Raw genomic sequence first — 57,074 nt, 5'->3', positions numbered from 1 at the left:
ATCTCGTCGACGGGATAGCCGGCGATGGCTTGCTCGCCGATGTCGGGGAGCTCGCTCTCGACGCGGAAGAAGTCGCCCAGGAGCTCACATTCCGCGTGCCAGCCGGTCTCCTCTCGCCGCGCGGCGCCTGCCGCGCCCTCCTCCGGCATCTTGCCCTTCCAAATCAAGCACATCGCGCCGAAGCCGTCGGGGTCCAGCAGCCATGCGTCTCCGGACTCGGAGGAGAAGAGGACATAAGGTCCGACCCCATGCTCGCCGCTGGTGGAGGCGACAGTGGCCTCGCCGCGCTTGGCCGCCTCGATCGCGCTGTCGAAGATCTTGTCGAGCTCGGGATACGCCTTCGCCCGCTCGGACTCGCCCGCGCAGAGCGTGACGTGGTGCCAGTGGTCGTAGTTGGCCTTCTTTGCGACCTTGTCGAGCGCCTCGGTGTATTTGCCACCGTGCTTGCGCTGGTGGCGCTTGGCTTCTTTTCTGAGCTGTTCGACGCGCGCGTCGGACGTGAGGATGTGTCGCATGGCAGATTCCTTCCGCATGCGAATCAAGGTGCGCGCTGCCAGGATTCGCCTGCAAAGGGAATCAGGGGTGGAGGTTGGATGGACGCCGTCCCGTGAGAGTTTGCTGAAAGCGCGCAGCAGGCGCCGGCGAGCGCCTTTTGCAAATGTAAGCCGGGCGGGGCGAGCTCGTCAATCGAGCGCGGGAGTTCGGCATGGGTGGGCAGCGTTTTGCCGCAGCGAACGCAGCGCTTTCAGAGCACCTAATCCCAAGCACGAGCGCCGCTTTACCGGCTTCGACGACAAGATCGTGGCCATGTACGGGGTAGTCGTCCTTTTGACGAAATTTGATACGGTCAGGTCAAGAAAACCCACGCGGGACAACGACTTGTCGGCCCGCGCCTCTGCGCAAAGACGCGCCTGCCACGCGGCCAAAGACTGCAAAGAGCTTACGGTTCGGCAAACGCTATTCCGAGCCTATCGCCGCCTAGAGGTCGGTTGGGGATCACGCTAGCGCAGCAATGCTGCCGCAATCTCGCCGGGTAAGTCTCGCAGTTTCGGCACGACGCGTGTGCCGTACTGTTTGACGTGCTTAGCGACATGTGGGGCCATATAGTTGTCAGCGCGAAAAATTGATACGTATGGGGCGTAGAAGGCGTGGAGCGCATCTGCAAAGTCGCTGGGCTTGGGGGTTCGCGGCTGACCCCTGAGGGAGTCCCATGCTGCCGCGTAGGTAGTGTTCACTACCGTGCAAAGGCCTGGACAATGAGCATAGACAGCGTCGACGTCCGTGAGCGCCGGCAGAGTCGGATACGAACTAGCAAGAACGCCATTCGCGAGTTTGAGAAGAAGCTTGTGCTGCGCAGCTTTCCACCCAGCCGCTGTAAGCAAGTCGATTGGAATTTTTCTTCCCGTCGCCTTTTCAGTGCGCCGGATTTCTTGGAGTCCTGTAATCGCCTTCTGCAATCCAGCAATGTACTTTTCCGAGGGATCGCGAATCCATCGACTGACCGGACTTAGTAAGTCGTGGTGCTCCGAAAACCAACGCATCATCCACCTCGGATCGCGTAGTGCACTCAAGAACGCAGCCTCGGCTTCTTCGCGGGATGCCTTTCCAAATACGTAGCGCGCAAGAATCACGGCATCTTCCGGCCGCATCGGATAGTCGCGCAGTGTTTCCGAGACGTCGAAGTTGGCTGCACGGTTGGCGTGGAACTGTTTGAACAGAGCGTTGGGCTGGCCGTTCCTCAACACCTTCCGCTCCATTTTTCGCCGCTCCTTCCTCGTGCGACCCTGCGCTCGGATTGCCTCTTTCAAAGCGTCCGTGTGATAAGGGTCGGGGATAGCTGGCAACAGCGATCCGTCAAACTTCGGGAACCATGAAGCATCGGTGCTCAGGACAGTCGTGATGGGAGCATCAAATCCTGCCGCACGAGCGACCTCGAGTTGCAACATCTGATCGAAAGAGACTAGCGCATTCGTCCCGCAAAGCTGCACCAATACGTCGGCGCGTGCGGCGGCAGCATCGGCGTAAGTTGGCTGCAACGGGGCCATTTCCATCAAATGGGTGCCAGCGAACGCATAGACAACTGAGCCGGACTCCGCGAGCTTGAGCAACTGATACCGGATGGCCTCAAGCTCAGGAGATGCTCTGCTTGAATCCGACAGCACCGAATAGTCATTGTTGTCGAGGCAGACGACAAGGGGAGAGTCTTGCATAGGCGCTCAGTCTGGAGGCGGTTGCCACTTGCCTCCAGGTGCGAGCGATCAAATCGCTGAGGATTCGTGAAGTTGTACCGCTTGAAGCAACGTGTCGCCGCCATCCGTGGGGCGGCCGTGGAGGTTTGCCTAGAAGCACAATGCCTTCAGCAGCGCGGTTTGGACTGGCCATGGAACTTGATCGCGCGGGAAAATCCTAGGCGCCGATGCTCCACGAGCAGTTCTTGGACATCGGCGGCTCCCCATCGAGACGCCTGCAGGAACAAAGCTGACTCGCAAGCCTGCCCAGCGCGACACGAAAATGCACCTATCGATTTACCAAGTTCCCTATCGTGCCCAAGAAAGTCCGCGCCCAGTCGCCTGCGGAGGCCAAGTCAGCCTCGATGTTCCTCAACGATGCGTTTGGCGATTACCTCGCCGCGCGCATCCTCTTGAACGCGCGCATGCCGCACCAGGGCGCCATGATGGCCAGTACGGCACTCGAGAAATACTTCAAGACCATCCTTGTCACAAGAGGCCAGCGCATCCATGGTCACCTGCAGACCGCGCATTGGAATTCCGTGGGGCATCTGTATCCAGAACTCGTGGCCCAACTCGACCGGGATTTCGTAAAGCTGTGCCAGAAGAGCTACGCGCTGCGCTACACGGATGATCTGCCGAAGGGCTACAACATCGTCATCGCATCCCGGGAGTTCCTCGCGGAGCTTGATGCCAGCGTGGCCACCATCCAGAGGGGTATCCGCTATCGGCTGAGCGAAAGGGACACACAGACAGACTTCGAACGCCATCGCGCGAGCAACGACGAACGCCTTCTGACTAACAACCATGTGCTGCTGGGGATCGAGAAGTACGACTTCATCTACAGCGAATCGCAGTTTGTCTTCGAGGTGCGCAACCACGAACGCCTGGACGTCTTGGAAATTACCTACGAGGCCTTCGGGTTGCCCAAGAGGCCAGGATTCCTCAGGCCCGCCTGCGTCCCCTTGCCGAATGGAAACGGGTACGGCCTCGATTTAGCTTTTGGCAACCGCAGCGAATCGCCCCTCACGCAAGCCACAGCTTCATAGGTCAGCGGTTTCGGCCGGCTTCTCGCGGCCGTCGTTCGCCTGCAGCCTACATTGCGCTGCGTCGAGCAATGCGCGCCACAGAGGGCATCAACCTGCCGCGTCCGCTTCCTCAACCTGCGGGCTGCGCACCAGATGGATGGTCTTGAACGACTCTCCCAGGAAGCTAAACTTCTTCGAGAACAGAGATGCCACTCGCGTGTCTGCGGTGGCAAAGAAGATTTGCCGACCTGAGTTCACTGCCAGGTCGCGCAAATAGTCCAGGAACGACAAAGCGTTGAGGTCGTCGATGTGCGCGATTGGGTCGTCGATGAGCAACATGGGGGGCGCTGCCCCGGCCGTGCGATTTCTGGCAAGGAAGATTGACAAAGCAAACGCGGCTCGCTGCCCGGTGCTGACCTCGTCGAGCGTGCGGGGGTCATGACCATCCGCGGTCCGTAGAAGAACATTCGGGCTGCCGACGTACTCGTACTCTCTCGGCGAATGGATGCGCGAGAACACCTCGTTGATTTGGCCGCCGATGGCATCAAGCGCCTCCCGCGTGGCATTCTCCAGGGAAGCGTTCTCAATGAGGTCGTCCAAGACTTTGCCCGCTTCTAGGAGCGCCTTCTCCTCGCCGCGCTGCTTCCCGAGGCTGAGATTCCAGTCCTGAATCTTCTTCGGCAGGTCCCGCTGCTCGTCCGAGCTCTCCGAGTCGCTGCGCGACGCTTCGTCAGCTTGCTTGAACGCGGAGGCCACGGCTGCGATACGTGCCTGAATCTCGACGAGCGGAACATCGTCCTCGACAGCAAGGTAGGAATGAAGCCCGGCAGCGTTGCTTGTAGCGGCAAGGAACTCGTCTTGCAGCGCAACAAGCGATGCGAAGGTGCCGATTGGCTCGACGCGCGTGACCCAGCCGTCAACGGCGACAGACCGAGCGAAGCCCCGGATGGTCTCAACATAACTTCCCATGTTGCTGCGGCATTCACCCAAAACTTTTCGCGTCTCTTCCACAACGTCCGACTGACGCCGCCGTTCGCCCGACGCAATGTCGGCGGTGAGATTTCTGGACTCGGGCTCGAATAGCCCAGCGATTCGGCCCCATACCAAATCCGCCTCGTTGCTCGAGAATCCCGCGCTGCCCAGGTCCTGCCCCTCCTTAACGACGCGCTGCAGCTCCAACTGCGCTTGATTGGCCCGCTCACGTAGTCCGACTAGTTCTTCCAGAACCTCCTTGGGTGTGGTCGGCTTTAACTGCAATTGCGTCGCAAACTTCTGGCAGAGCTCAACGGCGCTGGCCCAACGCCGCGCTTCATTCGCCTCGTCCCCCGCCAGGCGCAGCGACTCCGCAAGAGCCTTGACCTCCCGCGTGGTCTCCGGTCCTGAGGTGAGTTCCTCGATGAGGTGCATCAATGCGCCGCTTGCATGCACCGTGCGGCAGACCGGGCACATGTCCGGGTTCCCCGACGACTTGAGCGCTTCCTTCGCCGCCTCCTTCAGCTTCGCAGCCGCAGTAGCGCGAGCCGACGCGGCCCGGCCGTGAAGGTCCAGGGCTTGCTGAGCGCGGGTGAACCTCGCGTGGGCGGCAGTGGCCGCTTCGCCCGCAGCCTGCACGGCATCTTGCAATTGGAGGGAGGCGTACTGCGTCGGCACCTCGGGCAGGTCGCCGGCGACCAGGCCTCCAAGGCGTGTGGCCAGCTGTTCCGAGACCTCGCGAGCCGACTTGTATCGACGGCGCACGTCATGAAACCCCGCAGACTCATACGCAATCCACCGGTCGAGGTTTTTGACGTTGGCCTCAAGCTCCTCCATTTTCGAGACGAGTCGCTTCTCATGCTCGAGGGTCCCAACAAGCTGCGTGTCGACGGGCCTTGCGTTGCCAACCGCGGCCTCCAGATGCTCCCAGCGATGCTCGACATCCTTGATGGTTCGAGCTGCGCCTCCGAGGGAGACCAGCGCTTGCACGTGCGCCAGCGCGGCCAGAAGTTCCTGTCCTTCCTTTGGCGTGGGAACGCCGGGTTCAGTTGGCCTCTTCCAACCGAGGCCTGCAAGCGCGGTGCGATATGCGTCCGTCAGCGTTTTCGCCGTGGACGGCTTGCCTTGAAGCTCCTTCAGCCGCCGCTCGAAAACAGTCAACTCCGCCTGCAGCCCTTCGGCGCGGCGCTGTGCCTTGTCCCAAGCCTTATCCATATCGGCTCGAATCTTCTGCAGGTAGTCAAACGTCGTAGCGGCTGACGAGCCCACCAACAACCGGCTCAACTCGGTCGTGATGTCATCTGGCTTCAGATTGCCGGACAAGCGATACGCGGCATCGGTGTCGAGAAAGTTGTAGAGCGAGAAGCTGTCAACGATGTCGGCAACGCTTTGCTCCTTGCGGTTGTACCAAGCAAGATTTCGGGCCTTGATGCGAGGGCCTTCTTCAGTGGATGAAAGCTCGAGCGTGCTGCCACCTGCGCTCGGCCGCAGCTTCCCTTTGAGACGCACCGGCCCCACGGCTGTGCTTCTGCGGTTGTTTCCGCAGTAGAAGTACTCGACAGCCTCGAGCAGAGATGTTTTCCCGCTTCCGTTCGCGCCCACGAGCAGCGTGACGTCGCCGAAGTCATAAGTCTTGCCGTTGTGTATCGGCCGGAACGAAGCGATGTTCAGGCTGAGTAGCTTCGCAGTCGCCAACGGCGTGTCGGCGGCGTTCAGCTCTTTCACCTGCTGCTTACCGTTCGCAACCGCACCTGCTGCGCGCTGGGCAATCTTCTCCACCACTGTGGTGCGAGGGGTAGGAGCGTCGAGCAACAGCGCAAGCCCAGCAGCTGACAGGCGTTGCCGCCAGTCCGTCAGCACGTCGTACGTGCTTCCGTGCTCCGCTGCTTCGAACAGCTTCGGCCCTGCCAGCAGGGATTCGAGGTCGTCCTGCGAGATGACGCGCTTGCGCGCGTAGTCCTTGTCAGCCTCGATTGCGGCTTTCGCCTCAGCAAATTGAGGACTTGCCTTCGAGTTCGGGCCGGCGACGATGTAGAGGTACTTGTTCCATCGCAGGTCGCCTGGCGCATCGAAGAAGTCGTCAGCAAGGATGCGCTCTTGGAAGTCGCGCAGGTGAAGCGATCGCTCCACCACGTCATCAGCGAAGTCGACGTACGCAACCGCGTAGGTCTGGTCACCGAGCTTCTTCTCGCCGCGCACAACGGAATCGTCGACGTCGTGGAGCCCGACGAGTAGATGAGACAGCGCTTCACGCGCAGCTTGCATCTCAGGCATGTCACTGTCCCCCTGTGATGGACGCCATGCTGCTTCCATCGTATGTAATGTCAGTCTGCTGCTTGATGTCGGCGAACTTCGTGACGCCAGCGACCGTGCGATAGCAGATGGCCACGCGCTCCTTGTGGCCCTTGTTTTCTTTTCTCAGGAGCTCGAACGCGTTCTCGCCAATCCTCTTGACCATATCCATCGGCGGGTTGTCACCGAGGTACGCCACCAGGGCCGGACGCGCGCCGGCCTTGATGACATTGGTGTTTGGAGAGTCGGGAGACCACGCTATCGAGGCACCGCCACCGGCAAGGTCCTTGATTTGCGCGGGCAACGTCGCCGTCTGAAGGATGTGCCCCAAGGTCGCAACGCGGGTGATACGTCTATTACGTTCCTCGGAGGCTGCGATGTCGCGGTCGAGCTGAAGGGTGGCGCGGGCTACGACTTCAGACTCAGGGATGCGGCACACGTCCAGGTTGTTCACGCGATGCCACTGGTCCTTCATGCTGTGAGGACCGCATGAAAGCGAGATGGCCCGCTCGATGTGCAGTCGGTTCGCGATGTCCTGCAGGCTTTGGAACGCTGCGGTGACTTCCGGGTTGGCGTTGATGACGTCGCTCCACCCGGTCTCCGGACAGCTCGTGCTTGCCAGCCATGCGCCAGCGTCGGCGTCCCAGACGAAGCGCGTATCTAGCTGCGGTCCGATGAGCACGTCGTGGACCGCCGGGCCATCCTGCATGACTTTGGGAACCGTCAGCGCAAAGACGGCCTCGTCGTAGTGGAAGTGCAGGACGTGGCGCCGCTTCTCATGCCAAGTGTAGTACAGGCCCTTGGCCTCATTGTTGGAAACCTCGTCATCCTTCACCGAGCAGCGACGCTCGGGTACATACCAAGCTGATCCGCTCTCGTTCTTCCAGGCGTTTGCCTGGGCGGGTGAGTCGTGTTGGACGACGTTGTGAGCCCAGTTCAAGCAGACGATGTCGCAATCGGTTGCGACCGGACTGCGCCGGAAGACCTCATTGCGGTACCGGCGGTAGTCGGTGTGCTTGGGCTTCGGGTTCAGCTGGATGTGGATGAGGATGGCTCTGTCCGACAGCATCTTATTGGCGTCAAGGTCCTCGCCCAGGTCGAGCGCGTCTGAGCAGATGATGGTCGAAAGCTTGATGTACCCGTCTTTGCCCTGGAACCGGTAGATGGCGCGGCCACAGCGCAGTTGCTTGTTCTCAAAGCCGTGGTCATCCCTAGATGGCGCGGTCTTGAACTGGAACAAGACGACCCGCTTGAGCGTCTTTTCCGCGTCACGTGTGACGAAGCAGTAGGCGACGGGGTCGAAGTAGTTGCCCTGCACCGCTGGCGCCGGATCCTCCTCGTAGATGACGTCGCAATGGCCAGCGCAGTCCGCCTTGAAGGTCGCGAGCCTTTCGGTGGTCATGCTTTCGCATCCCAGCACCCAAAGTGCGCCGTCCGCGGGGAAAGGCCCGCCCTGCGCCGCCTTCGCCAGCGAGCTTACCGGGAGAAAGTATTCCGGCGTGATCACGAGCTGGTCACCGCGCTCTGCAGCCATCGCGAGAAAGGCGTCGGCCCTGGCGGCTGCGACGGCCAGGTCTAGGTGGCCAATTCGGTGGGTGTCTGCGTAGATGGGCCCTGCCGGCTGGAGTAGCAGCGCGCGGTAACTCTGATGCGTGGCTTGGAGTGCAGCCAGGTCGGGCGTCTCCAGACCCCGCAAGGCAAGTACATCTTCGACGTCACTGATGAATACAGGCAAAGCCTTTTTCCTTCCTCTGGCGGTGTCAGCCCTCTTTGGCCGATGGTAGCAATTTGTTGCCTACTGGTTGATGGTGCCATGAGCGTTTCGAAGCCGCTTCCCGCAAGAAGCCTTTGGACAACTGCTGAAGGACCACCGAGTCCTACACGTGATGCCGCCGCTCGCGTTACAGCTTCAACGTTGAACGAAAGCTTCAGGTCGCCGAGTTGGGCGAGTCGATGGGCTGCAACCGCTGTATACCGGCTGTACGAGGTGCGCTGGCAAAAGGCGACGAAGCGCCCTCAGCGACATCAGCCGCTCCCAAGTCGGGGAGATGCTAAAATGCGCCCAAAATCCCTTAGTGGTGTCATTCGGTTGACTCTCGCCTAGGGTGAAAAGACCACCCTCGGGTGGTCTTTTCACATGCGCCGATCCAGCGTCAAACAACGCGGTTTGCCACCTGTCTCACCCTCGCCCGCGCGGTTCGCCCGAGGGCGGCTTGATGGACCGAGAGTGATAGCGCGCATAGCAACACGTTGATTTCATTCGGATTTTTCCGATTTTCCGGATTTGGATGTGATAAGGCGCGCGCGTCCAATCGTCAGTTCGCACCCGGCCTCGACAAATCAGGATCTCACCCCAGACGGCATTCGGGTGCCCAGCGGCCGCACCGGGAGCGAGGCACCCAGGGCGCCGAGTGCCTGCGCCACTTCAGACCGTTTGATAGGCCGGCGCGTTGGCCGCAGGGTGCGCCTGCGCGTTCTCGTACACACGGATGACGCCGCGCAACCGCTCGCATTCACGCTCCAGGGAGGCGACCCAGGCGCGGGCGTGTTGGGCCTCGTTGTAGGCCTGCGTGTGGAGGGCGGCCATGCCCCAGCGGCTCTCGAACCAGAGAGTCAAGTACACCGCGCGGGGCGCGTTGCCGCTGGCCTGGTAGCGCTGCAACGTGCGAAAGCTCACCCCCAGATGCCGAGCAATTTTCCCTTCGTGATTCAACCTGGTCGTCCAGCAGGTAAGCCAGGGGCGGCAGGCGGGCGAACGGAGGGTGCAAGGAAGGGCATGACAAGGCTCCTGCGAAGGTGCCAAAGGGCGAAAGCCGGCGATGCCGACTCCGGCGAGGCCATGACAGTTTGTCGCAAGCCGGCGTGAGACCGCGGTGCCCTCTTCTTCCCCTGCCACGCGGGCTTTTTTTCGGGCAGGGAGAGTGCGTAAGAACTTCAAATCTCCCCGGCTGGATCAAAACCCCCATTGCCCTCTCCCCGCTCTTCTGCGGCCATTGGACAGGCGCCGCGAATGAATGAACATAATTGTGCTTGGGCAAAAATCTCCAGAGAAGACGTCGACGGGGGGGCGGTAGGCCATTCCGATCAGCACAGAGCCCTGTTCGTGTTGACGTCACGCTGTCGCTTGGGCAATGGGTGCTCGTACCAGTGGGGTGCGGGAGCATGCGCGGTCGAAGTCGGCCAGCATGCCCTTGACGTCGGCCCACGATGGATTCGCTTTCTTCTTTGCCACGTGAGCTTGTCTTCATGCGACGACGAGGAGCACGGTGCAGCGTATTGTGGCTTCTCTGGATTGGGCGGTTCACGTGGACCCGAGTTTCTGGAACTCGCTGCGCAACAGCGCGATGACCTCGGGCAGGTCCATGACATCCAGTCGGTTCTTCTTCAGGAACGCGGCCCACTGGGTTTGCTTCGTCGCATCCCGTGCGAATGCACCGCTCAGGCCAGACGGTAAAGTGGCCGGCATTGCGAGTTTGCGCCGCGCGAACGTGGCCTCGACCGCGCGGCGCAGTTCGTCGGGATCCAAAGCGCCTTCGGTCAGCAGAACCCAGAGATCAAAATAGTCCTTCATTCGGGTGTTGGCCATGCCCAGCAAGCAAATCGCGTGGAACTTCTCCGCCACCACGGTGTACTTCGGATAGGCGCGCAGTCGGGGGGCGGGCAGGTCCTCGAGCAGGACCGGGTAGTTCACCGATTCCGGCGCTGGGGTAACTGCATCGCCGAAACCGATGTCTACCTGCAATGCGATGCGCGCACCATCCAGCTTCGCCAGTAGGTCGATCCGCACGCCGCCGTAGCCCGCGTCCTTGCGGATGGCGGAAGCCTTGACGGAGGCTGGGTCGAACGCAACGCCATCCTCCGCCGCGATCTGGCAGATCGCGCGAAAAGCCGAAACTGCGGTGTCGACGTCGTCCGGTCCGAATCCGAGCAGGTCGACATCACGCGTCGGCCGATGCGGCTGGTCGTACCAAAGAGAAAACAGCAGGGCGCCCTTAAGCAGGTAGTTCGCGGCATGCGGCGAGATTGACAGTCGGTACAGTAGCCTTTCAAGCCCGTAGTGGGTGAGGATCAGATTGAAATCCTGTTTCGTTGCATCGGCGCGCTGCTTCAAGCGTGCTCGGATGGATGCAGCCAGGTTGCGGCTCATGCCGTGACGCTTTCAAGATAGGGGCGCATCACATTGGCTACGCGATCCACTGTGGCGTAGTGCCATACCGCATCCATCGACAGCTTGCGTTTCGACCATCCATCGCGCAGCGCTTCCAGAGCCACATCGAGGCCGATCTTGTTGCGATACTTGAAACAGTCGGCCACCGTCTTGGCTGCATTGAACACGGGTACCTTCACGCCATCGATCACGACCGGCTCGATTCCTTCGGTCAACGCGGGCCCTGACATGCGCACTACGTGCAGCGATGGTTGGTCCAGGCGGGGAGTGGGGGAGTGGCGAGGAATTGCCACCCAGACTTCGAACGGCGCCTGTGTACCGATTCCGTGGACGCGCAGCGCAGATAGCAGGCACACGACACCGCGCGGCACGCGTAGCGCCACTTCAGCCAGTGATCGGTGCTCGCTGAGTGCCCGCCCTGGCAGGCTGTAGACGCCGCGGGCGACGCGCTCGAGCTTGCCTGCCGCGACCAGTCTGGTAAGCGCCACCGTAGGCAGACTCTGCCCGACCAGATCCCGCGCGCGAAGCAGCGGCTGTCTTTCTGCGAGGACGAGGACGGCTTGTTCGACCGTGAGGTTGGAGCCAGATGTCATGCTGGGAGTATGTTGCAATAGTTAGTCATTTGTCAATAAACGACTAGATAACCCAACAAACGCCCGCGCTCGGAATGCCGGGCTGGAGTTCGACGGCGCCGTTCCCCGCCCTGCCCCGCGCCATAGATCTGGGCGGAGGACGAACCGTCCTGCCGCGGCGGCGGCGAGGCAACGGTAGATCCTGCGCAGCCGTCAACCGAAACTCCTTTGGTAGACGCGCGGCGTGCCTGTGGCCAGACTGGGTCCAATGCAAGGGCGCAGGCATTGGTCTGCTGAATCCGGTCTCCTCCCGATGCCGAGCGTCAGGCGCTGTGAGATGCACTCTTTGCCAGCGTTGCAACCATCGCCAAACAGACAAAGCCCTCGGCTGGCATCAAGTTTGCTTGCTAGTCGTTTAATTAATTGGCGGACTCCGTAGTAACCCTGAAATGGTGCATCCCAACCGATGCTACTCTCCGCCCACAAATTAATTGATCGTTTAATTACGTCTTCGCCGACGGCACGGCCGGCGGCGCCATCACTTCATTTCTTCGAAGGAGATCGTCGATGTTCAAGTTCTTCAAGTCAGCCTGCGTAGCCAGCCTGGCACTCGGCCTGGGGTCCGCCGCAACGGCCCAGGAAACCATCAAGGTCGGGGTCATCGAGCCATTGACCGGCTCGGTGGCCTACAACGGCCAGGCCTTCGTGAGCGGCGCCAAGCTGGCGGTCGAGCGCCGCAACGCGGCCGGCGGCGTGCTCGGCCGCAAGATCGAATTGGTGATCGAAGACGGCCAGTGCCGTCCGGCGAACTCGGTCAACGCCGCCGAGAAGCTGATCCAGCGCGACAAGGTGGTGGCGCTGGCCGGCGCCTTCTGTAGCTCGGCGACCGCCGCCGTGATGCCGGTGGCCGAGAAGTACAAGGTGCCGCTGTTGACCGGCGTGTCTTCCAAGGCCGACCTGACCGAGAAGGGCATGCAGTACTTCTTCCGCTCGGCCGAGACCGACCGCCTGATGTCGAGGACTTTCAGCAAGATCCTGGCCGAGAAGCTGCAACTCAAGACCGTCGCCTACATCGGCGTCAACGACGACTGGGGTCGCGGCGGCGTCGAAGATTTCTCGAAGGACCTGAGCGCGCTTGGCGTCAAGACCGTGATGAAGGAGTACTTCGACCATGGCGCGACCGATTTCTACACGCTCCTGACCAAGCTGCGCGCGAGCAATGCCGACGGCGTCTTCGTTGCCGCTGAGACGCAGGACGGCGCCATCCTCGTCAAGCAGTTCAAGGAGTTCGGCCTCAAGACCAAGATCTTCGGCGTTGGCTCCTGGGCCACGGCCGACTTCGTCGGGCTGACCGGCGACGCGTCCGAAGGCATCTACGCCGCAGTGCCCTACGCGTCGAGCCTGCCGGGCGAAGCCAACAAGGCCTTCGTCGAGCGCTACGCCGCCAGCTACAAGGAGAAGCCCGGCAAGTACGGCGCCGCCGGCTACAACGCGATGAACATCATGATGGAAGCCATCGCGCGCGCGGGCAAGGCAGAGCCCGAAGCGGTGCGCGATGCACTGCGCAAGACCGACTACACGGCACCCAACGGCCGCTTCCGCTTCACCGAGAAGGGCGAGGGCTACGGCTTCGACGTCGTGTTGGTGCAGATCGCCAACAAGGAACCGCGCGTGGTCGCCGAAGCCGCGACCGAGAAGCCATGAGCGGCAGACGCTCGCGCAACGCATAGCGGCACAAGGAAACCCAACATGGAACTGTTGCCACAGTACCTCGTCAACGGCTTGGTCACGGGTTCGTTCTACGCCCTGTCGGCGCTTGGACTGACCCTGATCCTTGGCCTGATGCGGGTCGTCAATTTCGCCCATGGCGAGCTCTACATGCTCGGCGGCATCATGGGCTGGTGGGCCACGACGCGGCTCGGGCTCGACTTCTTCACGGGCCTGCTGCTGGTTGCCGTCGTGATGGGCGCCTTCGGCTGGTTGATTGACCGCTTCCTGATCGAGCGCATCCGCGACCAGGGCGAGGAGCCCGGCATCCTTCTGACCATCGGGCTGTCGATCTTCCTCGCCAACACGGCGCTGCTGATGGTCGGCACGGCGCCGCTCAAGGTCGAGGCACCGATCTCCGCGGGCCCGGTGTTTCTCGGTCCGATCGTGCTGACCAAGCTGCGGTTGTTCGCGGTCGCGGTCTGCGCGCTGCTGATCCTGGCCGCCTACCTGACGATCCAGAAGACCCGGCTCGGCCGCTCGATGCGCGCCACCTTCCAGGACCCGATGGCGGCCCGGCTGGTCGGCATCCGCACCGCCAACGTCTACGCCAGCACCTTCGCAATGGGCACCGTGATCGCCTCGCTGGCCGGCATGCTGCTCGGCTCGATCTATTCGGCGCAAGTGTCGGTGGGCGGGCTGGTGAGCATGAAGGCCTTCGTGGTCGTGATCCTCGGCGGCATGGGGAGCTTCCCCGGCGCCATCGCGGGGGGCCTGCTGCTCGGCGTCTCGGAGGCATTGTGGGGCGGCTACGTCGCGACCGGCTGGGTCGACATCATCGGCTTCGTGCTGGTGATCCTGACGCTGGTCTTTCGGCCTTACGGCCTGTTTGCCAAACGTGCGGAGCGCGCATGAGATTCGAAAAACGTTGCCTCCTGGCATTGATGGCGCTGGCCGCGCTGGTGCCGCTGCTGGTGCGCGACCAGTACGTGCTGCACATCGCGATCATGGTGCTGTTCTATGCGGTGCTGGCCACCAGCCTCAACCTGGTGGTCGGCTACGTCGGCGAGTTCTCGCTCGGCCATACCGCCTTTCTGGGCACGGGCGCCTATGCCGCCGCCATCCTGTCGACCACCTACGGCTGGCCGATCTGGGCCACCATCCCCGTGGCCGGGCTGCTCGCCGCGGTCATGGGCGTCATCATCGGCGGCATCACGCTGCGGCTGCAGGGGCCGTTCTTCGTGATCGTGACTCTGTCGTTCTCCGAGGTGCTTCGCCTGGTGGCCGACAACTGGATCGCGCTGACCAACGGACCGATGGGCATTGCCGGCGTGCCGCAGCCCGCGCTGCTGGCCGACGCCGGCAACCTCGGCGCGAAGCAGTTCTACTACATGGTGGCGTGGCTGCTGCTGGCACTGGCGCTGTACCTGTCGTTCCGCTTCGTGAACTCGAACGCCGGCCGGGCTGCGGTCGCCGTGCGCGAGAACCGCTACGTCGCGCAGTCGATCGGCATCCGCCCGCTGACCTACTCGATGCTGGCGCTGGTGCTCGGCGCCTTCCTTTCGGGCATGGCGGGCGGCTTCTACGCGCACTACATCTCCTTCGTCGGACCCGAGGTGTTCCGCTTCGCCTTCATGGTGAGCATGATCATCATGGTGCTGATCGGCGGCAAGGGCACTCTGGTGGGGCCCCTGATCGGGGCGCTGCTGGTGACCTTTCTCGAGGAGTACCTGCGCGAGGCGAAGGAACTGCGGCTGTCGCTGTTCGGCTTGGCCGTGATCGCGATCGTGCTGTTCCTGCCGCGCGGACTCATGGGCTTCATCACGCAGCGCCGTGAGACCCGCACGAAGGAGGCCGCAGCGCACGCCGCGCCGGCGCAACGCACGGCAGGGAGGCCCGCATGAGCGCCGCAACACTGGCCGCCAACGGAGGCTCGCTCGAAGTGCGCGCACTCAGCAAGTCCTTCGGCGGCATCAAGGCCGTCAAGGACATCAGCTTCGACGTTCATGCCGGCGAGATCGTGGGGCTGATCGGGCCCAACGGCGCGGGCAAGACCACCTGCTTCAACCTCATCACGGGCTTCTACACGCCGACCGGCGGCAGCGTGCGCTACAGCGGCCAGGAGGTGACCGGTGAGAAGCCCTTCCGCATGGCGCGGCGCGGCATCGTGCGCAGTTTCCAGAAGACCAACATCCTCAAGTCGCTGACCGTGTTCGAGAACGTGCTGACCGGGCACTACCTGGAAGCGAAGCAGTCGCTTTGGAGCACCTTCTTCCCGACATCGAAGGTGCGCGCGACCGAACGCGCGGTGCGCGAGAGTGCCGAGCAGATCGTGCACACGATGGGCCTTGCAGAGCGCATGGACGTGCCGGCCTACATGCTCTCGTGCGGTGAACTGCGCTTGCTCGAGGTGGCGCTGGCGTTGTCGGCCAAGCCCGAGATCCTGATGCTCGACGAGCCCGCCGCCGGTCTCAACAGCCAGGAGGCGAAGAAGTTCGGTGAGATCCTGAAGCAACTGCGCGGTCGCTTCGTGAAGTCGATATTGATCGTCGAGCACAACATGGGCTTGGTCATGAGCGTCTCGGACCGCGTGGTCGTGATGCACTTCGGCGAGAAGCTCGCCGAGGGCACGCCGGCGCAGGTGCAGGGCGATCTGCGCGTCATCGAGGCCTATCTGGGCGGGGGGAAGAAATCATGAGCAAACTGCTCGAACTCAACGACCTGCACGTGAGCTACGGCAAGACCGCCGCGCTGCACGGCGTCAACATGACGGTGCGTGCCGGCGAGGTGGTCGCGCTGATCGGCGCCAACGGCGCGGGCAAGAGCACCACGCTGCGCGCGATCTCCGGCCTGCTGCGGCCGACGCGGGGCGCCATCCTGTTCGACGGCCGGGCCATCGGCGGCATGGCGGCCGACCGCATCGTCGGACTGGGCATCGCGCAGTCGCCAGAAGAGCGGCACGTGTGGCCGGCGATGAGCGTGTACGAGAACCTCACGCTTGGCGCCTACCTGTGCAAGGAGAAGGCCGAGGTCGAAAAGCGCGTCGGCGTGGTCTACCACCGATTTCCGCGGCTCAAAGAGCGGCATCGCCAGTTGGCCGGCACCCTGAGCGGCGGCGAGCAGCAGATGCTGGCGATCGGCCGGGCGTTGATGTCCGAGCCGCGGCTGCTGCTGCTCGACGAGCCCAGCCTGGGCCTGAGCCCGCGCATGGCCGAAGAGGTGTTCGAGTTCGTGCGGGAGATCAACCAGCACGGCGTGACGGTACTTCTGGTCGAGCAGAACGTGCACAACGCGCTGTCGGTGGCTTCGCGCGCCTATGTGTTCGAGACCGGCCGCGTGGTCGCCGAGCGCGATGCCGCGGGGCTGCTCGAGGACCCGGGGCTTCTGAGCGCCTACCTGGGCGGCTGAGGCGGGCGGGCGGCGTACTGCGCCGTGCCAAGGGCTCGTTGCCAATTCATTAATTAATTGAGCGTTTATTTATCATGCCGCGGCCTGCGCTGCGGCATCGTCAACCAGGAGATTCGAGTATGAGTAGAGCAATTCGCGTCGGCATCGTCGGTGCCGGCATCGGTGGCGTGGCACTGGCGCGCGCGCTGCGCCTGCGCGGCATCGATGCCCATCTGTTCGAGCGCGCAGCGGCCTTCGGCGAAATCGGCGCCGGCGTGCAGATGACGCCCAACGCGGCCAAGGTTCTGCGGGCGCTGGGCGTCGGCGAAGGGCTGGAGCGCATCGGCTTCCTGCCCGAGGCGATGGTGGGCCGTAACTGGGAGGACGCGCGCGAACTCTTCCGCACGCCGCTGAAGGAGGCCTGCCCGCGGCTCTTCGGCGCCGGTTTCCATCACGTGCACCGCGCCGACCTGCACGCGATCCTGTGCGAGGGCATCCCGGCCGATCGTGTGCGTTTCAACGTGCAGTGCACCGGCGTCACGCAGGACGAAGATGGGGCGGTCGCCCACTTCGCCGATGGGTCGAGCTTCGAGGCCGACCTGATCGTCGGTGCCGACGGCATCCACTCGCCCGTGCGCGATGCGCTGTGGGGCAAGACCGATGCGCGCTTCACCGGCCACATGTGCTGGCGCGCGCTGGTACCGGTAGAGCAGCATCCGCTGCCCTTCGTGAGCCCGGATGCTTCCTTCTGGATGGGCCCGAAGGCGCACATCGTGACCTACTACGTCAAGGGCGGCGCGGCCGTCAACATCGTGGCGGTCAACGAGAGCGCCGACTGGGTGGCCGAGTCCTGGACCGAGCCCAGCACGCGCGAGGAACTGCTGACCGCTTACGCGGGCTGGCATCCGAATATCATCCGGCTCTTCGAGCGCACCGACACCTCGCAGATCTTCAAGTGGGGCCTGTTCGACCGCGACCCTATGGCGCAGTGGTCGCAAGGCCGGGTGACGCTGCTGGGCGATGCGGCACACCCGATGCTGCCCTTCCTGTCGCAGGGCGCGGCGATGGCGATCGAGGATGCCTACGTGTTGGCCGCCGCGCTGGCGCACTTCGGCACCGACCAGGACACCGCGCTGCGCGCCTACGAGGCCGAACGCCTGCCGCGCACAGCGCGCGTGCAACTCGAGGCCCGCGAGCGCGGCCGTACCTACCACCTGTCGACACCCGAGGAACAGCGCGAGCGCGACCTGGCCTTCCAGAAGCAGCAGGCCAGCAATCCTAACGCGGTAGGCATCAAGGCCGAGTGGGTCTACGAATACGACGCGACGCGCTGCATCGAGCGCTTCGACACCGAGGCCTCGCTGGCTTGAACCGGAGCAAGTGCACATGAGCAACAGGAACTTCCGCATCGGCCAGATCGTGCCGAGCTCGAACACCACCATGGAGACCGAGATTCCGGCGATGCTGCGGCTGCGCGAGCAGATCCGGCCTGAGCGCTTCACCTTCCACTCGGCGCGCATGCGCATGAAGCACGTCAACAAGGACGAACTCGCAGCGATGGACGCGCAGTCCGACCGCTGCGCGCTCGAACTCAGCGATGCCCGCGTCGACGTGCTCGGCTATGCCTGCCTGGTGGCGATCATGGCAATGGGGCGCGGCTACCACCGCGAATCCGAAACCCGCCTTCAGGCCGCCACCGAAGGCAACGAGGGCAGTGCGCCGGTGGTCACCAGCGCGGGCGCGCTGGTCGATGCGCTGCGCGTGATCGGTGCCAGGCGAATCGCGCTGGTGGCGCCCTACATGGTGCCGCTCACGAAGATGGTGATCGACTACATCGAGCACGAAGGCTTCGAGGTGGTCGACTGGCGCGCGCTCGAGATTCCCGACAACCTGGAGGTGGGCCGGCACGATCCGCGCAAGCTTCCGGCCATCGTCGCCGGCATGAAGACCGACGACGTGGATGCGATCGTGTTGTCGGCCTGCGTGCAGATGCCATCGCTCGCGGCCATCGCGGAAGTCGAGGCTGCGACTGGCAAGCCTGTGGTCACGGCCGCGGTGGCCACCACCTACGCCATGCTCGGCGCGCTCGGCCTGGAGCAGGTGGTGCCGGGCGCGGGGGCGCTTCTTTCGGGCGCCTATTCGACATCGCAAAAGGCAATCACGGCATGAGCGATTCCACATTCCTCTACGGCGCGCAGGTGCATGCCAACGGCATCCGCCAGCACTACCTGCGCCATGGCGGCGCGCAGGGCGAGCGCGCGACGCGCGACGCGGTGATTCTCTTGCCCGGTATCACCAGCCCGGCCGTGACCTGGGGCTTCGTCGCCGAGCGCTTCGGTCGCCACTTCGACACCTACGTGCTCGACATTCGAGGCCGCGGCCTGAGCGAGTCATCGGACGCGCTTGATTACGGGCTCGACGCCCAGGCCTCCGACGTGATCGCGTTCGCGCAGGCGCTCGGACTGCAGCGCTACGCGCTGGTCGGCCATTCGATGGGTGGGCGCATCGGCATCCGCGCCGCGGGACGCCGCCCGGCCGGGCTCACGCGGCTGGTGGCGGTCGACCCGCCGGTGTCCGGCCCGGGCCGCCGCGCCTATCCCGCAAAGTTGCCTTGGTACGTGGATTCGATGCAGCTCGCGCGCCAGGGCATGACGCTCGAGCAGATGCGCGACTTCTGCCCGACCTGGAGTGACGAGCAGCTGCGCCTGCGCGCGCAATGGCTCCACACCTGCGACGAGCGCGCGATCGTGCAGAGCTTCGAGGACTTCCAGCGCGACGACATCCATGCGGACCTTCCGCGCATCGACGTGCCACTGCTGCTCATGACCGCCGAGCGCGGCGACGTGGTCCGCGAGGCGGACGTGGACGAGATGCGCTCGCTCGTGCCCTCGCTGCGCGAGGCCCGCGTGGCCGGCGCCGGCCACATGATCCCCTGGGACAACGAGCAGGGCTTTCACCGCGCCTTCGGCGATTTCCTCGGTCATCCGCTGGATTGATGCCACCTTCCCCCCATCACCGATCGCATTCCAAGGAGAACCCATGGCTGTCAGCGACACCGACCTGATCCGCGCCTGGACCCAGGTCCTGACCCTTTCGAAGCTGGGCGCCGGCGACGCCGTCACCGTGCTCACCAGCGACCACACTCATCCGCAGACCCTGCGCTGCGCGATCACCGCCGCCACCATGCTGGGTGCCTGCGTGAGCCGTCTCGACCTGCCGCCGGTCAACGCGGAGAAATCGTTGAGCCGCGACACGCTGGCCTACCTCGGCACCACGCCGCTCACGGGCAACCGTGCCGCCATCGCGGCGCTTAAGGCCAGCGACCTGGTGCTCGACCTGATGACGCTGCTGTTCTCACCCGAGCAGCACGAGATCCTCGCCAGCGGCACCAAGATCCTGCTAGCGGTCGAGCCGCCCGAGGTGCTGCTGCGCATGGTGCCGACCATGGCCGACTACCACCGCGTCCAGGCCGGCGTGGCGCTGCTCAAGGGCCGCAAGTCGATGCGCGTGAGGTCGCCCGGCGGCACCGACCTGCATTGCCCGCTGGGCGAATACCCGGTGACCGCCGAATACGGTTTCGTCGACCAGCCGGGGCGCTGGGACCACTGGCCCAGCGGCTTCGCCTTCACCTGGCCCAACGAAGGCGGCGCGCACGGGCGAATCGTGCTTGCCAAGGGCGACGTGCTGTTGCCGATGAAGTCCTACGTGGGCGAGCCGATCGAACTCACGGTGCAGGGAGGCTTCGTGATCCGGATCGAGGGCGGCACCGAGGCCGAGCTGCTGCGCGAGTACATCGAGTCCTTCGCGGATCCGGAGGCCTACGCGATCTCGCACATCGGCTGGGGCCTTCAGAAGCGCGCCTACTGGTCGACGCTCGGCCTCTACGACCGCGAGGCCACGCTGGGCATGGACGCGCGCGCGGTCAGCGGAAACTTCCTGTTCTCGCTCGGCCCCAACAACGAGGCCGGCGGCAGTCGCACCACCGCCTGCCACATCGACATTCCGATGCGCCGCTGCGACGTCTTCGTCGACGATCTGCAGGTGGTGCACGACGGCAAGGTGGTCGAAGAACTCATGAACGAGACCGCAGGAGCCGCGCATGCATGAGGAGGCCCAGGTCTACGAGCGCCAGGGTTTCGGTGCCGGCCTGGGCGTGCGGCCGCCGCTGGGGCTCCTGATCGTCGACTTCGTCAACGGCTTCGCTGACCCGGCCGTGTTCGGCGGTGGCAACATCGGGCCCGCGATCGCGCGCACGGTGCCGCTGCTGGCGCTGGCGCGCGAGCGCGGCTGGCCGGTGGCGCACAGCCGCATCGTCTATGCCGACGACAATGGCGACGCCAACATCTTCAGCGCGAAGGTGCCCGGCATGCTGACGCTGAAGGAAGCATCGCCGGCCAGCGCCATCGTCGCCGAGCTCGCGCCTCGGGAAGGCGAATTGGTGGTGCGAAAGAACGTGCCTTCGGCCTTCTTCGGCACCTCGCTCGCACCCTGGCTCACGCAGCGCAGCGTGCGCACCCTGCTGGTGGCGGGCTGCGTCACCAGCGGCTGCGTGCGCGCGAGCGTGGTCGATGCCATGTGCTGGGGCTTCGCACCGATCGTGCTGTCGGACTGCGTGGGGGACCGCGCCATCGCGCCGCACGATGCGAGCCTGTTCGACATCCAGCAGAAGTATGGCGACGTGATGAGCTCGGATGCGCTGCGCGAACGCCTGGCGGCCGCCGCCTAGCCTGCCGTCACTTTGCCTCGAATCCACCGACCACGAACCGCGTCACCTGCTCGATCAGCCCCTCGGTGTCCTCAGGGTCGTAGAGGCCCTTGGGCGTCATCTCCTCCATCCTGTGGGTGTCGGAGAAGGCGTAGAGGTAGGTGCCGATCATCAGCGTCACTCGCCAGTAGGCATCGAGCTCGCCCAGCTTCGGAAGCGCCTCGCGCAACACCTCCACATAGCGCCTGGTCGAGCCGCCATAGGCATCGGTGCGCAGCTTGTACGAGATCTCGGGCGGCTCGGTGTGCAGCCGGGCCTGCAGCCGCAGGAAGGCCCGGCCCTGCGGCGTGTTGCGCAGCGTCAGGGTCGGCAGCAGGAAGGCGCGCACGATGCCGCGCACGTTGGGCTTGCCCGAGGCGCACATCGCCTCGAGGTTCTCGAGGCGCTGCTGCGAGATCATCTGGCCGCGCCGCAGGAACACTTCCTCGAAGAGCCCGAACTTCGAGCCGAAGTAGTAGCTGATCAGCGCCTGCGTCACATTGGCGTGCGTTGCGACCTCGCGCAGCGTGGTGCCGGCATAGCCGAGGTTCGCGAACACCTGTTCAGCGGCGTCGAGGATCTCCTCCCGGACGACGCTCGCGCCCTCCGGGCGCCCCGGTCCCTTGTGCTTGGTCGCCGTCTTGTCCCCCTCGGGCTGCCTCTTCCTGCTGTTCATGATTGGCTGATTAATTAATTGTCAGGCCGATGATACCGACGGCAATCCGCACTGTCTCACTTTCCCTGTCGAGCGCCATGCGGCGCAGCTCCTGCCGTCACAAACTGCAGGCAAGACAAGGGCCAGCGGCTGAAGTCGACTTAGCATTGACGCGCCTCACGGGGTTGTCGCGCTTCTCGTTCAAATCGGTGCGCTTGGCGTTGTCACGTTGGCGGAGGCAAAGCGCAAAGTCGGTTTGGGGGATCGTTGTTCAATATGCGACGGACGGATTTTGGGCGCTGCCGGTGAAAAGCACGCCACGATTCGAAGCGCGCGGCAAGCTGCTTGCGATAGAGCGAGGCGCGCAGCAGGTGGCGTTTGAGTGCGAAGTGCTGGCGGATGGGACCGAAGCTTGCGCGACATCGAGGAACTGCTGTTCGAGTGCGGGGTGGTCGTCAGTTGCGAGTTGATCTGACGATGGTGCGACAAGTTCGGCGCGAGCCTTGCGCATCGCGTCCGCTTCGGGCCCGATGCTCCCCAGCCGCGACCGCTTGACAAACAAGTCCTCATAGAAGCGGCTGTTCGGCAATGTCCGCTTCCGGGAAGTTCACCCCATGGTGGCGCCCGGCGACACGGCATCGGCCAGGAATCCGCGCGTCCGTTGCGGCGATGACGCGCGACGTCCCTCACTTCTTCTCGTATTTCCAGAATCGGCCCTTGCCCTGGGCGATCCATTCCAGGGACTCGTCGATCCGCTTCTGGCGCGTCTGGTCCGTCTTCGCGTCGGCAATCCAGACCACGTACTCCTTCCGGAACGACGGTGACTTGCTCTGGAAGACTTCGTTCGCCGGCTCATGGCGTGACAGCTGTTCCGCGAAGGCGTCGGGGATGGCGATCTCGGCCGCCGCCGCAGGCTTCGCATCTTGACGCGGTGCGAGTTTCACCCCCTTGTCGTTCAGCGCCATCGCTTCCTGGATAAAAGCGACCAATTCGCTATCCGACGGTAAGTCGGACAGCGAGGTGAGTTTGCCCATGAAGCGCTTGGCGGCCTTCAAGTGGGGGTTCGCCTCAAGCCGCGCATCGCTCATCAACGACTCCTTCCTGAAACTGAAGGAGCAGTGATTCTTGTAGGCCGCGAAGATGCACAATATCTCGCTCTTGTAGTCGAAATGGGGGATCCCCCATTTGATCTCCTCGATCACCGCCGGGCACTGCTTGTGCACCAGTTTGCGTAGGTGCGCCATGATCGGTTTCGCGAAATCCGACGCCGCTTCCTGGTACTCGTCGAACTGGGGATTGAATCGTCCCTGTTGCTTCATTCGGAAAGGCTTTCTGTCATGAGGGGATGGCGCGCCCGCGCGTGAGGGAACGCCGCTCAGGCCTGGAGAGTCAGCAGCAGTTCGTCGAGTCGTTCGAGGGTGGAGCTGAGGCCCGCCTGGAGGCCCATGTCGATGACCTTCTGAACGTCCTGCGCCGAGTCGTACTGGATGACCGTCGTCGCCGTCGTTCGATCCTGCGCGCCGGCGAAGGCCACGTCCCAGCGGGCCCGGGGCAACTCCGGATTCATCGCGCCAGTTTCGTCGGAGAAACCATCGAGCGCCACATAGCCGTCGATCGGTGCGATCGACTGGTAATCGAGGCGACTCCAGAACGACTGCCCGTCGGGCATGACCATGGCGTAGTGCCAGTAGCCTCCCACCTTGAACTCCATGTGCTTCGTGCGGGTCGTGAGCGGCTTGGGCGCGAACCATTGGTCGAGGTATTCGGGTTGGGTATGGCAGTCCCACACCAGTTGCTGCTTCGCCGCGAACTCCCGTTCCACGGTGATGCGGTTGCGGGCCTTGTCCACAACAAACTCGAAACGTGGATCAATTTTCATCGTCTTCTCCATTGAGTTTTGCCAAGAGCTCGTCCAGGTTCCCGTAGCGGGCCCGCCAGACGGCTCGCTGTTCTCCAAGCCAAAGTTCCACCGCGGCCAATTTCTTGCGCTCCAGCACGCAGGTCCGCACGCGGCCGGTCTTCTTCGATCGGATTAGCCCCGTCTCTTCCAGCACGCCGACATGCTTCATTAGCGACGGCAACGCCATCGCAAACGGTTGCGCCAGTTCGGTCACCGTCGCCGGACCCCTGCCCAGCCGTTGAACGATGGCTCGGCGCGTAGGGTCGGCGAGCGCATGGAAGATCGAATCCAGCGAAGCGCCATAGTTATCCATTCAGCTAACTTTAGCAGCGCCTGCGTTCTACCGCAAGGGGAAGCAGTCGATTAAACGAGTGCACGCCAGGACTGGCTCGCAACGGAGATTGCCGCGCATCCGAAACTGCTGCTGTCGGGCGACTTCAACCGCGTCGTCGTATCGCGATGTCCACGACCCGGTGCTCTTGTGCGGCCAGACTGCACGCCCGACGAGCGCGCGCACTTCCGGGGTTTTGTTGGCCTGGGCTGCGCGATGCGTTCCGGCTGCTCAAGCAGCCGCCCAAACAGTGGAGCTGTTGGGAGTACCGCAACCTGGCGTTCCGCAAGAACCAGGGTCTGCGCATCGACCACATTCGTCACGGAGCTTGCGGATTGGATTGGGGTTCGCAACTCGACGGTGCGAGTGGCAGGTTTCCGGCGACTCATCCGACGAACCGGAGGGCGGCTATGGGGCGTCGAATCTTGCGATCTTGATTTCTGCTTGCGGCCCATCTGAGACATTCGCGATTCCCCAGAGGCGACCTTCAGCGCGGCTTGTCACTTTCCTGCTTGGCCCCTGTTTGTCGGCAGGCTGTAGTCGGTCGGAGATCCGCTCGCAAGCGGCGCCAGCGCCCGGGTTGCGCCGCTCCTGGATGGAGGAGATTTGCGGGACGGCAAGGGGCGCGGCCAACAGTGGCAGGATGTGGCCCATGAAAGCCATTGCCCTGCTGGTGCTGATCAACCTGCTCGTCGCCTGCGCGACGCCCCTGGCCCCAGAAGCTACACAGGTTCGTCAGATACAACCAGAGGCGAACAGCCCATGCAAGTTCTTGGGCGCAATGGAAGTCTCGGGTAGCTTCGTCTATTCCAGTCTTCCCGAGGCCAAACGCGACATGCTCGCCAAGATTCGCAATGAGACTGCGCGACTGGGGGGCAATGCATACGTCCTTACGCTCCTGGCTGTCGAACGAGGCTTCAGTCTGCCCCTTGCTCAAGGGGATGCCTACAAGTGTCCATAAAAGGAGGACCGGCGGTGAACTTCTCCGAGCTTCCCCTGGGCGCCGAGTTCCGATTCTTCCGGCGCGGCACGCTGCTGACGAAGACGTCCAAGAGCGGATACACCACACCCGGAGCCCAGGAGCAGAAGGCAGCGCCTGACGTTGAGGTGCTGCCCGAGGAAGATGACGCCCTCGCTCCAGCGCCGCACGCCGCACCGAAGCCTGACGACGTCGCCCTGATCTCGAAAGCCCTGGATGATCTCGAAGCGAAGAACGGCAAGACGCCCGAACTGGCGGCCGCGCGCCAGGCGCTACGCAGGCTGGCGGCGCTGGCCCGGCTCAAGGTCGAGAGCAACTGAGGCATGAGGAGACCGAGCCGGCAGCGCGGTAGGACTGCTGGCCTGCTACGCGGCCCTACTCGCCCACGGGACGGAGATCGACGCCAAGGGCATTGCCGCCATGAACCCGAGCCTGAAGGTCAGCCAGGCCTCGGCAGCGATGCGATCTCTGGAGGCGCCGGGGCGACTTCGCTGGGCCAACGAACGCGTGACCGATTTCCAGCGCTCCTTCCCGTTGGCGGCGCTGTGGGGGCTGGGTGACAAGGCCGACATGGTGTCGCTGGACACGTCCGAGCACCTGTGGAACGCCCGCGTGGATCCGCGCCGGCGCACCTACGCAGGCGACTTGTACACGCACGTGCTGGACCGCTACGGCATCGTGTACGACCTGCCGATCTTCCTGAACGAACGGCGGGCCGGCGCAGCCATCGCGGGGGTCGAGCACTACAACCGCGAGCAGCACCACCGGCTGTCGATGCTCACTGTGGATACCCACGGCTACGCATGCCGGGATGGCCGGAGCAAAGCTGTTGGGGTTCGACCTGTTCCCTCGCCTGCGCGCGCTGGTCGAGCGCAAGCTGTATGTTCCTTCGGGCTGGCACAGAGGCGGCGTCTTCGCGAAGGCCATCGAGGCGGTGGTCGGTGCGAGCGTGGCGTCAGGCTGGTGCCGTCATCAATCCGATGAGTTCGCGCACGTCAGGCAGATCTTCGAGCCGGCGCAGCGCCGCTCCCAGTGCTTCGGCCTGCGACTGCGACATGGGCGGCTCGGCCGAGGCGCAGCAGGCCATGAATTTGGCATGCTGATCCGGCTCGGGCAGCGGTCGGCCGGGGCTGCCGAGAAAGTGCGGCACTTCCAGCCGCAGCGATTCGCCCCGCTTGAGCACCACCTCGACCGTCTGAGGGCCCAGTGCGTTCGGGTTCGGGTTGCCGTCGTCCAGCACCACAACCCGGCGTGCCATTTCGAAGACGCGTGCGTCAATCAACGCACCCGGGTCGAAGTCGTCGATGCCCACTCGACCTTTGCGCAGTGCCGTCGCCACCACGTAGCCCATGCTGAGCTTGGCGCTGGCCGAGTCCATGCCCGGCTGCGCCGGCCGCCCCACGAGCCGCGCGATCAGTGACGAGGCATGTATGCGCACTGTCTCCACGTCGTCCGGGCCAAAGCCGTGCGCGGCCATGAGATCGACGATCGCATCGATGCCCGCGTGGGTCGCACGGCCGGTTGGGTATGGCTTGTGGCTCATGAGTGTGATCTGGAAGACCTGGCCGACGCCCTTAGCAACGTCGGCCCAGCGCGCCTGGCCGAAGTCATAGAGCGCAAAGTAGCCGAACGGTCCTTCTAGGATGTCGCGTGGTCCCGGGAAGCCCGCGCGCGCCAGTTCGAAAGCGGTGACGGCCGCGCGTGCGTTCAGGCCCACTTGCAGGCCGACTGCGGGCGAGCCCTCGGTATGGGCCTGCATGGTGCCGGAAAGGTGGCTGTACATGAGGCCGAGCGCGTTGTGCATCGTGTCGGCGTCCGTGCCAGCCAGCTTGCACAGCGCGGCCGTGGCGCCGAGGCCGCCGCACATGGCGGGCCGGAAGAACCGCATTGGCGCGCGCTGCGCCAGCGCGACGTAGATGGCCACGTCGAGCCCCAGGGTCACCGCCGTGATCAACGCCTTGCCGGAGATGCGACCTTCGCGTTCCGCATAGCCGAGCGCAGCCGGTACGATGCAGGCGAATGCATGGACCACAGCGATGTCATGTACCGCATCGAACTCCTGGTTGAAAACCTGGTAGGCGTTGAGCATCACAGCCGACGGGAAAGGCAGCTTCTCGCCGCTGCCCCAGACAGTGACTGCGTCGCCGTCGCCCAGAGACTGCGCGGCCTGTTTCAGCGCCGGCATGCGCGGATGTCGCGAGCCGGAAATGCCGACGCCTACCGTGTCGAAGATGAAGGCCCGTGCCGCAGTCACCGCCTCGGATGGCAGAGATTCGAAATCGCGTGAGCGGACGTGTGCGATGAGGGTGTCGATGGCGTTCATTGGGTCGTCGGGAAGAAGGGGGCGTCGTCGGGCCGGGCAATGAGCGGCGCTGGCGCCGGAACCTGTGCGGCGTACCAGTCATGGATGGATGAACCCGTCACCACGCGCACCATCGGGTGCGCGAGCAGCAGGTCGAGCATGGCTTCGAAATCGCCGAAGCGGTGTGGAACGCCCATCAGGTGCGGATGCAGCCCTATTGCCAGCACCCGGGGCAGGCCAAGGCGGGCGGATTCGCGCGCAAAGACGTCTAGGGTTCTCTCGAGTCGGAGCTTCATCTCGGGCGACGAGTGCTTCTCCACCGCATAGATCACTGAATCGTTGAGTTCCAGCATGTAGGGCTGAGCCAAAAGCGGATAGTGCGCAGTAAGCATCCAGCACGGCAAGTCGTCCAGGCACCAATCGAGCACGTAGTCGATGCCGGCGGCTGCGAGAATGTCGGGCGTGTCCGCCGCCTCGCGCAGGCCGGGCGAGAGCCAGCCGCGCGGGCGAACGCCAGCGAAGGCGGTGATGCGGTCAAGCGACTTCACGATCGCCTCGGCCTGAGCGTGTCCGTCGAGCTGCGCCAGCGACTGCTGCTGTACCCCGTGTCCGATGAATTCCCAGCCGGCCTCCAGAATGGCCTGCGCGGCACTCGGGTGAGAGTCGATCACCGATGCGTTGAGGCTGGCGGAGGCGCGCAATTCGCGGCTGCGCAGCGCCTCGATCATGCGTGGCAGCCCGCAGCGCAGGCCGTATTCCGCCCAGCTGAAGTTCGGCACGTCGGGCACCGTCTCCTTGCCGTGCGGCGGCGTCAGGAGCGTGCGCGGCATCGGGCGGTCGAAAGGCCAGTGTTCCACATTCACGACGATATGCGCGAGGATGTGGCCACCGTCCAGCGGCATCAATGGCGGGCGCTCGGACGAGATTTGAAAGGGGACGCGTGGATTGCTCATGACAGGTTCTCTCCCATGGGGGCGATCATCGGTTCAATTCCCTTCGAAATGCGGCGCGCGCCGTTCGGCAAACGCGGCCTGCCCCTCGGCATAGTCCCGGCTGGCGAAACACTGGCGCACCATCGCATCGACCACCTCTCGGGCCTGGGCCGTCGGAGGCTCCAGCGTAGCGAGAATCGCGGCCTTTGCGGCCCGCAAGGCCAGCGGTGCATTCTGGGAGATCAGCGCCACGCGTGATGCCACTTCGGCGTCGAAGGCCTCGGCATTGATGCTGTCGTTGACCAGGCCAAGGCGCATCGCCTCAGGCGCCTCGAAGCTGCGTGCCGTGTAGAACAGATCGAAGGTGGCCGGTGCGCCCAGCAGCCTCACCAGCCGCAGCATGCCCTCGAACGCGTAGCCCAGACCGATGCGTGCGGCCGGCATGCGAAACCGAGCATTCGACGAGGCGAAGCGAAGGTCGCATGCGAGGGCGATGCCTATCCCGCCACCCATGCAGATGCCCTGAATGCGTGCTACGGTCGGCTTGGCGCACTCGGCCAGCACGCGCTGGGCGGTCGCCACCGCATGGTCGTAGGTCGCCACGGCGTCGGCGCCGCTGCGCTGCTGCGCGAACTCGCTGATATCGGCGCCCGAGACGAAGGAGGCATTGCCTTCTCCGGTGAGCACGAGCACGCGCACGGCGCGGTCACTAGCCAGCGTCTGCACCGCTGTGGCGAGCTGCTTCCACATAGCCAGGGTCATCGCATTTTGTTTGTGCGCATGGCTGATCACGAGGGTTCCCACCCCCGCCGCGGTCTCGATTCGGATGTGTCCCTCGCTCATATCGCGGCCTTCGCTTGAAGCCGTTCAATGGCCGATGGCGTGTAGCCGATCTCGGTCAGCATCTCGGTCGTGTGCTCGCCCCAGGCAGGGGCCGCGTGTGCGATGCGCGCCGGCGTGCGCGCAAGGGTGATCGGCTGCGACACCAGCCGGTAGCGCCGGCCGTTGCCCGCCTGCACATCCTGCGCGATGCCGAGGTGGGTCACCTGGGCATCCTCAAAGACCTGCGGGATCGAATAGACCGGACCGGCGGGCACGCCGGCCCGGTTCAGCAGTTCCACCCAGTGCTCGACCGTCCGGGTCTTGAAGACCTCGGCCAGGGCGTCGTTGAGTGCAAGCCGATGCTCGACGCGCAGCTTCTCGGTGGCAAACTCGGGTACGTCCCTCAGGTGCGGCAGCTGCAAGCATTCGCACAGCCGCACCCAGTTGCCTTCGCCCGACGCGCCCAGATTGAACACGGCGTCGCGCGCCTGGAAGAGGCCCATCGGGCTGCTTGTTGGATGGTCATTGCCCGCCTGGGCGGGCACATCGCCGTCGTTGAGGTAGCGCGCGGCCTGGAAGTCCATGAGCGCGACCTGCGTGTGCAGCAGGGAGCCGTGCACCCATTGCCCCTGGCCGGAACGCTCACGCTCTAGGAGGGCGATCAGGATGCCGGCCGCCGCATAGACGCCGGTGCCCGAATCGGCCACAGCGAGGCCGGCGCGCACAGGGCCCTGTGCCGGGAAACCTGTAACCGACATCAGCCCGCCCATGCCTTGGATGATCTGGTCGAAGCCCGGGCGCCAAGCATAGGGGCCGTCTTGGCCAAAACCCGAGATGCTCGCGAGAATGATCCGCGGGTTGACTGCACGTAGCGCCTCGTAGTCGATGCCGAGCCGCGCCTTGACGTCGGGGCGCCAGTTTTCCACCACCACGTCGGCCGTTTCCACCAGCCGCATGAAGGCCTCGAGCCCTTCGGGCTTCTTGAGGTTCAGTGTCATCGATCGCTTGTTGCGGTTGAGGTTCTGGAAGTCGCCGCCCCAGCGGTCGGCCGCGAACATCGCTTCGTTCGGGTCGACACCCGCTGGGGGCTCGATGCGGATCACGTCGGCACCGAAATCTGCAAGGATGCGTACGCATGTGGGGCCTGCGCGAACGCGGGACAGGTCGAGCACTCGGAAGCGATCGAGGGCAGGAGAGGCGTTGATCTTGGGCATGGTTATCTCCGTGGGAAGTCAATGAGGAAGGGCTCTGGCGCGATGGACGGTGTGCGCCGCGGGAACAGGGAGGGCGCGGCCGACTTGGCGAACTGGTGCCCGAAGGCCAGAAGCTCGGCCTCGGCGCCCGGCGCACCGATGGCCTGGATACAGACCGGCCGACCGCGCGCGTCCGTTCCGATCGGGAACGACAGCGAGGGGAGCCCCAGGTAGTTCACGAAGGCGTGGTAACGGTGCAGCGCCACCAGTTCGCGCGGGTCGAAGCCGTCGGAGGTGGTGGTCACCGCTCGCGCATCGGGCACGCCTCGCGACAGCGAAGGCAACAGCAGCACGTCGGCCTGCGCAAAGTGTCCGGCGACGAAGGCATCGCGCAAGCCCGCGCGTGCTTCGCAGGCGTGCCGGTACCACGCGGCCGGGATGGCCCAGCCCGGCAGAAGGATTGCCTGTGTAATCGGAGCCAGGAAGCCGAGTGCGTGACGCACGCTGTGCGCATGCACGGCCGCGGCCTCGACGTGCAGGACGATTTGGGCGAGGCATGACAGCTCTTCGAGCCCGCGCAAGGAAGCGCGGTGCCACGCCACGGCGTGCGAGGTGGCGCGCGATTCGAACGACCCGAGCCGGCTCGCAACGTCGTCGCGCAGATCGGGTTGGTTCAGTGCCGACGCAACGCGCCAGCGGCGGTGGCGCGACAAATCTTCTTCGATGCCTTCCAGGCTGGTGAGACGCCGCGCCATCGGCGCCTCGTCGGGCAGTAGCGCTGCGAACACGTGGGCTGCATCCGTCACCGAACGCGCCACCACGCCGACAGTGTCCAACGACGGTGCCAGCTGCGACACGCCACTGGCGTCGATCACGCCACTACCGGGCTTGAATCCGACCACGCCGCAGGTGGAGGCGGGAATACGCACTGACCCCGCGGTGTCCGTCCCCAGCGAGGCCCGGCATAAACCGGCTGCCACCGCCACCGCCGAACCGCTCGACGAACCGCCGACGGCCGCGGCCGGGTCCAGGGGATTCAACAGTGCGGGAAAGTGCGGGTTCTCCGCAGTGGCGCCGCAAGCGAACTCAGCCATCGTAAGGGCACCGAGGTAGGTTGCGCCTCGTTCGGCAAGACGTACGAGCGGGGCGGAAGGAGGCCCGGTTCCCGTACCAGTCCTGCCGCTTTCGGGCCGCCCCTGTCCCGCGGTGCGCAGCCCTGTGTCGAATACATCCTTGTGCGCCATCGCGATGCCGGAGAGCGGCGCATGCGCAATCGGCTCGCTGGGTGCCGCGTGCTTGGCCACACAGTGGTGGATGGCTGCGCCGCGCTCGAAGGCCTCGCGCTGCAGATCCAGCGCTTCGTCGACCGAGCGATGGCCGGCGGCGATCGACCCGCGCAGCGCAGCGATGGAGAGGGTACCCGCATCACTCATGTGCTTGCTCCACGGCGTGGATGTCGAATTGCGGCGTGGTGGCGACGGCAAGACTGCTCGCCATGGGCGCCAGTCGCGCCAGCGTGCGCGCAGCACGGACTTGGAGTTCGGGCTCGGCATCGATGCCGTGCAGTCGCAGGCTCAGCGCGACCCATGTCTTCCATAGCTCGAGGGTGGGATCTGTCAAAGCGGTCTCCTGGCACCGTACGCTCTCTCTGGAGCGGGTAAAATCAAAAGATGGATGAGGGCTATAAATATATTTATAACTCACAAAAATGTTTTGTTCAATTGTTGTTTCACAGGAGTTCGCCCCATGAAATCCGCCGAACGCATACGACTTGCGGTCGAGGAGTCCATCCGTGACGGCAGCCTCTTGCCGGGAGATGCGGTGGATGAACAGGAGCTGATGACTGCCTACGAGGTCTCGCGCACGCCTGTGCGCGAGGCGCTTCTGCAGTTGCAGGCCCAAGGTCTGGTGGAAAGCCTGCCTCGCGGCGGCATGGTCGTCGCGAAGATGGACATGACTCAGCTGCTGGCGATGTGGGAACTGCTGGCCGAACTCGAGGGCCTGTGTGTACGGCTGGCCTGCGAGCGCATGACGCCGGAAGAGCGACTCGACCTCGCCAAGTCGCACGAACGCGCCGCCGCCGCGGTCAAGAAAGAGGACGTCAAGGCCTGGCAGGAGCACAACCGGCGCTTCCATGAGGCGCTCTACCAAGGGGCCCGAAACCCCTACCTGCGTCAGGAAATCCTGCGGATGCGTTCACAGACAGGCGCCTACAGGCGCCACGCCTTCGCTGCGTTCGGTCGCCTCAAGTCGTCATGGGAGCAGCACGCCAAGCTCCTCGACGCGATTCAGCAGCGCAATGCCAGGGCGGCGGCCGAACTGATGGTAGAGCACATGAGCCCCGGCCAGGGCTCGACCAACTTCGCTTCATTCATGGCGGCACTACCGAAGGAACTGCTGGGATGAGCGGCGGCAACCGCTGCTTTAGGAAGGCGACAAGCGCGTGCACCTTCAGCATCAGGTGGTCGCGCGTCGGATAGACCGCAAACAGGCGCCGCGGCGGCGCGACGTAGGCGTCGAGTTCGCTCTGAAGCGAACCGTCGGAGAGCGCGTCCTCCACCATCACCGATGGCATCAGGCCCAGCCCAGTGCCCCGGCGCATCGCGTCGATCAGCAGCAGGCTGTTGTCGGCGCGAAACGTGCCCCTCACGCGCACGCGTTCTCGCCCGCTCGGTCCGTCGAACACCCATTCATCGCGATCGTCTCCAAGCAGGTACTGAAGGCAGTTGTGGCTCGACAGGTCGACGGGTGTCGCGGGTCGGCCATGACGCTCCCAATAGGCGGGTGCGGCACACACCACTCGTGCCAGGTCCATCAGCGGCATCGCGACCAGGCTCGAGTCCTCCAGGCGCGCCTGGCCGCGCAGCGCGACGTCGATGCCTTCGCGCACCAGGTCGACCGGCCGGTCGTTCAGCCGCATCTCGAGTTCGATCCCCGGGTATTGCGCCTGGAACGCATGGAGATGCACGTGGAGATACGACAGCGTGAGCGACACCGGCGCCGCCACGACCAACCGCCCAGTCAACCCGCGGCTCACCGAGCGAACATCGGTCAGCGTGCGATCGGTGTCTGCCAGTGTTCGCTGGCAGAAACTGTAGAAGCGCTCGCCGGCTTCGGTCAGTTGCATGCTGCGCGTCGTTCGTGCTAGGAGGCGGCAATCGGTCCAGGCTTCCAGTGACTGGATAGCCTTCGTAACGACCGAGTTCGAGAGATTCAGAGCACGGGCGCCCGCGGCCAGACTGCCCTGCTCGACGACTCGGCAAAAGTATTGCATGGCAGCATAGCGATCCATGGCGCCGAGCGTATCAGTCGTCGGGGGGAGCGCAATACGCGCGAGCGGCTCAGCGCCGCAGTGGCATGGCGATGGGGCGCATAGGCGCGGCGTCGCCGCCGCGCAGCTTGAGCGATGCACCGATGAACGCGAACTCGTAGACGCGGTCCTTGGCGAGCGCCTCCAGGTTAACCAGTTCGATGATCGGCGTGCCCTGTTGCGCGAGCAAATAGGTGTGCACCGGCACATAGTTGTCGTCGGCGTCGGGCGGGAAGGTTTCAAAGCTCAGGTTGTCGGCACCCACGACCATGGCACCACCCGACTCCACGAGGAAGCGCGCGGCATCCACGCTCATGCCCGGCGGCGAATCCATGTAGGCGTCAGCTTTGTCATAGAGCTTCATGCGCCCGGTGCGGATCAGGACCACATCGCCTGCTTCCAGCTTCACGCGCTGCCTGTCGAGTGCCTCCTGCAGATCTGCCCGGGTGACGCGGTAACCGGCAGCGAGCATCTCGACGTCTTTGGCGGCGGCGACGTCGATCAGAACCCCGCGGGCCACGATCGGCGGGATCGTCTCGGCGCCGGTCTTTTTCCAGCCGCGGTCACCAAGGTGCTCGCGGGCCTCGAAGCCGTTCCAGATCTTGCCGTTGAGGCCGAAATGGTTGAGCGCATCAATGTGCGTGCCCATGTGGGTGTACATCGAGATTGCCGCACCGGTGTAGCTCACTTGCTTGTTCTGCGTGTGGCCGACACCCATCGGATCGTCGACAACGGTGCCGTGCGGCGTGTGAGTCATCCAGATTTGGTAGCGCGGGTCGCCAAGACCGTGCCAACTCGGCATGCCGACGAAATACTCGACCGACAGGTCATATACGCGCGCGCCGTCCGCGCGGGAAAGCACCTTGGCCTTGGTGCTCGCGGTCATGAGGTTCAGTCGGCCGAGTTCGTCGTTCGGGCCCCACGGGCTCTTGCCCACGACGGATTCCGCGAAGGCGAGGGTCCCGCTCATCGCGCCCCAGACAGACGCCGCGGCACCGATTTTGCGTATCCATTGCGACATTGAAAGATGCTCCTTGTTCGATTGGTTGGATTGGCGCGCATTCCGCACTGCTAGGTGCTGACGTTACTAGGAACAGAGTCGCGCGGAGACCGCGTAAGTGGCAAAGGTCCTTCCTCGATTCGAGAACGATGAATCCAGTGAAGGAAGGCCCCACGGAGGGTAAGTACCAATGCGCAGGGAGATTCCTATAAATATATTTATAGACATTATGCGTACACTATGAAAGACTGGCGCATTCCTGAAGTTCTGTCATTGAAGGAAAAGGAAACTGCTGTGGACGCTACCTCTGTCTCATCTCTACCGCTGCCTACACCCGCAGCCCATGCCTCATCGGGCCACGACCGCATGCACCGCAAGATCGCATGGCGACTGGTGCCATTCCTGGTCTTCCTGTTTCTGCTGGCGTGGATCGACCGCGTCAATGTGGGCTTCGCCAAGTTGCAGATGCTGCAGGACCTGCAGTTCAGCGAGGCGGTCTACGGGTTGGGTGCTGGCATCTTCTTCATCGGCTACTTCATGTTCGAGGTGCCGAGCAACCTCCTGCTTCAGAAGATTGGCGCGCGCAAGACCCTCGCGCGCATCACGATCCTTTGGGGTCTCACGTCGATGGCGATGATCTACGTGGACACGCCCACATCGTTCTACGTGATCCGCTTCCTACTTGGTGCATTCGAGGCAGGCTTCTTTCCGGGCGTGATGCTGTACCTAACGTACTGGGTGCCGGCGCACCGCCGCGGCAAGATCAACGGACTCTTCATGACCTCGTTCGCCATCGCAGGCGTCGTCGGCGGTCCTCTCGCCGGGCTGATCATGAGTGGCATGGATGGTGTCGCGCCACTCCGGAGCTGGCAGTGGCTCTTTCTGCTCGAAGGCATTCCTTCGGTGCTCGCGGGCTTCGCGGTGCTGGCCTGGCTGCCCGATCGACCGCAATCCGCACGTTGGCTAACCGAAACTGAGAAGCACGCGCTGACCGCCGAGCTTCAGAAGGAGAACGTTGATGCCGCCAAGCAATCGAGCTTCGGCCTGGCGTTGCGCAATCCCGTGCTGTGGCTGTGCACCGCAGCCTATTTCTGCATCGTGAGCGGCAATGCCACCATTGCGTTCTGGACGCCCTCGATCGTCAAGGAACTGGGCGTGAAGGGCACGCTGAATATCGGACTTCTGTCGGCCGTGCCGTTCATCCTCGGAACGATCGCGATGGTTTTGAACGGCATGCATTCGGATGCCACCGGTGAGCGCCGGCGGCACTGCGCCTATGCGACGTTGATTGCCGGAATCGGGCTTGCGGCAACCGGCATGTTGATCGAAAAACCCGTGCTCGCCATGGCCGCGCTGAGTTTCGCGACAATTGGCATCCTCTCTGCCTTTCCTGTGTTCTGGTCCATCCCAGCTTCCTTTCTAACAGGCACTGCTGCAGCCGGCGGCATCGCTTTCATCAACTCGGTCGGTAACTTGGCTGGTTTTGCGGCGCCTTTTACGATGGGCTGGCTAAAGACGTCGACAGGCGGCGTGGCGGCGGGCCTCTATGCCGTCGCGGGACTCGAAATCATCGCTACCCTTGTGCTGTTGTATGCGATGCGCGGTCGAGCGCGCTAGCTAGTCCTGATGCATCTCGGGGCCATCCTCGCCATCAGCGTTCTTGGTCGAACTGGGCGCTGCGATCAGCGTAGCATTCACAACAGTGCCGGTGCGCAACAGCAGATCGTTGGCTTGAAGAATGTCGATGATCCCGCGCGGCATTTCGACGGCCGAGTCGAGCCCCTAGTAGATGGCTAAGCGCAGGATAGTGGTTTCTCGGGCAGGCGACTCACGCCACCTCGCAGGCTCGCAAACGCTCGGTACAACGGCTTTTCTTGCAGTGGATCTTCCCTCGCCGGATCGCTCAGCCCGAACCACTGGTGCAAGTAGTGAATGCGCCAGCATCGGCTCGATCGCAAAAGGCGGGCGGCCAGTCTTGGCCCGCGGGCTGTGCGGTTCGACGATCTGCATCAGTGCGTTTCAGGACGCCAAACGATCCGTCTCGTCGAGGATCTCACGCTTGCGTGTCTTTCTTCGTTGGCAGATTCAGGCCCAAGCTGATTCGGGGGAGTTTGGCAATCATAGGGAAAGATCATGCAAGGAATGAAATGCACAGCAGACCCTCCTTGTGTCTGCAGTCGATCCGCAGCCATGTGCGTCGCTGAAGTAGCGCGGAGAGACGCCGAATACGCCCGTCAAAATACGCTCCTAGCGCACGACTCCGGACTCCCGACTGGAGCGCTAGCGAGCGGGTTTGTGGCTCCACGCGTGGAACCGAAAGGAACATCCCCGCGGAGCTCTATTTCCTTTGCACTATGGTCATCTCCAGCCGGCTGAGACATAGTCGCACGGGTCCGCTTTTCTGCCGTCTCTGCTCTGGAGGCGACCCTTCGATTCATGCCCGTACAGACCTCGCACCCGTGACGGATCTCGCTTCTTCACGATGAGCATCCGGCCGCTGGTGGCGAGTTTCGGTCCCTACACGCTGGACTTGGCCAACGCGCGCCTGTCGGAGGGCGGGCAATGGCTCTCCTTGCCGCCAAAGGCGTTCGCGCTGCTGTGCGTGCTCGTGGGCCAGCCCGGCCAACTTCTCAGCAAGACCACGCTGCTGGATGCGGTGTGGCCTCGACAGGACGTGAACGAGTCGGTGCTGAAGACCACGGTCAACCAGTTGCGAACCGTCTTGAAAGACGATCCGCGTGAGCCGCGCTACATCGAGACCGTGCCGCGCCGGGGCTATCGCTTCATCGGCCGGCCAGGAGCGTGCGCTGCGAGCGAAACCACCCACTCCGATGCGGCAGCGAGAAGCGCCGATCCACCGTCGGGCTGCGCTGTGCCGGTGGCTCGCGCGCCAGCGCTGCAGCGAATCGACGCGGCGTGGCGCCGCGCTGCCGAGGGTCGGCCGCAGATGATTCTCGTAGTGGGCGATGCCGGTATCGGCAAGACCACCCTGATCGATCACTTCGCCCGCACGCGCGGCGCCGGCGTTCAGCTCGGCCGCGGCCTGTGCGTCGAACAGCGCGGCCACGGCGAGCCCTACCTGCCTTGGCTGGAGGCGCTCAGCGCCCTGTGCCTGCAGGACGAGGCCTTGCCCGCACTGATGCGAGCGGTCGCGCCGGTCTGGCTGGCGCAGATGCCCTGGCACCTGCCGCAGGAGCAGCGCTGCGCATTGGCGCGTGAAATCGCCGGTACCGGTCCGGCGCGCATGCTGCGAGAACTGGGCGAGCTGCTCGACCGGGTCGCGGCTCGGGGGCCGCTGCTGCTGGTGCTCGAAGACCTGCAGTGGAGCGACCAGCCGAGCCTGCAGGCGCTTGACTACCTCGCGAGGCGGCGCGGCACCGCGCGGCAGCTGGTGCTGGCCAGCATGCGGCCGACCGAGGCCGGATCCACGCATCCGGCGGCCGAGCTCCGCACCGAGCTGCGGCTGCGCGGCCTCGCGCAAGACCTGCCGCTCACCGCCCTCTCGGCCGCCGATGTGGGCGACTATCTGGCCCTGCGCTTTCCCGGCGAGGCCGCTCCGCCCGGACTGGCCCAGGCGCTGCACGATCACACCGACGGGCTGCCGCTCTATCTGGCAACCCTGTTCGATGCTGCGGAGGCGAACACTCCCAGTGCAGAGGTCTCGGCGCTCGCGTGGCTGGCCTGGCCGCCGCCGCAGGTTCCCGAGAGCCTGTTTCAGCTGATCGAGCGCCAGCTGCGCAAGCTGCCCGCCGCGGACGTCGAACTGCTCGAAGCCGCCGCGGTGCTCGGGGTCGACTTCTGGACCCGGCCGCTGGCGACGTTGCTGGGCCGGCCGCTGCCCGCCGTGAGAGCGCAGGTCGATGCGCTCGCGAAGAACGGCCATTGGCTTCTTTCATTGACTGCCACGCGCCTGCAAGACGGCAGCTTCGACGGCCGCAGCGAGTTCCGGCATGGCCTGTATCGCCACGTGCTCTACCAGCGGCTGGGCGCCGTCCCGCGCGCCGAACTGCATCAGCGCGCCGCGCAGGCACTGGAAGCGTCAGCCGCACTCGGCCTGCCGGTCGCGCCCGCGGAACTGGCGCTCCACCACGAAGGCAGCCATGACCTGCCGGCTGCGGTGCACCAGCTGCTGGCTGCCGGGCGGCTGTCGATGGCGCGCTTCGCCCCGGTCGAGGCGGCGCAACTCGCCACGCGCGCACTGGCCCTGCTCGCCGAAGACCCCGGACTCTGCGCGTCGCAAGACAGCGAGCTCGCGCTCGCTCTCACGACGTTGCAGGGCCATGCCTTCGCGCAGTACCAGGGCGTGGCGGCACCGGACGCGATCCGGGCATTGAGTCGCGCGCGGGCGTTGTGCGACGGGCTGCCTTCCACACCCGCGCACGGATGGGTCTACAGCGGCCTAGGCTGGGTGCATTTCACCCGAGGCGAATTCGACCAGGCGCTGGAGCTTGCAGATCGTCTCGAGGCGCTCGCCGCGTTGCATCGCGATGACGCGCTTTTTGTCTGCGCATGCAATCTGCGAGGCCCGGCACTGGCCTACCAAGGGCGACTGCGCGAGGCGGTGGGATGGCTGCGCCGCGGCCTCGCGCTTTGCGACATGCTGGGCGAAGCCCTCGACAACGCGCCTTTCCTGATCGACCCCGTGGTGTCCATGCAGGGCAATGTGGCGCTGCCGCTGGCGCAGCTCGGCGAAATCGACGAAGCGATTCGCTGCATCGACCTGGCGCGCGAGAGGGCCGTGCGCATCGGCGCGCCGATGGCCCGGATGCTGGCGCAATGGTGTGCGGCACTGACGGGCGCAGCGCTGGAAGATGTCCCGATGGTGGCCGCCGCCGTGCGCGCTTTCGCCGACGAGGCGGACATTGCCCAGGGTGCAGGCCCGGTCCGCTGGTACGCAGGCTGGTTGCGGTGCCGTGTTGGTGGTGACCAGGCCGCGGAGGCGGTCAACGAAATTGTCGAGGGGCATGCTTGCCATCTGCGCCTGGGGATGGAGGCAGGATGCACCCACGTCCATGGCTATGCGGCCGAGGCAGCATTGCGTGCGTGCGATGGGCCGACCGCGCGCCGCGAACTCGACGCAGGACTGGAGCGGGCGCTGCAGCTCGGCGAGATGCTGGGGCTGCCCGAGTTGCACATGCTCGATGCGCGGTTGCGAAGCGCGATGGACGACGCGCAGGGGGCGCAGGCGGCGCTCGACCTGGCGCTGGCGCAGAGCCATGCCCAGGATGCCGCGTGGCAGACGCTGGGGGCCCTGCTGCTGCGCTGCGAACTGAGCGGCCCCGGCGCCGTGGACGCGATCGCATGGAGGGCAACGCTAGCGCGGATCCGAGGCGGCGCCACGCTGCCGCGCGTGCGCCGGGCGCACGCGCTGCTGAATCGCCTTTGCGCACACACGGAAGCCGCGATTGCCGTTTGATGACGACATCCTGCGGGATGGGAAACATGGTGCGGCGGCGGCAGTGGCGGCGGATGGCCGGTCGTCGGGACGGGCACAAGCACGGACACGGGCACCGGGACGCAGCAGGACGGCGGCACCGCAGTCGGCGGCAAGTACAGGTCCGAGCAGCGCTCGGAAGCGACCTAACGAATCGCCGAGAAGTACGAGGAACTGCTCACCGCGCAGACGCCCGAACCTTTCGAGGCGCTCAAGGCCCGGGTGCTGGCGCAGCCCGAATTCAGCGAAGCCGGAACCTCCGCCGGCAGCCTCTGGGCACGCTTCACGGACGGGCGCTACTTCCTGCTTATCGACGACTGGAAGCCGGTGGCGGCGCCATCCCTTGGCTTGCAGAAGATCGCGGGCGACCGCGCCGCCTCGGAGCCCCGGCTGACCACGAGCAAGTCGCTGCAGGTGCCTGGCAGCGAGAAGGCGCTGCTGCTGCGGCTGCAGGAGGACACCTTCTCGCGCGAGGGCGACCAGTCCATCTCCAAGGGCCACAAGGCGCACGAGGATCGCGGCTGGAAGGTGGAGCCCGACCACGCAGAGCCAAAACCCTCGCGCGTCTTCATTGGCGACTCGCGACCGATCTCAACCATCCGGGGTGGATCGCGGTCCTTTTCGTTTCGCTGGGCAGGCAATGTTGTCCACGCCCCCCTCCAAGGCATTCAATGCCGACAAGTCAAAGGGAGGAACGGAGCTGATGAAGGCGAAAGTGCAACTCGTCGATGGGTGATGCCAACGCGTTGGAAAAACAGATCTGCTCCAGCCGGGCTATCGACGTGAGAATCCTCCAAAAGCGGCTGAAGGCCGAAGCGCCACTCGCCACCTGGCGACGATGGTCCTGGTGGATCCGGAAAGCGCGATTTCTTCGGTCGTAGAGTCGTCGCGCGCAGCCATCTCACCCCCGCGGCCTGATCCCCACCTCAGGGTCCGCGTCGTAGGGCCAGCCCAACTCGTATCTGCCCAGCGGCGCTAGTGCTGAATCGTTCGCGGCGCGCCGATCGCCCGCCTTGCGCACGATCGGCAGGTACACATCCCACTGCACCGCTGTTAGCGCGAGCTCGTCGATCATGCTGCGCGTCGCACTGGCCGGCACCGACAGCTTGAAGCGCTCAAGCGTCCGGGTAACCATGGCTTGCGAGGTGGCCATCTTGAGATATTCCCCATCGGCCTCTCGTACAGTGGAAAACCAGCACGCCGACATGCCCGAGGGCGATCGCGGGTCAATCGCTATGCAATGCACCACCTTGCTTGCCGATAAAGAGGAGGACTCCACCTGGACCTTGGTGGGGAAGACTCGGCTAGACGAGGGAAGGAGCGGATTGCGATGCATGTTGCCTTTTCGGATTTCAACGCGCACCGGTAGAGTGGTGCGAATTAGTCATTTCTCGCGAACTTTCTCGGGTTCGAGCGGAATCCATCATCAGATCTCGACTGAGGATTCCATTTCTCCCTCTACTACCTCTGATCGAACCTCACCATGACACTGTTCAACCTCAGCATCAGCATGGATCTCGTATGCGTCGCCAGCATGGTCGGCAGCCTGCTCGTGTCCCGGCATGACGGTGTTCCTATCTCGGCTGGTTAGACTGACCGTTGGCGAACGTGCTCTGGATCGTCTGGGCATTCACCACGCCGACCGCTCCGGTCTGGGGCGTCGGTGGGTCCAGGGGCCTCGCGAACTCGATCCACCGAAGAAACAACGTATGGCTGGTCGAGAGCCTCCGCGTGTACCTCGGTCGATGGGGTCGGTGGCACGTCGTTCCTGCCCCATCCTGCCGCTCTGCGTCGACTTGCATCGAGCACGCAAGGCCTGCGCCCGCAGGTCGTCTCGGGCGTGATGAGCCGCGCCCCGCGCACCGATTGCGAACATGGAATCGCGCGACACCTTGGTGCCGCATCGAAGCTCGATCAGGGCACGATCTTGCGGATCATGTTGTTTTCGAAGTCGGCGACGTAGAGAACACCGTTGCCATCAATCGCAATGCCCATGGGGCGTTTGAACGACGCGGCGGTGCCAGCGCCATCAGCATTGCCGCTGGTCGTGCTCCCTGCTAGGGTGGTCACCACACCAGCTGGCGTCATCTTGCGGACCATGTGGTTGTCCCCATCAGCGATATAGGCGTTGCCGCTGCTGTCCGCGGTCACGTCAAAAGGTTTATTGAAAGAAGCGGCAGCGCCAGTGCCGTTTTTCGAGCCGCTGGACCTGTCGCCGGCTAGGGTAGTCACGACCCCGTTGGGCGTGAGTTTGCGAATCAAATTGTTGTCTCGATCCGAGACATAGAGGTTTCCACTTCCATCGAGCGCCAGACCCTGCGGATACCTGAACGATGCGGCAGAGCCCGTCCCGTCGGCCCACCCAGGGCCATTGCCCGCCAGGGTGGTCACGACTCCGGCGGGTGTGATCATGCGAATTCGGTGGTTCCCTGAGTCTGCGACATACAGGTTGTCGCTGTCATCCATTGCAAGGCCGCCTGGTTGAAGGAACGACGCGGCCGATCCGGTACCGTCCGCAGAGCCTGGCGATCCGCTTCCGGCCAGCGTGGAGACGAGGCCGTCAGGGGAGATCCGGCGGATCAAGTTGTTTTCGGAGTCAGCGACATACACGTAGCCGCGGCTATCCACGGCTACGCCGATGGGGTGAAAGAAAGAAGCGGCAGAACCGAGCCCGTTGGCTCTCCCGCTGGTCGTGCTCCCCGCCAAGGTGGTCACGACGCCGGCGGGGGTGATCTTGCGGATCATGTGGTTTTCGTAATCGGAAACATACACAGTACCGTTGCTGTCGACCGCAGCGCGGAAAGGCCCATTGAACTGCGCCGCTGCACCGGTCCCGTTGGCACTACCCGGGATTTTGCTTCCCGCCAAGGTACTGGTGAAGCCTCTGAAAACACAATCGATGCTCACACCCGTGACATCGGCGCTCACGCCGCTGCCGCTGCCGCCGGAGACCGCGCAACTCTGTGCGTCCGGCTGCGCGCTGACGGTTACCGAATAGCTGGCGTTCTGGGCCACCGCTGAGGGGAAGGTAAAACCACCGTTGGCCTTGACCGATACCGCGTCGGTGCCGTTGTTGACGAGGGTGAGTTGCGCGTTCGGGGAGAGGCCGGATACCGTGCCAGAGATTCTGTAGCCTACGGAGGGGGTGGGGGTAGGAGTTGGCGCGGGAGCAGGTGATGCTGGCGATGGTGCAGGCACAGCCATCGGAATGAATGGCGTAGATCCGCTACCGCCACCGCAGGCGGCAAGGCTGATGAGGGCGGCGGCGCCCAGAGCGCGCGCGGTGGCGGTCCGCCACGCGTGGTATCTCATTGCGGTCGATGATATGGTGTTGGCTCGATTTGTCATAACGTTGGTTCTTCGAACTTGTTTGGACTCTGATGGGAATTTTTTCCGTAGCCTGAAGGCTTCGCGAATGCGTGGCGCCGGTCAGACCGAACGTCTTTACCGCCTTCACTTCAGGATGCGGGGTTCAGGCGGAAGTCAACTGTCTTGCCTTCTCGACCGACAGTCCGGTAGAGGTGAGTTTTGGCGACTTGGTAGAGATGTCGGAAGAGCACAGTTTGTCCGTAGTTCATCCGACGATCATTCGGTGGATGCAGACGCTTCGTGACGGAGTTCGAGAAGCGTTGAAATCGATTCGCTCGCAAGGTCCGTAGATCCTGGCGTGCTGACGAGAGGTATGTGAGGAGCCGAGGCAAGTGGCCTTGTAGCGCAGACGGCAGCGAACGCACAGGACGATGATGTCCGGCTCGAAGTGCCGCCATTTGAACAATTCATCCTTGCTTTGGAAGCCTCTTCACCATTGAGCCGCCCTCGGTTCAAAAAGGCCCCAGCCTACCGGAGGTGCGATTTGCACTAGAGCTTCCCTAACTCGAGCGAAGGCGTCGGTGTGATCTTTCGAATGAGATGGTTGTACGTATCAGCCACATAGATCGTTCCATTGCCGTCAATCGCCAAAGAGAACGGTGTTTTGAATGATGCACTAGTACCGGTTCCATCAACAGATCCATACTGCCCCGCGGAACCCGCCAAGGTCCTGACGATGCCCGTCGGTCCAATCCTGCGAATCAGGTGGTTACCGGAATCCGCCACGTAGACGCTTCCGTTGGCATCTACGGCCACGCCAGCCGGATTGCTAAATGATGCCGCGCTGCCAATGCCATCAGCCGACCCCTCTGTTCTGGAGCCTGCCAACGTCGTCACGGAACCAGAGGGCGTGATCTTTCGAATCATGTTATTGAGATAGTCGCCCACATAAACGTTGCCACGGGCATCCACCGCCACGCTGACGGGGCCATCAAATGTCGCGTCCGCCCCTACTCCATCTTTCGATCCGGCGGCTCCCGACCCTGCCAGCGTGGTTACTTCCCCTAGTGAATTTATCTTTCGGATGAGGTTGTTCTCGAAGTCAGCCACATAGACGTTGTCGTTCGCGTCCACCGCCACGCCTGTGGGGTTGCTGAAAGAAGCAGCACTTCCCTTCCCATCGCTCGATCCTGCCGTCAGTGAACCGGCCAGCGTCGTCACCTCACTCGCCGGCGATATCTTACGAATTTGGTTGTTTGCGTAGTCGGCAACGTAGACGTTGCCAATGCTGTCTACAGCGGTGCTGTATGGAGAGCTGAACGTTGCTGACAGGGCGGGGCCGTTGTCCGAGCCGATCTGGCCTGAGCCTGCGAATGTCGTGACATCTCTGGTTGGAGAAACTTTGCGAATCAATTGATTGCTCCAATCGCTCACATAGATATTTCCACTCGAATCGAGCGCTAGGCCAAAGGGCAACTTGAACGACGCGGCGGATCCGTTGCCATTGGCAGAGCCTGGACTTCCGGTTCCCGCCAACTTTGTGACTTGTGCCAAAGCCACCGAGCATGTGATCGTCACGTTGCTCACTTCCGATTCGACCTTCCCGGTGGCGTTGCTCACCGCGCAGAGCTGCCACAGTGCGTGGGAACTCACGGATACGCTGTAGTCGGCGCCCATGACCACAGGCGTGGTGAAGCTGAAACGGCCATCGGACGTAACGACCAGATCGTCGCCGGCATTGTTTTTTAGTACGATACTGGCGCCCTCCAGACCGGCCACGGTGCCGCCAATCGTGTAAGTAGCTGGAGCCTCTTGCTGCGGCGAGGCGGCGGGGACGATCGGGAATGCACCGCCCCCGTCGGAGCCACCACCGCCACAGGAAGCCAGAACGATCACGATGCTGCCCAAGACAGTGCTGCCCGCTGTGCTCCGGAGCAAGGATGCCCAGGGGCGCGCTGGCGCGTTTGAGAAACAAGGCTGCACTTGAAATCTTCTGTAGAGACTTTCAGCTTTGAGGGAGTAGATGTTCATAGGCTTCTCACGAGATACATGAAGTAATGGCGGTGTCCGCAGAAACGAACCATATGTTGATCTGCTTGCGATGTCGTAATGAAACGGTAAGCCCCACGCATCAACCACTCCATTGGGTTTCCCGCCGCTGCTGGCGCGTCGAGTTGCGAGTCCTCACCGCCGGGCTATGGACAAGGAGCGTTGGCGAAGCGCCGCCAGCCGGACCAACTCCTTGACCAACACCCAAGGGCCGTAAATCGACAGCACCCACAAAATCGTCAATCTCACCTTGCTTGAAAGGCGAATGAATCTCAGAAGCGCTGGAATCCCCGAATGATGCGGCAATGCCCGGGATGCACCCCACGGGCTGTATCCGTGATGATCACGCGCAAGCCACCGATCTAAAGCGCCTGATTGAAGAGGTTGCGACATCACAGTACGGCAAGGTAAGTCGCTTCATCCAGGTCGGGCGACCGATACCGTCTAGACGAACAGTCAACCTCCAGAAAGAGAATGACGAACCTTGAAATCGCCTTGCTCTTCTCCAGATTTCCGGAAGACCGCCTGTACGTACGACGTCATTCGATTCAACTGAACCGTTTCGAAGAGCGGCGACCTTCGCTGTGGCTGCGGCTCGCTCTACTGGGCTCTTCCATTCGATGCGACCGACCGAGCAGACCAAAGGGACGACGGATGGCCTGAGCCGATTCGTCGACCCAGCCTCAGCATGTCATATCGATCAATTCCAATGGACGCCGGACCAGGAGGCGAAAGCGTCCTCTCCCTGTTCTTTCGATGCGCACGTCTGCGCTGTATTCGTCCAGGCGCCGCTGCAGCATCAGAAGTCGAGCTTCCAGATTGTCAGTCGCGCCGGGCAGTCCGAGGCTCGGGTCCAGGCGCAGTTCGCGGTTGGTGAATTCCGTGCGGGCACTGCCGTTGAAATCACAAACCAGCTTCCAAAAAATTGCACCGGCTACTCCTTTGATCAAATAGGAGTCGCCCAAGAAAACACTATCGTTGGCATGAAAGTGCCGTACTTTCAGCGCCGCCTGTTGGCTGGATCGAAGTGCTTCCGACGAACCCTGTTGCGCAGGCGATTCGGTCGCATCGGACATGCACTGAGCAAGATCGATTGCAGTACCCAGATGAGATGCCAAGGATACGAGCGCGTCTTCGTCTTGGTAGTCGAATCGCGCATCAACAGGGCTTTCGGCGAAAAGGACGCCCAGCAGGCGTCCACCGGAAATGATGGGCGCCGCCATCTGGCTGTGGGGTTCTACCAGTCCGGGAAAAGGAATGTCCGTCTCGAGGGCGGGCACCGAGCTATCGGCAAGCAAACTGCTCCGAATTGCATGGTGATAACTATAGGCCAAACTCATATGGACGATGCGGACCGGCGTGCATTCCTGGGCGGCCACGCCAATCACTCCTTCGCCCACCGCGATCTCGGAGCCGATTCCCGAGGTCATGTAGCCACAAGTCGCGACGGCGTAAAGCCGACGCGTCTGATGATCCAAGAGTAGGACGATAGCGTAGCGGACGCCTAGGAACTCATTAAGCGTCGACAACGTCACATTCAACATGTCCGCCAGGCCGGTGCAGCGGGACAGTCGCTCGCTGCCGCGCCTTACGGCGCCAAGTGGACTTGCGCGTGGCAGCGAGGTCGATACGCGAGATTCAACGCTTTCGATACTCTCAATCGCCTCCACACTGTAGATATCTGAGCCGCGCAGGGCGAACACCTCTGTCATCCCGCTATGAGACGCGATTCCCGCAAGTTGCGCCTTCATCCCTTCATAGATCGCGCCTTGCGTCTCGGTTCTCAGATAGCGAATGTGGATTCTGTAGGATTCAGCAGTCACCGGATGCAGAACGACTGCCATTGCTTGCGGATTGGAAAGGATGTTCTGACGTGTTTTGTTGAAGAACTGGAAGGACAGCGCGACGTGATGCTCATCCACATAGAACACCTGCGAGATGAAAGTGACGTTGGGCGTTCCATCCACACCGCACGTTGCCATGGCGGCGGGTATGGCCCCTTCCAGGCAGGGTCGGATGTCGGCGAGCGACGGACGAGGAGATCTATGCACCCTGACCCTCCTTCTCGTTGGTCGATGAAAGCGAGGCTCCGGCTTTGGCGCCGGGGGTCTGATCGAACGCTTGCGACGGAACGAAGCTGACTGCAACCAGATCATCCGGCCGATGCGCGAGCATCGCATGGGTGAATTCCGGGTCGAATCCAACCTGCTGTATTTCAATCTCCATTGAGGCAAGGTAGCGCTCAATCTTTATCACGTCGTCCGGGCGAATGGACCGGATGCGTGCACCGGTCCCTTTGACCTGCACGGTGCGATGGGAGATTGGCTCCGAAAACACCACGGCAATGCGCCCTGTACTGCCAATGTCCTGCAGCAGCTGCATGGACTGCGGGCGCGACAGATAGACGGTGACGCCGTCCGTGCACAGCGCTGTGGCAACCGCGCGCATCACGCTGGGCAGCCGCGCCAACCCGCTGCTGCTCACGATCGCGGAGACGCCCCTTTCCATCAGGGCGCGCAGATCACCAGGGATTGAAGCGCCTCGCGGTCCGGGCACACGATGAATATCGTTCATTTCAGAGCCTTCGAGAATCCGGTCTTCGGGTTCTGGACATTGCTGTATTCCGGATCGGATGGTTCAGTTCGCGGGTATCGGGGTGATCTTTCGGATCAGGTTGTTGTTGGTGTCCGCCACATAGACATTGCCTGCAGCGTCCACTGCGATGCCAAAGGGATTCGCGAACGATGCGGCGGTGCCAACCCCGTCGTCGGCTCCTGGCTCCCCCCGTGAGCCGGCCAATGTGGTCACGACACCCGTTGGTGTGATCTTGCGGATCAGGTGGTTCTCACTGTCTGCTACGAAGACGTTGCCACTGACGTCAACGGCCAGGCCGCCGACGTACCTGAAAGATGCTGCCGATCCGGTGCCGTCATCGGCCCCCACTACCCCGGAGCCCGCAAGTGTTGTAACCACGCCTGTGGGAGTGACTTTGCGGACCAGGTGGTTTTTGTAGTCGCCCACGTAGACGTTGCCTTGAACGTCCACTGCCACCGCAAGAGGGTTCTTGAACGATGCGAGAGCGCCGGTTCCATCGGTCGCGCCCTCCGCCCCAGAGCCAGCCAATGTGGTCACGACCCCCGTTGGGGTGATCTTGCGGATCAGGTGGTTCTGAAAGTCGGCAATATAGATATTGCCGCTGCCGTCGACGGCCGCACCCGCGGGCCTGGAAAAGGTTGCTGCTACGCCAGTTCCATCGGCTGAACCGTTCGCACCGGAACCTGCCGTTGTTGTAACAACACCGGCGGCTGTGACCTTGCGGATCAGGTTGTTGTCAAAATCGGCAACATGGATGCTTCCGTGGACGTCTGCCGCCAAGCCGTAGGGTCCGCGGAACGATGCAGCAGCTCCGGTTCCATTGTCCGAGCCTCCTTGACCAGAGCCGGCCACCGTGCTGACATCACCCGCCGATGTCACCTTTCGAATCAAGTTGCTCCTTAAGTCTCCGACATAGAGATTTTTTTCGGCATCGATGGCCAACCCAAACGGCAAATCGAACGATGCCGCGATGCCGGTGCCATTGCCGGCCCCAGGTTGCCCGGAACCCGCAAACGTTACAACCTTCGCAAGCGCCGCCGAACACGTGACCCTCACATGGTTGACCTCGGAAGCGACCTTGCCGCTGCCGTTACTCACGGCGCAAAACTGCCACAGCGGCTGGGCACGAATCGTGACCACATAGTCCCCGCCTTCCTGCACAGGCGACGCAAAGGCGAAGCTTCCATCCTCGCCGATAGCGAGATCGTTGCCCGCATTGTTCTGGAGGATCAGTTTTCCGACGAGACCTGTCACGGTGCCTCCGACCTTGTAGTCGGCCAGCGGTGGTGGCGGCGGTGGCTGTTGCTGCTGCAACTGGCTTATCGGAAAGAAACCTCCGCCGCCGGAGCCGCCGCCCCCGCAGGAAGCCAGCCCGACGACCAGACCGGTGAAGCCCGCGATCCATCCCGTGCGCGCGAACCCGATCGCGCCAGTGCGAGCGCTTGATTCTTGTTCCATGTCCTTTTCCTTTTTTTTGGTACGCGACTCGGCAGCAACTCGCGATCCGCCATGCGGCTGCAAGCTGCTGCGCATTCCGCATGAAATCGTCAACGGCCAATCGTGTCGTCGAACGGTGGTGATGCCGTGAGGCCAGTTGTCTTCACTCGCATCCAGCCGGAATTGGCGGGCAGCGTCGGTACGGGCAACTGCTTGTCGTAGGGCGCCACGTCCGGACTGCCGAAACCGAAAGGCAACGCAGTGCCGTATGAAACCAGATCGCCGCCATACGGTGCGGTAAACCCCAGGGCATTCGTCCAGAGACTGAGTGAAGATTTTTTGGTTGTCGGTATACCCGTCGACGTAGTCGTAATAACGGTCACCAGATCCTGGCTCACCACCGCAGGACTGACCTTCAAAACGCGCTCGACGGTGTCGATACTCCCAAACATCACGAGGGAGTTTCCGCCTTCGAATCCATTGCCCGTGAACGGCAGCGATCCACTTCCGCTCCACTCTGTCTTGAGTAGTCCCGCGTCGTTCTTTCCTTTGGCCTCGTACTTGATCTCGGTATCGGAGGCCGGCACGACTGGACGGGTGCTGCGCAATAGCGAGCCGTCTACCTTTCGCCGCGTTTCGTGTGCATCGCCACGCACATGTAGATCCACGGTGATGACGTTGGACAGCATTCCCGTGCTTCCAGGTTGAGGCAGCGTTTCAAACGTGTACTCCACCTTGCCGCGCCATGAGGTCAGCACGCGCGGATTGCTCTTGCGCTTTCGCGCCGTCACACGGACCTCACCGAAGGAGCCCAGGGGATCTGACTTGTCGGTCGGAAGCGTCAACTCGAGCTTGTCGTCGGCCCAGGAAGAAACGTCGACCTTGGCACCTCCGACCGTGACCTCTCCGGCTTCGGTGCCAAAGTTGCCATGAACAATCAGTTTGTCCTTCCAGTCGACTTCCAATTCCGAGATCACGGGGTTGCTGAGATCGAACCCATTGCCGAATCGCTTGATGAATGCGTCGGTCTTGCCGTCTTCGACAGCCGGCGTGACCAGGAGGTTTGGTTTGATTTCAGCAGTAGATTTTGTTCCCAGGTACTCCCAGACGCCGTCCATGTTGAAGGCCCGGTTGTTGGGCTTTCCGGGATCGACTTCGTTGGCACCAGCGAGCCTGTCGAACATGTACTCCATCGACTCGGCACCGTGGTCGTTGCTGTTGCCAGCCCATGCGACGATCGTTCCTGCCTTTTTCAGATGCAGGGCATCGCGGAAGACTTGTGATTCCGGAGATCCCGACATGCAAGCCAACAAGACGACGAGAGATGAATCCGAGAACTGGAGATGCTTGAGTACGAATTGCGCGGTTACGCCATACACCGGGGGCAACTGCTCGCCACGCTGCTCCTTCGTGAGTTCGCGATCGCGGTGATAAATGAGCACGCCGTCATCGAAATCCGCTTTGTGCTTCTTCTCGTTCTCGTCGGTTGCCCTGGTCTCAGAAAAGAGGCCGTATTGCTTGTTCCCCGTTGGACCGAGGATGGCCCCATGAGACGCGATGTAGAGCAGTCCGATGCTCTTCCCTTGCAATCCCATGAGTGCGTCGATCGTGAAAGACCTGTCTGGATGAAGATTCCATCCGCTGTCCTTCAAAGTCTTTGTGACCCGTTGCTGCGAGTTGTTCGTCCACACAAATTTACCCTTGTCATCCGCACAGAGGATGACTGCCAGGTCGCTTTCGGCGATCTCTGGTTTTCCCGAAGCACCCAGGCTCGCAACTCTTTCGTCGGCGCGAAGACTGTGCGCAGCGCGCGTCGGTTCCGGCAAGTTCAACTGTTCGCGGTTGTCGGTGTAAACAAAGTATCGTCCGTCCTTGAAACGCGTCCACAAGGTCAGATCGCCCGTTCCGGCATCGTCGTACTCCGGCTGGGTCAAGGCCCACGCCTTCAACGCTTCGAAGGGCTCGGGCACCTTTCCAGCGAGCAGTTCCTCGTACTTGTCGTGAATGCGCAATGTGGCCTCGGAGCGCTCTTGCGCTGTGAATGCCGACGCTTGTCCGTCGCCATCTCCACCTTGCGGGTCATTGCCACCGCGACCACCGAAACCCAAACCACCCCCTCCACTTCCGCCGCCGCAAGCGGTCAAAGCGGCGACCGACAGCGCCATGAACCCGCGCCTTGTCTTTTTCTGAAATTCCATGTGTTGTCCTCTGGGGGGCAGCCGACACCCCGTCCTTGCAACGCGAGGTCGGCCATGCCTCGCGGTTCGATGCGTGATGACGGATGTCTGGATTGGCGGCGTTGGAGGCCGAAGGCGAAGTTCCGTTTGGCAGAGCGTCCGATCTCGCAAGCAAGGACTAAGTCATCACGCACCGACCTTAAGTCGCTGCCCGCGCGCTGTCGTAATGAAACGGTAACGACGCAAAAGCCGGCCAGGCGCCTGCTGCCGCTTCAACTGAAGGCTGCTGAAGCTGGCTCAGGCGGTCGCGTGCACGGTGATTTCTCGGTAGTCCTTCATCGCCATGAATTCGCCACAAAGCTGCATTGAGCACGCCATCCCCTGCAGGCTCGCTCCATGCATTTCGCAGCGGCGCAACGGCACGGCCAGGGCCGACCAACCTGGCTGTTGAGCCTCGCCTTCCTGTTGTGTGCGATCCGGAACCTCTCGCTGGCGCGAGCGGCAGATAACCTGACATCGAAAAGCTGGAACTCTGCCGGGTTCAACCGTTCACCGAGGTCCGACGCACTGCTCAAGCCGTTCTCAAGCTTTCGGCGCGACGTCCAGATCGCCGCACGCAGCGCGGCGCCGGCCGCATAGGCGTACACGTGCGTGCATATGGCCTTCATTCTCCAGCGCAGGTGGAACTCATAACCTTCGACGCTCTCCTCGTAGCAGTCATCTCGCGTGCGCTTGCCATCCTTCCGCTGAGCCGCCCGGCATACCACGGGCCCCTCGGCTAGTGCGATGTCCGCCGCTTCGCCAATCGCCCAGAGCAGCGGAGTTGCCGCAGCCACCCTGGCTTTCAGCTCGGCCGCCGCACCGTCGAGGACGGCCAGCATTCGAGCAATTGGCGCAATTACGTTGCCGGCGCGCCTGTGCACCCTGCTTCGAACGGGGCGAACCGAGTGATCGCGAGTTGTGCAGTATCTACGCCATAGCGAACGGCGCGGGGAAGATTGTGACTTCGCTCGTGGTGCACAGCCAATTCCGCTGGCCCCACCGACAGCCCCAGCCGTGCCGCCGCTTCAAGAGCCCATGCCGCGCAACGGTGGAGGTGAGCGCGTACGGCGGGGCCGGTTCGGTCATAGATGGCATGACGATACAGAGCATGGCGAAATGCACTGCGTCCATCGAATGTGTCGTCGTTCAGCCGCTCGGTGGTCAGCGCGATCAGCCAATGGCCCTTCCGTGTCAACGCGTCCACTTGCGCGCGGACGGCCTGTAAGGGCCGCCCGAGCATGGTCGCGACGGGCTGTGTCCAGAATTTCACGCCAATCACCGCGGCTGCTTCCAACAGGGCAATATCCGCCGGCTCCATGCTTTCGATCTGACGTTCGATCAGATGCGCCAGACTTTCTGGCACCCGCAAGGGCTGGGAAGACAACCAATCCAGGACCGAACCATCTGCCGCAGCTTCGATGCCGCGGGGCCGCCCTGGGGCCGCTTGATCCGCGGCATCGAGCAGCGTCGCGACATACAGAGGAAGACCATCGGTGTGAGCGTACAAGGTTTGGATCAAGTGCCGCGGAGCCACGACGCCCGGGAAGCGCTGTGCCACATAGTCGCCGACTTCAGTTGCCGAAAACGGTGCCAATGCCAAGTCCTTCGCCAAGCCGCGCAGACGAAATGTGGTTCGCAGATCAGCTGCCGGATGGGTGCCGCCACCGGTCCTGGTCGGACGAAGACTGACCAGAATCATTTGCCGGGCCGGTGAGCGCCGGCCAGCGACGTAGTCCAGCAGTTGCAACGTGGAACGATCGCTCCACTGCAAGTCCTCCAGCACCAGCAACAGCGGGCTGGTCTGAGCGACGCAGTCGAGCAACTCCCCAAGCTCGCGCAGCATTCGGCCGGGCCCCGTCCCAGCCAGCTCAGCTTGCAACGCAAGCCGGTCATCGCTTGCCATGTGCCAGGGCATCTGTGCCAACCATGCAGGTGCGATGGTCCTCAAAAGTGCCGGCAACCCGATGCAGTTGTGGCACAACACGTTGAGTGCTTCCAGCACCGGCAGGTAGGGCGCACCCGCATCGACTTGCTCGACACATTGGCCGCGGCCGATCAACACTTCTCCCACGTGGCTCGTGAAGTGGTCGATCAGGGTCGTCTTTCCGATGCCGGCGTCTCCTGCAATCATCACCACCTGCGCGGCCCCGTTCAGAGCGCGCAACCATGAAGCTTCGAGCTGCTGGAGTGCCGTATCCCGTGCTATCAATCGCCTGCCCGGACGTCCATCGGGCATGACGAACGCCTGCCCACGTGCCACGCCCACACCCGCTCCGCCCTCAACCGGGCGGCAATGCGTCACCTGCTCCGCAAATCGATAGCCGCGCCGCGGCACCGTCTCGATGAAGCGCATCTGGCGGGGGTCATCTCCCAATGCACTGCGCAGTTGATTGACGGTTGTTTTCAGGACCGCCTCGTTCACGTCTTGGCGTGGCCAAACAACGTCCAATAGCGTTGCCTTTTCCACCAGTCGCCCGGGCCGGCCGGCCAACGCGCACAGCAGCGAGAAAGCCTTCGGTGGAAGAGGAACGACGAACTCACCGTTTGAAAGGCGAGCATTGGCCTCGTCCAGCAAAAACGCCCCGAAACTCAGCAGCAAAGGTTGACCAGTCATATGAGGTCGAAGGCGGGGATGGGAGTGGTGAAGGCAGTTCGACCTAGGCAGCTGCGTTCCGCGGCGTCATGTACGCAAAGCTCGTAGTTCGCGATGAAGATAGACATCTGGCGATACAGGCTGATTGCGGTCTCCGCACACGCAGCATAGGGAACCAGCAGGTCCTGGACGCACTGGCAAGTCTGCGCTACTTCCACATCGTCCTTATCATGAATGCGGCCAAGTAAATGGAGCGTTTCGGTCATCTGCGCGCGCAACGCCTTTCGAATTTCCACGTGGAGTTCGAAATGGGGCCCCGGCTGGCGCCATACAGGCTCATTCGATGCCACTTCGAAGTTCTGGCTATCAATGCTCATCGTAGATCCTCTTCCTTCAATGCGCATTCGGCGCCGGCAAAATTCAAGACGTCGTCACCCTACGGTGGGGAAACATGATTCATGTCCAGTCTAAGCACTTTTTCCTCTCAAGATTGCTAATAAGAGCCTATTAGAACCTTAAGAAGACCTTATATTTTCTTGAGGGGCTGAACCTGATTCTGTCTGCGCAAACGCAAACGCCGTTTCTCATACGGCGAGCGCTGCGACAAAGGCCTTCTTCGCTCAGGCGCGAGAGTATGACAAATCAGCCGGCAATGCCTTGCGGACCGCATCAATGACCGATGCGCTCGGAAATTCCGATGATGAATTCCTAATCAAGCTAAAGGACAACTCGCTGCGAGTGGGAAATTGCGCCGGAATCCGCAACAGCGCTCTATGTCATGCGATCCGCATGCGCATCGCCCCGGTGGCAACTCGCGCCGAAGGCGCGGAGTTCATATGTCACGCCAACGCGGGGACCTACCCCTCAACGTAGAGATCGGATGAGCCCTGCGACGGAAGCGGATTGGGGGCTTCTGCAGCCCCGGACGAACGCCCGGGGGGCGAGGCTTGTACAAATCAGGTCAGAGCATTGCGCAATAGGCGACTATTTCACCGTACACCCCATGCGCGCTCCGCTCGTGTCGTACACCACACTGGATCCGGGTTTGCAACCTACGGAGTTTGATGGCGGGGGAGCCTTGTATGCAGTGGACGAGGTTCCTGAATTGCCCGACGCGCGCGTCGTACCTCCCGAGCTGCTTGAGCTAGTGCCAGTTCCTGCCGGCGCGCGATATGGCATGGTCTTCTGTAGGTCGGGCACAGCGTAGGTGTTCTTGGATGCCGTAGAGCCGCTCGAGCGGGGCGTTCCGCAAGCCGCCAGGCAAATCGCTAGCCCCATCATCAATATCCAACGATGTCTCATGATGCGCTCCAGTTATGACCGGTTCGCAAATTGGACAGGGAGGTATGCAGCGTGTCGAGGGCAAAATGGGGCTACCGCATTGGACTCCTATGCTGTATACGAGGTCCTTCAATCCACATCCTTTTCGTCGGCGTGGCCTTCGCGGCAGTCACAAGGCGGACGGGGCCCAAGTGAGATAGCGACAGGCAACGCAGCGCCTTACGCCAAGGTCGCCAACGCAAGTTCCTCGGGGTCGCGACCTTGGACGGAAGTGATCGCGGCTTGCGTCACCTCGTGTCCCGCGGATCTATGGATTCGTCGTCGATGGAACGTTTGGCAGCATCGTTTGAACAGTCCCAGATATCTACGTATCAGACCTGACCCGCCGACGTCGCGGAATTCAGCGCGCTCCGCCGGAGTTCCGGCGGCCGAACTTCTGAACTACGCGCAAATCCAACAATTCGCGCGAATACTCTTTTGCGGTGGTCAAATTCCGACACCACCATACACCTCGACGACTTTCCCTTCCTAGCAGACCTTCCGTGCCTCCCTCGCGACCATATCCGCTGTTTTTTGTGCCACCGAACGGCGCCCCCAATGGCGTCGCGCCCCCGTGGTTGATGGCTAGCTATCCGCTTTCAATCGTCTCGGCAAGGCGCTTGGATGTCCGTGACGATTCGTTGAACGCATAGGCTGCAAGGGTTCTGTCGCAGCAAGCCGGCGCTGGTAAGCTGATGCGAGATTGAGGACGGGACGAAGACGTGACTGATGCGCTGCGCAAGGTGATCAAGCGGAAGCATTACCCACTGGAAGTCATGCTCACTTGCGTCGCCCAGGTGCTCGGGCTCGCTCACAGCAAGTTCAGCAGCTTCACGGTAAGCGTCCGGTGAACCCGCCTTGACGGGGATCGCGCGGGTCAGCTCTGTTGCCAGCGATGCGGCAGGAGTTCGTCGATGCGGCTGTCGGGATGGTTCGGCAACCTGGTCAGCACGTCACGGATGTAGGCGTAGGGATCGTGCCCGTTGAGCTTGGCGAAGTGGATCAGGCTCATGACGGCGGCGGCTCGTTTGCCTGCTCGCAGTAATCCGGCAAACAGCCAGTTCTGGCGGCGATCACCTCGTAGAAAACCGGATTCGGCCGATCGCGCTCGGCAGGTGCCGGTTGATACGTGGGCTGGAGCGGCCGCGTCGAATGCGAGATACATGCAAATCAAAATAGCAAGCTCGAAAGCAATCGCGCAAGGCACGGTGGGCGTCCGGCCATCCCACTTTGACTCCGCTACGCGCCGCTATCTGGAGGGCCCGGTCGTCTTCGCGCCACAGGTGTCGTGGCTTTTCTTGCGATCCGGTACAAACGGTAGGCTGTAAGCGTGAAAAACAAACTATGCTGCGTATATTTAGAAAACAGTGTATAGTTTGTAAACGGAAAAAACATCTCAAACCTTGTATGCCTGACTTCATCGTTCGCACACCCGAGCAGTTGCCCGACTTGCTCCAGGCGTTTCGTAAGCAAACGGGCATCACCCAAGCCGAGGCCGCCGTTCGACTGGGGGTGACCCAGCAGACGATGTCCGCACTGGAGCGGAACGCGGAGAAGGTCAGCGCTGCCCGGTTGATGAAGCTGCTGAGCATCTTG

The 57,074-nt window shown here is 63.0% G+C and carries 47 protein-coding genes and 5 pseudogenes (1 of these 52 running past the window's edge); 20 read left to right on the top strand and 32 right to left on the bottom strand.

Annotation, left to right across the window (positions count from 1 at the left end):
• Together AB4Z46_RS28455 and AB4Z46_RS28450 are read right to left on the bottom strand one after the other, a co-directional pair.
• A protein-coding gene (locus AB4Z46_RS28455; protein WP_442286907.1) for a hypothetical protein crosses the window boundary here: on the bottom strand, nucleotides 1-515 show its 5' portion. 256 nt of this gene lie to the left of the window's left edge; 515 of the gene's 771 nt are visible here — the first part of the coding sequence; its start codon is at nucleotides 513-515; the stop codon falls past the left edge of the window.
• A 486-nt stretch (nucleotides 516-1,001) separates the two neighbouring features.
• Nucleotides 1,002-2,210, bottom strand: a complete 1,209-nt coding sequence (locus AB4Z46_RS28450) for a hypothetical protein (RefSeq protein ID WP_442286906.1) — start codon at nucleotides 2,208-2,210, stop codon at nucleotides 1,002-1,004.
• 332 nt (nucleotides 2,211-2,542) lie between these two features.
• Between AB4Z46_RS28450 and AB4Z46_RS28445 the strand changes: the two genes are divergently transcribed.
• The gene (locus tag AB4Z46_RS28445; RefSeq protein WP_442286905.1) at nucleotides 2,543-3,277 is read left to right on the top strand and encodes a hypothetical protein; all 735 of its coding nucleotides are present in this window, start codon (nucleotides 2,543-2,545) and stop codon (nucleotides 3,275-3,277) included.
• A gap of 87 nt (nucleotides 3,278-3,364) precedes the next feature.
• On the opposite strand, the gene AB4Z46_RS28440 is transcribed toward AB4Z46_RS28445, so the two are convergent.
• The 5 genes from AB4Z46_RS28440 to AB4Z46_RS28420 form a co-directional block, all read right to left on the bottom strand.
• The gene (locus AB4Z46_RS28440; protein ID WP_442286904.1) at nucleotides 3,365-6,502 is read right to left on the bottom strand and encodes an AAA family ATPase; all 3,138 of its coding nucleotides are present in this window, start codon (nucleotides 6,500-6,502) and stop codon (nucleotides 3,365-3,367) included.
• Between the two features lies 1 nt (nucleotide 6,503).
• On the bottom strand, nucleotides 6,504-8,255 hold the full coding sequence (locus AB4Z46_RS28435) for a hypothetical protein (protein ID WP_442286903.1): 1,752 nt from the start codon (nucleotides 8,253-8,255) through the stop codon (nucleotides 6,504-6,506).
• A 690-nt stretch (nucleotides 8,256-8,945) separates the two neighbouring features.
• Nucleotides 8,946-9,197: a hypothetical protein gene (locus AB4Z46_RS28430; protein WP_442286902.1), complete on the bottom strand. Its 252-nt coding sequence runs from the start codon at nucleotides 9,195-9,197 to the stop codon at nucleotides 8,946-8,948.
• Between the two features lie 624 nt (nucleotides 9,198-9,821).
• Nucleotides 9,822-10,667: a nucleotidyl transferase AbiEii/AbiGii toxin family protein gene (locus AB4Z46_RS28425; RefSeq protein ID WP_442286901.1), complete on the bottom strand. Its 846-nt coding sequence runs from the start codon at nucleotides 10,665-10,667 to the stop codon at nucleotides 9,822-9,824.
• Complete coding sequence (locus AB4Z46_RS28420; RefSeq protein ID WP_442286900.1) at nucleotides 10,664-11,281, bottom strand: type IV toxin-antitoxin system AbiEi family antitoxin domain-containing protein; 618 nt, start codon at nucleotides 11,279-11,281, stop codon at nucleotides 10,664-10,666. The genes AB4Z46_RS28425 and AB4Z46_RS28420 overlap by 4 nt, the downstream gene beginning before the upstream one ends.
• 546 nt (nucleotides 11,282-11,827) lie before the next feature.
• On the opposite strand from AB4Z46_RS28420, the gene AB4Z46_RS28415 reads away from it, so the two are divergent.
• The 10 genes from AB4Z46_RS28415 to AB4Z46_RS28370 all read left to right on the top strand — a co-directional run bounded on the left by AB4Z46_RS28415 (nucleotide 11,828) and on the right by AB4Z46_RS28370 (nucleotide 21,080).
• Nucleotides 11,828-12,964, top strand: a complete 1,137-nt coding sequence (locus AB4Z46_RS28415; RefSeq protein WP_442286899.1) for an ABC transporter substrate-binding protein — start codon at nucleotides 11,828-11,830, stop codon at nucleotides 12,962-12,964.
• A gap of 45 nt (nucleotides 12,965-13,009) precedes the next feature.
• The gene (locus AB4Z46_RS28410; RefSeq protein WP_442286898.1) at nucleotides 13,010-13,882 is read left to right on the top strand and encodes a branched-chain amino acid ABC transporter permease; all 873 of its coding nucleotides are present in this window, start codon (nucleotides 13,010-13,012) and stop codon (nucleotides 13,880-13,882) included.
• Nucleotides 13,879-14,871, top strand: a complete 993-nt coding sequence (locus tag AB4Z46_RS28405) for a branched-chain amino acid ABC transporter permease (RefSeq protein WP_442286897.1) — start codon at nucleotides 13,879-13,881, stop codon at nucleotides 14,869-14,871. Before AB4Z46_RS28410 ends, AB4Z46_RS28405 begins: the two co-directional genes overlap by 4 nt.
• Nucleotides 14,868-15,665, top strand: coding sequence for an ABC transporter ATP-binding protein (locus tag AB4Z46_RS28400; RefSeq protein ID WP_442286896.1), 798 nt, complete (start codon nucleotides 14,868-14,870; stop codon nucleotides 15,663-15,665). The genes AB4Z46_RS28405 and AB4Z46_RS28400 overlap by 4 nt, the downstream gene beginning before the upstream one ends.
• A complete protein-coding gene (locus AB4Z46_RS28395; protein ID WP_442286895.1) occupies nucleotides 15,662-16,375 on the top strand; it encodes an ABC transporter ATP-binding protein in 714 nt (237 codons plus the stop codon). Before AB4Z46_RS28400 ends, AB4Z46_RS28395 begins: the two co-directional genes overlap by 4 nt.
• A 119-nt stretch (nucleotides 16,376-16,494) precedes the next feature.
• Nucleotides 16,495-17,724: an FAD-dependent monooxygenase gene (locus AB4Z46_RS28390; RefSeq protein ID WP_442286894.1), complete on the top strand. Its 1,230-nt coding sequence runs from the start codon at nucleotides 16,495-16,497 to the stop codon at nucleotides 17,722-17,724.
• Nucleotides 17,725-17,740: 16 nt separating this feature from the next.
• Nucleotides 17,741-18,523: a maleate cis-trans isomerase family protein gene (locus AB4Z46_RS28385; protein ID WP_442286893.1), complete on the top strand. Its 783-nt coding sequence runs from the start codon at nucleotides 17,741-17,743 to the stop codon at nucleotides 18,521-18,523.
• On the top strand, nucleotides 18,520-19,350 hold the full coding sequence (locus tag AB4Z46_RS28380; protein ID WP_442286892.1) for an alpha/beta fold hydrolase: 831 nt from the start codon (nucleotides 18,520-18,522) through the stop codon (nucleotides 19,348-19,350). Before AB4Z46_RS28385 ends, AB4Z46_RS28380 begins: the two co-directional genes overlap by 4 nt.
• Before the next feature lie 43 nt (nucleotides 19,351-19,393).
• A complete protein-coding gene (locus AB4Z46_RS28375) occupies nucleotides 19,394-20,461 on the top strand; it encodes a 2,5-dihydroxypyridine 5,6-dioxygenase (protein WP_442286891.1) in 1,068 nt (355 codons plus the stop codon).
• Nucleotides 20,454-21,080: an isochorismatase family protein gene (locus AB4Z46_RS28370; RefSeq protein WP_442286890.1), complete on the top strand. Its 627-nt coding sequence runs from the start codon at nucleotides 20,454-20,456 to the stop codon at nucleotides 21,078-21,080. The genes AB4Z46_RS28375 and AB4Z46_RS28370 overlap by 8 nt, the downstream gene beginning before the upstream one ends.
• Before the next feature lie 7 nt (nucleotides 21,081-21,087).
• Here AB4Z46_RS28370 and AB4Z46_RS28365 read toward each other — a convergent pair whose 3' ends face one another.
• From AB4Z46_RS28365 to AB4Z46_RS28345, 5 genes and pseudogenes are all read right to left on the bottom strand, one after another.
• Entirely contained in the window at nucleotides 21,088-21,774 is a 687-nt protein-coding gene (locus AB4Z46_RS28365; protein ID WP_442286889.1) for a TetR/AcrR family transcriptional regulator, read from the bottom strand.
• 250 nt (nucleotides 21,775-22,024) lie between these two features.
• Nucleotides 22,025-22,169: pseudogene (locus AB4Z46_RS28360) on the bottom strand (IS6 family transposase); the annotation flags it as partial.
• Nucleotides 22,170-22,439: 270 nt separating this feature from the next.
• Nucleotides 22,440-23,072, bottom strand: a complete 633-nt coding sequence (locus AB4Z46_RS28355) for a YdeI/OmpD-associated family protein (RefSeq protein ID WP_442286888.1) — start codon at nucleotides 23,070-23,072, stop codon at nucleotides 22,440-22,442.
• A 56-nt stretch (nucleotides 23,073-23,128) separates the two neighbouring features.
• Nucleotides 23,129-23,632, bottom strand: a complete 504-nt coding sequence (locus AB4Z46_RS28350; protein ID WP_442286887.1) for an SRPBCC family protein — start codon at nucleotides 23,630-23,632, stop codon at nucleotides 23,129-23,131.
• Entirely contained in the window at nucleotides 23,622-23,966 is a 345-nt protein-coding gene (locus tag AB4Z46_RS28345; RefSeq protein WP_442286886.1) for an ArsR/SmtB family transcription factor, read from the bottom strand. The genes AB4Z46_RS28350 and AB4Z46_RS28345 overlap by 11 nt, the downstream gene beginning before the upstream one ends.
• A gap of 670 nt (nucleotides 23,967-24,636) precedes the next feature.
• Here AB4Z46_RS28345 and AB4Z46_RS28340 point away from each other — a divergent pair.
• The 3 genes and pseudogenes from AB4Z46_RS28340 to AB4Z46_RS28330 form a co-directional block, all read left to right on the top strand.
• On the top strand, nucleotides 24,637-24,945 hold the full coding sequence (locus AB4Z46_RS28340; RefSeq protein WP_442286885.1) for a DUF4156 domain-containing protein: 309 nt from the start codon (nucleotides 24,637-24,639) through the stop codon (nucleotides 24,943-24,945).
• 14 nt (nucleotides 24,946-24,959) lie between these two features.
• A complete protein-coding gene (locus tag AB4Z46_RS28335; RefSeq protein ID WP_442286884.1) occupies nucleotides 24,960-25,283 on the top strand; it encodes a hypothetical protein in 324 nt (107 codons plus the stop codon).
• Between the two features lie 7 nt (nucleotides 25,284-25,290).
• A pseudogene (locus AB4Z46_RS28330) lies at nucleotides 25,291-25,855 on the top strand (Tn3 family transposase); the annotation flags it as partial.
• 63 nt (nucleotides 25,856-25,918) lie between these two features.
• Here the strand turns inward: AB4Z46_RS28330 and AB4Z46_RS28325 are convergent.
• Genes AB4Z46_RS28325 through AB4Z46_RS28300 form a run of 6 tightly spaced genes read right to left on the bottom strand, consistent with a single transcriptional unit; the run spans nucleotide 25,919 to nucleotide 31,832 of the window.
• The gene (locus AB4Z46_RS28325; RefSeq protein WP_442286883.1) at nucleotides 25,919-27,286 is read right to left on the bottom strand and encodes an MmgE/PrpD family protein; all 1,368 of its coding nucleotides are present in this window, start codon (nucleotides 27,284-27,286) and stop codon (nucleotides 25,919-25,921) included.
• Nucleotides 27,283-28,218, bottom strand: coding sequence for a polysaccharide deacetylase family protein (locus tag AB4Z46_RS28320; RefSeq protein ID WP_442286882.1), 936 nt, complete (start codon nucleotides 28,216-28,218; stop codon nucleotides 27,283-27,285). Before AB4Z46_RS28320 ends, AB4Z46_RS28325 begins: the two co-directional genes overlap by 4 nt.
• A 33-nt stretch (nucleotides 28,219-28,251) precedes the next feature.
• Nucleotides 28,252-29,040: an enoyl-CoA hydratase gene (locus AB4Z46_RS28315; RefSeq protein WP_442286881.1), complete on the bottom strand. Its 789-nt coding sequence runs from the start codon at nucleotides 29,038-29,040 to the stop codon at nucleotides 28,252-28,254.
• Nucleotides 29,037-30,233, bottom strand: a complete 1,197-nt coding sequence (locus tag AB4Z46_RS28310) for a CaiB/BaiF CoA transferase family protein (RefSeq protein ID WP_442286880.1) — start codon at nucleotides 30,231-30,233, stop codon at nucleotides 29,037-29,039. Before AB4Z46_RS28310 ends, AB4Z46_RS28315 begins: the two co-directional genes overlap by 4 nt.
• 2 nt (nucleotides 30,234-30,235) lie before the next feature.
• Complete coding sequence (locus tag AB4Z46_RS28305) at nucleotides 30,236-31,645, bottom strand: amidase (RefSeq protein WP_442286879.1); 1,410 nt, start codon at nucleotides 31,643-31,645, stop codon at nucleotides 30,236-30,238.
• The gene (locus AB4Z46_RS28300; RefSeq protein WP_442286878.1) at nucleotides 31,638-31,832 is read right to left on the bottom strand and encodes a hypothetical protein; all 195 of its coding nucleotides are present in this window, start codon (nucleotides 31,830-31,832) and stop codon (nucleotides 31,638-31,640) included. The genes AB4Z46_RS28305 and AB4Z46_RS28300 overlap by 8 nt, the downstream gene beginning before the upstream one ends.
• A 126-nt stretch (nucleotides 31,833-31,958) precedes the next feature.
• On the opposite strand from AB4Z46_RS28300, the gene AB4Z46_RS28295 reads away from it, so the two are divergent.
• Nucleotides 31,959-32,618, top strand: coding sequence for a GntR family transcriptional regulator (locus tag AB4Z46_RS28295; RefSeq protein WP_442286877.1), 660 nt, complete (start codon nucleotides 31,959-31,961; stop codon nucleotides 32,616-32,618).
• On the opposite strand, the gene AB4Z46_RS28290 is transcribed toward AB4Z46_RS28295, so the two are convergent.
• Together AB4Z46_RS28290 and AB4Z46_RS28285 are read right to left on the bottom strand one after the other, a co-directional pair.
• Entirely contained in the window at nucleotides 32,584-33,504 is a 921-nt protein-coding gene (locus AB4Z46_RS28290) for a LysR family transcriptional regulator (RefSeq protein WP_442286876.1), read from the bottom strand. The two genes, AB4Z46_RS28295 and AB4Z46_RS28290, sit on opposite strands and share 35 nt — an antisense overlap.
• Before the next feature lie 49 nt (nucleotides 33,505-33,553).
• The gene (locus AB4Z46_RS28285) at nucleotides 33,554-34,492 is read right to left on the bottom strand and encodes a cyclase family protein (protein ID WP_442286920.1); all 939 of its coding nucleotides are present in this window, start codon (nucleotides 34,490-34,492) and stop codon (nucleotides 33,554-33,556) included.
• 396 nt (nucleotides 34,493-34,888) lie between these two features.
• On the opposite strand from AB4Z46_RS28285, the gene AB4Z46_RS28280 reads away from it, so the two are divergent.
• Nucleotides 34,889-36,139, top strand: a complete 1,251-nt coding sequence (locus tag AB4Z46_RS28280) for an MFS transporter (RefSeq protein WP_442286919.1) — start codon at nucleotides 34,889-34,891, stop codon at nucleotides 36,137-36,139.
• 6 nt (nucleotides 36,140-36,145) lie between these two features.
• On the opposite strand, the pseudogene AB4Z46_RS28275 reads toward AB4Z46_RS28280, so the two are convergent.
• A pseudogene (locus AB4Z46_RS28275) lies at nucleotides 36,146-36,644 on the bottom strand (transposase); the annotation flags it as partial.
• A gap of 408 nt (nucleotides 36,645-37,052) precedes the next feature.
• Here AB4Z46_RS28275 and AB4Z46_RS28270 point away from each other — a divergent pair.
• On the top strand, nucleotides 37,053-39,938 hold the full coding sequence (locus tag AB4Z46_RS28270) for an AAA family ATPase (RefSeq protein WP_442286875.1): 2,886 nt from the start codon (nucleotides 37,053-37,055) through the stop codon (nucleotides 39,936-39,938).
• Between the two features lie 240 nt (nucleotides 39,939-40,178).
• On the top strand, nucleotides 40,179-40,742 hold the full coding sequence (locus AB4Z46_RS28265) for a hypothetical protein (protein WP_442286874.1): 564 nt from the start codon (nucleotides 40,179-40,181) through the stop codon (nucleotides 40,740-40,742).
• Nucleotides 40,743-40,857: 115 nt separating this feature from the next.
• Here AB4Z46_RS28265 and AB4Z46_RS28260 read toward each other — a convergent pair whose 3' ends face one another.
• From AB4Z46_RS28260 to AB4Z46_RS28215, 10 genes are all read right to left on the bottom strand, one after another.
• A complete protein-coding gene (locus AB4Z46_RS28260) occupies nucleotides 40,858-41,109 on the bottom strand; it encodes a hypothetical protein (protein WP_442286873.1) in 252 nt (83 codons plus the stop codon).
• A 761-nt stretch (nucleotides 41,110-41,870) separates the two neighbouring features.
• Complete coding sequence (locus AB4Z46_RS28255; protein WP_442286872.1) at nucleotides 41,871-43,304, bottom strand: NHL repeat-containing protein; 1,434 nt, start codon at nucleotides 43,302-43,304, stop codon at nucleotides 41,871-41,873.
• Nucleotides 43,305-43,814: 510 nt separating this feature from the next.
• Nucleotides 43,815-45,296, bottom strand: a complete 1,482-nt coding sequence (locus tag AB4Z46_RS28250; protein ID WP_442286871.1) for an NHL repeat-containing protein — start codon at nucleotides 45,294-45,296, stop codon at nucleotides 43,815-43,817.
• Nucleotides 45,297-45,997: 701 nt separating this feature from the next.
• Nucleotides 45,998-47,365: a GAF domain-containing protein gene (locus AB4Z46_RS28245; RefSeq protein ID WP_442286870.1), complete on the bottom strand. Its 1,368-nt coding sequence runs from the start codon at nucleotides 47,363-47,365 to the stop codon at nucleotides 45,998-46,000.
• The gene (locus AB4Z46_RS28240) at nucleotides 47,358-47,888 is read right to left on the bottom strand and encodes a hypothetical protein (protein ID WP_442286869.1); all 531 of its coding nucleotides are present in this window, start codon (nucleotides 47,886-47,888) and stop codon (nucleotides 47,358-47,360) included. The genes AB4Z46_RS28245 and AB4Z46_RS28240 overlap by 8 nt, the downstream gene beginning before the upstream one ends.
• Nucleotides 47,889-47,951: 63 nt before the next feature.
• Entirely contained in the window at nucleotides 47,952-49,367 is a 1,416-nt protein-coding gene (locus AB4Z46_RS28235; RefSeq protein ID WP_442286868.1) for an NHL repeat-containing protein, read from the bottom strand.
• A gap of 89 nt (nucleotides 49,368-49,456) precedes the next feature.
• Complete coding sequence (locus AB4Z46_RS28230; RefSeq protein ID WP_442286867.1) at nucleotides 49,457-51,544, bottom strand: hypothetical protein; 2,088 nt, start codon at nucleotides 51,542-51,544, stop codon at nucleotides 49,457-49,459.
• Between the two features lie 314 nt (nucleotides 51,545-51,858).
• Nucleotides 51,859-52,404: a hypothetical protein gene (locus tag AB4Z46_RS28225; protein ID WP_442286866.1), complete on the bottom strand. Its 546-nt coding sequence runs from the start codon at nucleotides 52,402-52,404 to the stop codon at nucleotides 51,859-51,861.
• A gap of 17 nt (nucleotides 52,405-52,421) precedes the next feature.
• Nucleotides 52,422-54,179, bottom strand: coding sequence for an ATP-binding protein (locus AB4Z46_RS28220; RefSeq protein WP_442286865.1), 1,758 nt, complete (start codon nucleotides 54,177-54,179; stop codon nucleotides 52,422-52,424).
• The gene (locus AB4Z46_RS28215) at nucleotides 54,176-54,535 is read right to left on the bottom strand and encodes a hypothetical protein (RefSeq protein WP_442286864.1); all 360 of its coding nucleotides are present in this window, start codon (nucleotides 54,533-54,535) and stop codon (nucleotides 54,176-54,178) included. Before AB4Z46_RS28215 ends, AB4Z46_RS28220 begins: the two co-directional genes overlap by 4 nt.
• A gap of 1,665 nt (nucleotides 54,536-56,200) precedes the next feature.
• Between AB4Z46_RS28215 and AB4Z46_RS28210 the strand changes: the two are divergent.
• Nucleotides 56,201-56,293 (top strand): annotated as a pseudogene (locus tag AB4Z46_RS28210) (IS6 family transposase); the annotation flags it as partial.
• Between the two features lie 62 nt (nucleotides 56,294-56,355).
• On the opposite strand, the pseudogene AB4Z46_RS28205 reads toward AB4Z46_RS28210, so the two are convergent.
• Nucleotides 56,356-56,547 (bottom strand): annotated as a pseudogene (locus AB4Z46_RS28205) (transposase domain-containing protein); the annotation flags it as partial.
• 338 nt (nucleotides 56,548-56,885) lie between these two features.
• Here AB4Z46_RS28205 and AB4Z46_RS28200 point away from each other — a divergent pair.
• Nucleotides 56,886-57,074, top strand: a 189-nt coding sequence (locus AB4Z46_RS28200; protein ID WP_442286863.1) for a helix-turn-helix domain-containing protein, incomplete at its 3' end; no start/stop codon positions are given.

The organism is Variovorax sp. M-6 (assembly GCF_052114385.1).
Classification (GTDB): Bacteria; Pseudomonadota; Gammaproteobacteria; order Burkholderiales; family Burkholderiaceae_C; genus Variovorax.
Note: the sequence above shows the minus strand (reverse complement) of the source record. Positions and strands in the feature narration are given on the sequence as shown.

Excerpts from the sequence above, each read along its gene's own strand:
- AB4Z46_RS28450 (WP_442286906.1), bottom strand. The coding sequence starts at position 2,210 with ATGCAAGACTCTCCCCTTGTCGTCTGCCTCGACAACAATGACTATTCG.
- AB4Z46_RS28440 (WP_442286904.1), bottom strand. The coding sequence starts at position 6,502 with ATGCCTGAGATGCAAGCTGCGCGTGAAGCGCTGTCTCATCTACTCGTC.
- AB4Z46_RS28425 (WP_442286901.1), bottom strand. The coding sequence starts at position 10,667 with ATGAGCCGCAACCTGGCTGCATCCATCCGAGCACGCTTGAAGCAGCGC.
- AB4Z46_RS28420 (WP_442286900.1), bottom strand. The coding sequence starts at position 11,281 with ATGACATCTGGCTCCAACCTCACGGTCGAACAAGCCGTCCTCGTCCTC.
- AB4Z46_RS28415 (WP_442286899.1), top strand. The coding sequence starts at position 11,828 with ATGTTCAAGTTCTTCAAGTCAGCCTGCGTAGCCAGCCTGGCACTCGGC.
- AB4Z46_RS28410 (WP_442286898.1), top strand. The coding sequence starts at position 13,010 with ATGGAACTGTTGCCACAGTACCTCGTCAACGGCTTGGTCACGGGTTCG.
- AB4Z46_RS28405 (WP_442286897.1), top strand. The coding sequence starts at position 13,879 with ATGAGATTCGAAAAACGTTGCCTCCTGGCATTGATGGCGCTGGCCGCG.
- AB4Z46_RS28400 (WP_442286896.1), top strand. The coding sequence starts at position 14,868 with ATGAGCGCCGCAACACTGGCCGCCAACGGAGGCTCGCTCGAAGTGCGC.
- AB4Z46_RS28395 (WP_442286895.1), top strand. The coding sequence starts at position 15,662 with ATGAGCAAACTGCTCGAACTCAACGACCTGCACGTGAGCTACGGCAAG.
- AB4Z46_RS28390 (WP_442286894.1), top strand. The coding sequence starts at position 16,495 with ATGAGTAGAGCAATTCGCGTCGGCATCGTCGGTGCCGGCATCGGTGGC.
- AB4Z46_RS28385 (WP_442286893.1), top strand. The coding sequence starts at position 17,741 with ATGAGCAACAGGAACTTCCGCATCGGCCAGATCGTGCCGAGCTCGAAC.
- AB4Z46_RS28380 (WP_442286892.1), top strand. The coding sequence starts at position 18,520 with ATGAGCGATTCCACATTCCTCTACGGCGCGCAGGTGCATGCCAACGGC.
- AB4Z46_RS28375 (WP_442286891.1), top strand. The coding sequence starts at position 19,394 with ATGGCTGTCAGCGACACCGACCTGATCCGCGCCTGGACCCAGGTCCTG.
- AB4Z46_RS28370 (WP_442286890.1), top strand. The coding sequence starts at position 20,454 with ATGCATGAGGAGGCCCAGGTCTACGAGCGCCAGGGTTTCGGTGCCGGC.
- AB4Z46_RS28365 (WP_442286889.1), bottom strand. The coding sequence starts at position 21,774 with ATGAACAGCAGGAAGAGGCAGCCCGAGGGGGACAAGACGGCGACCAAG.
- AB4Z46_RS28355 (WP_442286888.1), bottom strand. The coding sequence starts at position 23,072 with ATGAAGCAACAGGGACGATTCAATCCCCAGTTCGACGAGTACCAGGAA.
- AB4Z46_RS28350 (WP_442286887.1), bottom strand. The coding sequence starts at position 23,632 with ATGAAAATTGATCCACGTTTCGAGTTTGTTGTGGACAAGGCCCGCAAC.
- AB4Z46_RS28345 (WP_442286886.1), bottom strand. The coding sequence starts at position 23,966 with ATGGATAACTATGGCGCTTCGCTGGATTCGATCTTCCATGCGCTCGCC.
- AB4Z46_RS28340 (WP_442286885.1), top strand. The coding sequence starts at position 24,637 with ATGAAAGCCATTGCCCTGCTGGTGCTGATCAACCTGCTCGTCGCCTGC.
- AB4Z46_RS28325 (WP_442286883.1), bottom strand. The coding sequence starts at position 27,286 with ATGAACGCCATCGACACCCTCATCGCACACGTCCGCTCACGCGATTTC.
- AB4Z46_RS28320 (WP_442286882.1), bottom strand. The coding sequence starts at position 28,218 with ATGAGCAATCCACGCGTCCCCTTTCAAATCTCGTCCGAGCGCCCGCCA.
- AB4Z46_RS28315 (WP_442286881.1), bottom strand. The coding sequence starts at position 29,040 with ATGAGCGAGGGACACATCCGAATCGAGACCGCGGCGGGGGTGGGAACC.
- AB4Z46_RS28310 (WP_442286880.1), bottom strand. The coding sequence starts at position 30,233 with ATGCCCAAGATCAACGCCTCTCCTGCCCTCGATCGCTTCCGAGTGCTC.
- AB4Z46_RS28305 (WP_442286879.1), bottom strand. The coding sequence starts at position 31,645 with ATGAGTGATGCGGGTACCCTCTCCATCGCTGCGCTGCGCGGGTCGATC.
- AB4Z46_RS28295 (WP_442286877.1), top strand. The coding sequence starts at position 31,959 with ATGAAATCCGCCGAACGCATACGACTTGCGGTCGAGGAGTCCATCCGT.
- AB4Z46_RS28290 (WP_442286876.1), bottom strand. The coding sequence starts at position 33,504 with ATGGATCGCTATGCTGCCATGCAATACTTTTGCCGAGTCGTCGAGCAG.
- AB4Z46_RS28285 (WP_442286920.1), bottom strand. The coding sequence starts at position 34,492 with ATGAGCGGGACCCTCGCCTTCGCGGAATCCGTCGTGGGCAAGAGCCCG.
- AB4Z46_RS28280 (WP_442286919.1), top strand. The coding sequence starts at position 34,889 with ATGCACCGCAAGATCGCATGGCGACTGGTGCCATTCCTGGTCTTCCTG.
- AB4Z46_RS28260 (WP_442286873.1), bottom strand. The coding sequence starts at position 41,109 with ATGGCCACCTCGCAAGCCATGGTTACCCGGACGCTTGAGCGCTTCAAG.
- AB4Z46_RS28255 (WP_442286872.1), bottom strand. The coding sequence starts at position 43,304 with ATGACAAATCGAGCCAACACCATATCATCGACCGCAATGAGATACCAC.
- AB4Z46_RS28250 (WP_442286871.1), bottom strand. The coding sequence starts at position 45,296 with ATGAACATCTACTCCCTCAAAGCTGAAAGTCTCTACAGAAGATTTCAA.
- AB4Z46_RS28240 (WP_442286869.1), bottom strand. The coding sequence starts at position 47,888 with ATGAACGATATTCATCGTGTGCCCGGACCGCGAGGCGCTTCAATCCCT.
- AB4Z46_RS28235 (WP_442286868.1), bottom strand. The coding sequence starts at position 49,367 with ATGGAACAAGAATCAAGCGCTCGCACTGGCGCGATCGGGTTCGCGCGC.
- AB4Z46_RS28230 (WP_442286867.1), bottom strand. The coding sequence starts at position 51,544 with ATGGAATTTCAGAAAAAGACAAGGCGCGGGTTCATGGCGCTGTCGGTC.
- AB4Z46_RS28225 (WP_442286866.1), bottom strand. The coding sequence starts at position 52,404 with ATGCTGGCCGTCCTCGACGGTGCGGCGGCCGAGCTGAAAGCCAGGGTG.
- AB4Z46_RS28220 (WP_442286865.1), bottom strand. The coding sequence starts at position 54,179 with ATGACTGGTCAACCTTTGCTGCTGAGTTTCGGGGCGTTTTTGCTGGAC.
- AB4Z46_RS28215 (WP_442286864.1), bottom strand. The coding sequence starts at position 54,535 with ATGAGCATTGATAGCCAGAACTTCGAAGTGGCATCGAATGAGCCTGTA.